General features: G+C 39.4%; 52 protein-coding genes (2 of these 52 only partly in view). 30 read left to right on the forward strand and 22 right to left on the reverse strand.

Annotated elements, in window-relative coordinates; genetic code table 11:
* The 3 genes from EL17_RS13535 to EL17_RS13545 form a co-directional block, all read left to right on the forward strand.
* On the forward strand, nucleotides 1–2,649 hold the 3' portion of the coding sequence (locus EL17_RS13535) for a SusC/RagA family TonB-linked outer membrane protein (protein WP_035075020.1). 516 nt of this gene lie to the left of the window's left edge; 2,649 of the gene's 3,165 nt are visible here — the last part of the coding sequence; its start codon lies beyond the left edge, outside the window; it ends in the stop codon at nucleotides 2,647–2,649.
* A gap of 12 nt (nucleotides 2,650–2,661) precedes the next feature.
* Nucleotides 2,662–4,152 (forward strand): RagB/SusD family nutrient uptake outer membrane protein, encoded by a 1,491-nt coding sequence (locus EL17_RS13540; protein WP_035075021.1) that lies wholly within the window; start codon nucleotides 2,662–2,664, stop codon nucleotides 4,150–4,152.
* 124 nt (nucleotides 4,153–4,276) lie between these two features.
* The gene (locus tag EL17_RS13545) at nucleotides 4,277–5,263 is read left to right on the forward strand and encodes a D-alanine--D-alanine ligase (RefSeq protein ID WP_035075023.1); all 987 of its coding nucleotides are present in this window, start codon (nucleotides 4,277–4,279) and stop codon (nucleotides 5,261–5,263) included.
* A gap of 207 nt (nucleotides 5,264–5,470) precedes the next feature.
* Here the strand turns inward: EL17_RS13545 and metK are convergent, their stop codons facing one another.
* The 5 genes from metK to EL17_RS13570 form a co-directional block, all read right to left on the reverse strand.
* A complete protein-coding gene (gene metK / locus EL17_RS13550) occupies nucleotides 5,471–6,724 on the reverse strand; it encodes a methionine adenosyltransferase (protein WP_035075025.1) in 1,254 nt (417 codons plus the stop codon).
* Between the two features lie 143 nt (nucleotides 6,725–6,867).
* Nucleotides 6,868–7,995, reverse strand: coding sequence for a pseudouridine synthase (locus EL17_RS24255; protein ID WP_051720014.1), 1,128 nt, complete (start codon nucleotides 7,993–7,995; stop codon nucleotides 6,868–6,870).
* A 596-nt stretch (nucleotides 7,996–8,591) separates the two neighbouring features.
* Nucleotides 8,592–9,152 carry an SMC-Scp complex subunit ScpB gene (gene scpB / locus EL17_RS13560; protein ID WP_084166224.1) on the reverse strand — a complete coding sequence of 187 codons (561 nt, stop codon included), beginning with the start codon at nucleotides 9,150–9,152 and terminating at the stop codon, nucleotides 8,592–8,594.
* A 3-nt stretch (nucleotides 9,153–9,155) separates the two neighbouring features.
* Entirely contained in the window at nucleotides 9,156–9,539 is a 384-nt protein-coding gene (locus tag EL17_RS13565) for a TraR/DksA family transcriptional regulator (RefSeq protein ID WP_035075029.1), read from the reverse strand.
* Nucleotides 9,540–10,164: 625 nt separating this feature from the next.
* On the reverse strand, nucleotides 10,165–12,957 hold the full coding sequence (locus EL17_RS13570) for a lamin tail domain-containing protein (protein ID WP_164675085.1): 2,793 nt from the start codon (nucleotides 12,955–12,957) through the stop codon (nucleotides 10,165–10,167).
* A 156-nt stretch (nucleotides 12,958–13,113) separates the two neighbouring features.
* Between EL17_RS13570 and EL17_RS13575 the strand changes: the two genes are divergently transcribed.
* The 8 genes from EL17_RS13575 to EL17_RS13610 all read left to right on the forward strand — a co-directional run bounded on the left by EL17_RS13575 (nucleotide 13,114) and on the right by EL17_RS13610 (nucleotide 21,124).
* Nucleotides 13,114–14,103: an aspartate-semialdehyde dehydrogenase gene (locus EL17_RS13575; RefSeq protein WP_035075031.1), complete on the forward strand. Its 990-nt coding sequence runs from the start codon at nucleotides 13,114–13,116 to the stop codon at nucleotides 14,101–14,103.
* Nucleotides 14,104–14,105: 2 nt separating this feature from the next.
* Nucleotides 14,106–15,296 carry a class I SAM-dependent methyltransferase gene (locus tag EL17_RS13580; RefSeq protein WP_035075033.1) on the forward strand — a complete coding sequence of 397 codons (1,191 nt, stop codon included), beginning with the start codon at nucleotides 14,106–14,108 and terminating at the stop codon, nucleotides 15,294–15,296.
* Nucleotides 15,297–15,484: 188 nt separating this feature from the next.
* Nucleotides 15,485–16,150, forward strand: a complete 666-nt coding sequence (locus tag EL17_RS13585) for a heme exporter protein CcmB (protein ID WP_035075035.1) — start codon at nucleotides 15,485–15,487, stop codon at nucleotides 16,148–16,150.
* A 244-nt stretch (nucleotides 16,151–16,394) separates the two neighbouring features.
* Nucleotides 16,395–17,072, forward strand: a complete 678-nt coding sequence (ccsA, locus tag EL17_RS13590) for a cytochrome c biogenesis protein CcsA (RefSeq protein ID WP_035075036.1) — start codon at nucleotides 16,395–16,397, stop codon at nucleotides 17,070–17,072.
* A 112-nt stretch (nucleotides 17,073–17,184) separates the two neighbouring features.
* Complete coding sequence (locus EL17_RS13595; RefSeq protein ID WP_051720005.1) at nucleotides 17,185–17,427, forward strand: CcmD family protein; 243 nt, start codon at nucleotides 17,185–17,187, stop codon at nucleotides 17,425–17,427.
* A gap of 40 nt (nucleotides 17,428–17,467) precedes the next feature.
* Nucleotides 17,468–17,875: a cytochrome c maturation protein CcmE domain-containing protein gene (locus EL17_RS13600; RefSeq protein ID WP_035075038.1), complete on the forward strand. Its 408-nt coding sequence runs from the start codon at nucleotides 17,468–17,470 to the stop codon at nucleotides 17,873–17,875.
* Between the two features lie 48 nt (nucleotides 17,876–17,923).
* Nucleotides 17,924–20,452 carry a cytochrome c biogenesis protein CcsA gene (ccsA, locus tag EL17_RS13605; RefSeq protein WP_035075040.1) on the forward strand — a complete coding sequence of 843 codons (2,529 nt, stop codon included), beginning with the start codon at nucleotides 17,924–17,926 and terminating at the stop codon, nucleotides 20,450–20,452.
* 189 nt (nucleotides 20,453–20,641) lie between these two features.
* Nucleotides 20,642–21,124, forward strand: a complete 483-nt coding sequence (locus tag EL17_RS13610) for an NUDIX domain-containing protein (protein ID WP_035075042.1) — start codon at nucleotides 20,642–20,644, stop codon at nucleotides 21,122–21,124.
* A gap of 361 nt (nucleotides 21,125–21,485) precedes the next feature.
* Here the strand turns inward: EL17_RS13610 and EL17_RS13615 are convergent, their stop codons facing one another.
* The gene (locus tag EL17_RS13615) at nucleotides 21,486–22,433 is read right to left on the reverse strand and encodes an alpha/beta hydrolase family protein (RefSeq protein ID WP_035075044.1); all 948 of its coding nucleotides are present in this window, start codon (nucleotides 22,431–22,433) and stop codon (nucleotides 21,486–21,488) included.
* Nucleotides 22,434–22,662: 229 nt separating this feature from the next.
* Between EL17_RS13615 and EL17_RS13620 the strand changes: the two genes are divergently transcribed.
* Nucleotides 22,663–23,439, forward strand: coding sequence for a Rossmann-like and DUF2520 domain-containing protein (locus tag EL17_RS13620; RefSeq protein ID WP_035075513.1), 777 nt, complete (start codon nucleotides 22,663–22,665; stop codon nucleotides 23,437–23,439).
* Between the two features lie 161 nt (nucleotides 23,440–23,600).
* On the forward strand, nucleotides 23,601–24,200 hold the full coding sequence (locus EL17_RS13625; RefSeq protein WP_035075046.1) for a Uma2 family endonuclease: 600 nt from the start codon (nucleotides 23,601–23,603) through the stop codon (nucleotides 24,198–24,200).
* A gap of 58 nt (nucleotides 24,201–24,258) precedes the next feature.
* On the opposite strand, the gene EL17_RS13630 is transcribed toward EL17_RS13625, so the two are convergent.
* Nucleotides 24,259–25,086 (reverse strand): serine aminopeptidase domain-containing protein, encoded by an 828-nt coding sequence (locus EL17_RS13630; protein ID WP_035075047.1) that lies wholly within the window; start codon nucleotides 25,084–25,086, stop codon nucleotides 24,259–24,261.
* 487 nt (nucleotides 25,087–25,573) lie between these two features.
* Between EL17_RS13630 and EL17_RS13635 the strand changes: the two genes are divergently transcribed.
* Nucleotides 25,574–26,446, forward strand: a complete 873-nt coding sequence (locus EL17_RS13635; protein ID WP_035075049.1) for a geranylgeranylglycerol-phosphate geranylgeranyltransferase — start codon at nucleotides 25,574–25,576, stop codon at nucleotides 26,444–26,446.
* A 52-nt stretch (nucleotides 26,447–26,498) separates the two neighbouring features.
* Nucleotides 26,499–26,750 (forward strand): type II toxin-antitoxin system Phd/YefM family antitoxin, encoded by a 252-nt coding sequence (locus tag EL17_RS13640; RefSeq protein WP_035075052.1) that lies wholly within the window; start codon nucleotides 26,499–26,501, stop codon nucleotides 26,748–26,750.
* 175 nt (nucleotides 26,751–26,925) lie between these two features.
* On the opposite strand, the gene EL17_RS13645 is transcribed toward EL17_RS13640, so the two are convergent.
* Complete coding sequence (locus EL17_RS13645) at nucleotides 26,926–27,537, reverse strand: Uma2 family endonuclease (protein ID WP_035075053.1); 612 nt, start codon at nucleotides 27,535–27,537, stop codon at nucleotides 26,926–26,928.
* Nucleotides 27,538–27,693: 156 nt separating this feature from the next.
* Here EL17_RS13645 and purN point away from each other — a divergent pair, with 156 nt between their 5' ends.
* A complete protein-coding gene (gene purN, locus EL17_RS13650; RefSeq protein ID WP_035075055.1) occupies nucleotides 27,694–28,251 on the forward strand; it encodes a phosphoribosylglycinamide formyltransferase in 558 nt (185 codons plus the stop codon).
* Nucleotides 28,252–28,465: 214 nt separating this feature from the next.
* Complete coding sequence (gene purH, locus EL17_RS13655; protein WP_035075056.1) at nucleotides 28,466–29,992, forward strand: bifunctional phosphoribosylaminoimidazolecarboxamide formyltransferase/IMP cyclohydrolase; 1,527 nt, start codon at nucleotides 28,466–28,468, stop codon at nucleotides 29,990–29,992.
* A 216-nt stretch (nucleotides 29,993–30,208) separates the two neighbouring features.
* On the opposite strand, the gene EL17_RS13660 is transcribed toward purH, so the two are convergent.
* Both EL17_RS13660 and ileS read right to left on the reverse strand, forming a co-directional pair.
* Nucleotides 30,209–30,844 carry a lipoprotein signal peptidase gene (locus EL17_RS13660; protein WP_035075058.1) on the reverse strand — a complete coding sequence of 212 codons (636 nt, stop codon included), beginning with the start codon at nucleotides 30,842–30,844 and terminating at the stop codon, nucleotides 30,209–30,211.
* A gap of 67 nt (nucleotides 30,845–30,911) precedes the next feature.
* Nucleotides 30,912–34,298, reverse strand: coding sequence for an isoleucine--tRNA ligase (ileS, locus tag EL17_RS13665; RefSeq protein ID WP_035075060.1), 3,387 nt, complete (start codon nucleotides 34,296–34,298; stop codon nucleotides 30,912–30,914).
* Between the two features lie 641 nt (nucleotides 34,299–34,939).
* On the opposite strand from ileS, the gene EL17_RS22700 reads away from it, so the two are divergent.
* Entirely contained in the window at nucleotides 34,940–35,338 is a 399-nt protein-coding gene (locus EL17_RS22700) for an ATP-binding protein (RefSeq protein ID WP_051720006.1), read from the forward strand.
* Between the two features lie 107 nt (nucleotides 35,339–35,445).
* Here the strand turns inward: EL17_RS22700 and EL17_RS13675 are convergent, their stop codons facing one another.
* Entirely contained in the window at nucleotides 35,446–36,786 is a 1,341-nt protein-coding gene (locus EL17_RS13675) for a deoxyguanosinetriphosphate triphosphohydrolase (RefSeq protein ID WP_084166226.1), read from the reverse strand.
* Between the two features lie 184 nt (nucleotides 36,787–36,970).
* Between EL17_RS13675 and EL17_RS13680 the strand changes: the two genes are divergently transcribed.
* From EL17_RS13680 to EL17_RS13710, 8 genes are all read left to right on the forward strand, one after another.
* A complete protein-coding gene (locus tag EL17_RS13680; protein ID WP_035075064.1) occupies nucleotides 36,971–37,705 on the forward strand; it encodes a DUF4382 domain-containing protein in 735 nt (244 codons plus the stop codon).
* Nucleotides 37,702–38,742: a bifunctional diaminohydroxyphosphoribosylaminopyrimidine deaminase/5-amino-6-(5-phosphoribosylamino)uracil reductase RibD gene (ribD, locus tag EL17_RS13685; RefSeq protein WP_035075066.1), complete on the forward strand. Its 1,041-nt coding sequence runs from the start codon at nucleotides 37,702–37,704 to the stop codon at nucleotides 38,740–38,742. The genes EL17_RS13680 and ribD overlap by 4 nt, the downstream gene beginning before the upstream one ends.
* Before the next feature lie 33 nt (nucleotides 38,743–38,775).
* Nucleotides 38,776–39,258, forward strand: coding sequence for a GAF domain-containing protein (locus EL17_RS13690; protein ID WP_035075515.1), 483 nt, complete (start codon nucleotides 38,776–38,778; stop codon nucleotides 39,256–39,258).
* Between the two features lie 29 nt (nucleotides 39,259–39,287).
* Nucleotides 39,288–40,331, forward strand: coding sequence for a Gfo/Idh/MocA family protein (locus EL17_RS13695; protein WP_035075068.1), 1,044 nt, complete (start codon nucleotides 39,288–39,290; stop codon nucleotides 40,329–40,331).
* A gap of 367 nt (nucleotides 40,332–40,698) precedes the next feature.
* Complete coding sequence (locus EL17_RS23560; RefSeq protein WP_164675086.1) at nucleotides 40,699–40,854, forward strand: insulinase family protein; 156 nt, start codon at nucleotides 40,699–40,701, stop codon at nucleotides 40,852–40,854.
* Nucleotides 40,838–43,108 carry a M16 family metallopeptidase gene (locus EL17_RS13700; RefSeq protein ID WP_164675087.1) on the forward strand — a complete coding sequence of 757 codons (2,271 nt, stop codon included), beginning with the start codon at nucleotides 40,838–40,840 and terminating at the stop codon, nucleotides 43,106–43,108. Before EL17_RS23560 ends, EL17_RS13700 begins: the two co-directional genes overlap by 17 nt.
* Nucleotides 43,109–43,216: 108 nt before the next feature.
* Nucleotides 43,217–43,627, forward strand: coding sequence for a hypothetical protein (locus EL17_RS13705; RefSeq protein WP_035075070.1), 411 nt, complete (start codon nucleotides 43,217–43,219; stop codon nucleotides 43,625–43,627).
* 21 nt (nucleotides 43,628–43,648) lie between these two features.
* Nucleotides 43,649–44,086 (forward strand): hypothetical protein, encoded by a 438-nt coding sequence (locus EL17_RS13710; RefSeq protein ID WP_035075073.1) that lies wholly within the window; start codon nucleotides 43,649–43,651, stop codon nucleotides 44,084–44,086.
* A gap of 33 nt (nucleotides 44,087–44,119) precedes the next feature.
* Here EL17_RS13710 and EL17_RS13715 read toward each other — a convergent pair whose 3' ends face one another.
* From EL17_RS13715 to EL17_RS13735, 5 genes are all read right to left on the reverse strand, one after another.
* Nucleotides 44,120–44,782: a phosphatidylserine decarboxylase family protein gene (locus EL17_RS13715; RefSeq protein WP_035075075.1), complete on the reverse strand. Its 663-nt coding sequence runs from the start codon at nucleotides 44,780–44,782 to the stop codon at nucleotides 44,120–44,122.
* A 123-nt stretch (nucleotides 44,783–44,905) separates the two neighbouring features.
* Entirely contained in the window at nucleotides 44,906–46,183 is a 1,278-nt protein-coding gene (locus EL17_RS13720; protein ID WP_035075077.1) for a Glu/Leu/Phe/Val family dehydrogenase, read from the reverse strand.
* Nucleotides 46,184–46,256: 73 nt separating this feature from the next.
* Nucleotides 46,257–47,096, reverse strand: coding sequence for a phosphatidate cytidylyltransferase (locus EL17_RS13725; RefSeq protein WP_035075082.1), 840 nt, complete (start codon nucleotides 47,094–47,096; stop codon nucleotides 46,257–46,259).
* A complete protein-coding gene (locus tag EL17_RS13730) occupies nucleotides 47,080–47,286 on the reverse strand; it encodes a putative signal transducing protein (RefSeq protein ID WP_035075083.1) in 207 nt (68 codons plus the stop codon). The genes EL17_RS13725 and EL17_RS13730 overlap by 17 nt, the downstream gene beginning before the upstream one ends.
* Nucleotides 47,261–48,214: a CPBP family intramembrane glutamic endopeptidase gene (locus tag EL17_RS13735; protein ID WP_035075084.1), complete on the reverse strand. Its 954-nt coding sequence runs from the start codon at nucleotides 48,212–48,214 to the stop codon at nucleotides 47,261–47,263. The genes EL17_RS13730 and EL17_RS13735 overlap by 26 nt, the downstream gene beginning before the upstream one ends.
* Before the next feature lie 39 nt (nucleotides 48,215–48,253).
* Between EL17_RS13735 and dusB the strand changes: the two genes are divergently transcribed.
* Together dusB and EL17_RS13745 are read left to right on the forward strand one after the other, a co-directional pair.
* On the forward strand, nucleotides 48,254–49,243 hold the full coding sequence (dusB, locus tag EL17_RS13740) for a tRNA dihydrouridine synthase DusB (RefSeq protein ID WP_035075085.1): 990 nt from the start codon (nucleotides 48,254–48,256) through the stop codon (nucleotides 49,241–49,243).
* 30 nt (nucleotides 49,244–49,273) lie between these two features.
* On the forward strand, nucleotides 49,274–50,212 hold the full coding sequence (locus EL17_RS13745) for a DMT family transporter (RefSeq protein ID WP_035075096.1): 939 nt from the start codon (nucleotides 49,274–49,276) through the stop codon (nucleotides 50,210–50,212).
* An 80-nt stretch (nucleotides 50,213–50,292) separates the two neighbouring features.
* Here EL17_RS13745 and EL17_RS13750 read toward each other — a convergent pair whose 3' ends face one another.
* Together EL17_RS13750 and EL17_RS13755 are read right to left on the reverse strand one after the other, a co-directional pair.
* Nucleotides 50,293–50,994: a protein kinase domain-containing protein gene (locus EL17_RS13750; protein ID WP_035075098.1), complete on the reverse strand. Its 702-nt coding sequence runs from the start codon at nucleotides 50,992–50,994 to the stop codon at nucleotides 50,293–50,295.
* Nucleotides 50,979–51,269 (reverse strand): hypothetical protein, encoded by a 291-nt coding sequence (locus tag EL17_RS13755; protein WP_035075100.1) that lies wholly within the window; start codon nucleotides 51,267–51,269, stop codon nucleotides 50,979–50,981. Before EL17_RS13755 ends, EL17_RS13750 begins: the two co-directional genes overlap by 16 nt.
* Before the next feature lie 89 nt (nucleotides 51,270–51,358).
* Between EL17_RS13755 and EL17_RS13760 the strand changes: the two genes are divergently transcribed.
* Together EL17_RS13760 and EL17_RS13765 are read left to right on the forward strand one after the other, a co-directional pair.
* Entirely contained in the window at nucleotides 51,359–52,549 is a 1,191-nt protein-coding gene (locus tag EL17_RS13760; RefSeq protein ID WP_035075103.1) for a DUF4221 family protein, read from the forward strand.
* Nucleotides 52,546–52,950 (forward strand): hypothetical protein, encoded by a 405-nt coding sequence (locus tag EL17_RS13765; RefSeq protein WP_035075105.1) that lies wholly within the window; start codon nucleotides 52,546–52,548, stop codon nucleotides 52,948–52,950. Before EL17_RS13760 ends, EL17_RS13765 begins: the two co-directional genes overlap by 4 nt.
* Nucleotides 52,951–53,002: 52 nt before the next feature.
* Here EL17_RS13765 and EL17_RS13770 read toward each other — a convergent pair whose 3' ends face one another.
* From EL17_RS13770 to EL17_RS13785, 4 genes are all read right to left on the reverse strand, one after another.
* Nucleotides 53,003–54,463, reverse strand: a complete 1,461-nt coding sequence (locus tag EL17_RS13770; protein WP_035075108.1) for a potassium/proton antiporter — start codon at nucleotides 54,461–54,463, stop codon at nucleotides 53,003–53,005.
* A gap of 53 nt (nucleotides 54,464–54,516) precedes the next feature.
* Complete coding sequence (locus EL17_RS13775; protein ID WP_035075109.1) at nucleotides 54,517–55,590, reverse strand: DUF3810 domain-containing protein; 1,074 nt, start codon at nucleotides 55,588–55,590, stop codon at nucleotides 54,517–54,519.
* Nucleotides 55,591–55,674: 84 nt separating this feature from the next.
* Nucleotides 55,675–56,256: a NifU family protein gene (locus EL17_RS13780; RefSeq protein WP_035075112.1), complete on the reverse strand. Its 582-nt coding sequence runs from the start codon at nucleotides 56,254–56,256 to the stop codon at nucleotides 55,675–55,677.
* Nucleotides 56,257–56,326: 70 nt separating this feature from the next.
* Nucleotides 56,327–57,671, reverse strand: partial view of a dicarboxylate/amino acid:cation symporter gene (locus tag EL17_RS13785; protein WP_035075114.1) — the 3' portion only. It continues 14 nt past the right edge of the window; only the last 1,345 of its 1,359 coding nucleotides appear in the window; the start codon falls outside the window, past its right edge — the gene reads right to left on this strand; the stop codon is at nucleotides 56,327–56,329.

Consider the following 57,671-nt stretch of genomic DNA (forward strand, 5'->3'; position numbering starts at 1 on the left):
AACGCATCAGCTTCTCCTTTATATGTAGTTGATGGAGTGCCTTTTGATGGGGATCTTTCTAACCTCAACCCTGAGGATATTGAAGACATGACTATACTCAAGGATGCATCTTCATCTGCTTTATATGGATCAAGAGCAGCTAATGGAGTAATAATGATTACTACAAAAAGAGGTAAAAAATCTGCTTCAAACTTTAATTTTAAGGTCCAGCATGGTACAGCTTCACGTGCGCTTCCTGAATATGATAGAACAGGCTCATCTGATTATTACGTATTACAATGGGAGGCTTTAAGAAATGCTCAACTTACAGCAGGAATAGAACCTGGTCCTGCATCAGAATTTGCCACTAATCAGCTAATTCCTACCTTAGGCTATAATATTTATAATGTGCCAAATAATGAATTGGTAGGTATAGATGGAGTATTTAATCCCAATGCCGTGACTAATTTTCAAGGTCTTAATTGGTGGGATGAAATAGAAAGGGTAGGTCAAAGATCTGAGTATAATATGACCTATTCCGGAGCAAATGATCGTTCTGATTTCTATACCTCCATTAATTATTTAAATGAAGATGGCTTTATTCAAAAGTCAGATTTCAGAAGATATACTGGTAGATTGAATGTTAATACTCAGGCAACAGATTGGTTAAAAACAGGGATAAATATATCAGCGACTAAAAGTGAAGGCAATAATGCCAGGACTGGACCAGGAAATTCCAGTTCTTTTGTAAACCCATTCTTTACGGCTAGGGCAATTGGACCTATCTATCCCGTATATGCACAAAATATGCAAACAGGGGGGTACGTTTTAGATGCTGATGAGAATAGAATATTTGACTCAAGAGATTTGCTACAGTTTGGATTACCAACAGGTGGAGCTGGGTCATTCCCAGGTAGACACGTAATTCAGGAGACTTTATTAAACGATGATCTTTTCGAGAGAGCAGCTATTTCTACTAGGGCATATTTGGAAGCTACTTTTCTAAAAGATTTTACATTTAGATTAAATGTAGCAAATGACTTCACATCATTATTGAACATCCAATATGATAACACCATAATTGGAGACGGCGCCCCAGCTGGAAGATCTAGACGAATTAACAATAGAACTGATTCTTTTACTATCAACCAACTCTTGACTTACAGTAAAACGTTTAATGAAAAACATTTTGTGGAAGTACTTGTAGGTCACGAAACATATGATTTTAATTTTCAAACTCAAACTATTTCCAAGCAGGATCAAGTACTCCAAGGAAATACAGAGCCTGATAACTTTGTGACTATCAATGCCGCTAGTGGAAGATTTGACAGAGAGACGATAGAATCCTATCTAAGTAGAGCAAATTATGTTTTTGATGATAAATACTCTATTTCTGCATCTTTAAGAAGGGATGGGTCTTCTAGATTCTCCCCAGAATCCAGATGGGGAACCTTCTACTCTGTAGGTGCAGCCTGGAGTATAGATCAAGAAGAGTTCTTCAATTCTAATTTTGTACAAATGTTAAAATTGAGAGCTGCATATGGGGAAATAGGAAATAACGGAGTGATAGCAAATGCTACAACAGGTAGACACGATTATTATCCATCACAGGCACTATATGATCTTGGTAATAATAATGCTAATGAAGCAGGAATTCTTCAAGCCTCGTTGCCAAACCCAGATCTAAAGTGGGAAACCAATGCTACATGGGATATAGGTATAGATTTCGCTATTTCAAATAGGTTTTCAGGATCAGTAGAATATTTTAATCGACAATCTTCTGATTTGCTATTTAATGTACCCCTTTCTTTAACTACTGGCATAGAGAATATAATTCGAAACACGGGTACTATGCAGAATAAAGGATTAGAATTTCATATAGCAGGTGATGTTTATAGAAGGGGGGATTTTGCTTGGAATATCAATTTTAATATTTCTACCTTCACCAATAAATTTAAAGAACTCCCCTTTGATGAGTTAATTACAGGGACTAAGAAATTGGTAGTAGGGAGAGGTATATATGATTTTTGGCTACGAGATTGGTGGGGAGTGGATCCTGAGACTGGACTAGGGATGTATAGGGTGGACGGATACGATCCTGCTAATGATGCTCATAAAATTATAGGTACTGATTCTGTAACTTCAAATATAAACCAAGCGAGATTCCATTTTAACGGAAATGCTGTCCCCAATTTCTTTGGAGGACTTAATAATAGTTTTAGATATAAAAATTTCAGTTTAGGTGTATTGGTATCTTACTCAGTGGGAGGTCAGTTTTATGATGGTACTTATGCGAGTTTGATGAGTGCTGATCCGAATGGCAGGGCAGCTCATACAGATATGTTAAGAAGGTGGCAGCAGCCTGGCGATGTCACAGATGTGCCTAGGATGGATGTAACTACTGCTGCCCAATCTGATGGGGCATCAGACAGATGGTTAGTCGACGCTTCTTATCTTAACATTAGATCTATTAATTTGTCATACACACTGGATAGACAGCTTTTAGATAGATTAAGAGTTAAAGGGGCTACGATATATTTGGCCGGAGAAAATATGGGATGGTTATCTCAGAGAAGAGGTATGTTTGTTTCTGGGAATTTTCAAGGAACTAGTTCCAATGTTTTTACTCCTGCCAGAACATTTACGCTAGGATTAAATGTCAATCTATAATTTATTAAGGAGATGAAGAAAATATTTAATAATATATTGATTTTAGCGGCATTCCTTTCTATAGGTTGCGCTGAAGATTTCTTAGATCAGATTCCTACAGATGCGGTATCAGAGGAATTGGTTTTTACTACTACAGGGAATGCCTGGGCTGCACTTAATGGTATTCATAGGGCTATGTTTTTACGCTATGATTCTCAAGGTCAGCCAGGAGAAGGTGGTGTAATGATGTATAGAGAAGTGATGGCGGATGATGTTGTATTGACTTCCCAAGGCAATGGTTGGCACGTATCAAACTCTCGGTGGTTGACTCACATTAACGAAAATGCTGGAGATGTTAGATTTGTTTGGAGATTTTATTATAGAATCATTGCCAATGCTAATATGATTATTGCCAACATAGATAATGCTGAAGGTCCTGCCCAGGACAGAAATGAAATCAAGGGTCAAGCTTTAGCTTATAGAGCTTGGGCACATTTCAATCTTGTACAAATATTTGCACAAAGGTATGAACCCGGAGGAACAAATTCTCAACTGGGCGTACCTATCGTAATAGAACCAATAACTGAAGGCGGTCCAAGAAATACGGTAGCAGAAGTATATGCTCAAATAAATTCAGATATAGATGAGGCAATGAATTTATTAACAGAGAGAAGAAATACCAAATCCCATTTTAACAGATCTGTATTACATGGAGTAAAATCAAGGATAGCCCTGACTCAAGGAAACTTTCAAGTGGCAGCACAAGAGGCAAACTTAGCGAGACAAGATTATCCTTTGATGACCACTGCCCAGCTTTATGATGGATTTAACAATTTTGATAATCCGGAATGGATGTGGGGCAGCCACCAGATTGATGATCAGCAGACGTTTTTTGCATCATTCTTCGCCTATATGTCTGTAAATTTTAATTCCACCGTTATAAGGACAAACCCTAAAGCCATCAATAGTTCACTGTATGCCCAGATTTCTAATACAGATGTCAGAAAAGGGTTATGGGATCCTAATGCTTCTAACCCTACTTTAAGAGATCCATTTATAGAGGAAGTGACACTGGCTAACTATTCTAAATTCGATTATATGAATAGAAAATTTTTGGCCCAAGGAAATGCATCTTCTGTTGGTGATGTGCCCTATATGAGAGCTGCAGAAATGTTTCTTGTAGAAGCAGAGGCCTTAGCGAGATCTGGACAAGACGGAGCAGCACAAGCTGTTTTATTCGAATTAGTATCTGCTAGGGATCCTGGGTATACCAAATCAGTAAATGTAGGTCAGTCATTAATAAATGAAATCATGATTCAAAGAAGAATTGAACTTTGGGGTGAAGGCTTTAGATGGTATGATTTGAAGAGATTAAACCTTCCATTAGACAGAACTGGAGCAAATCATGTAGGAAGTGTAATTAATAATAAGTTTGTAGTGCCAGCATCTTCTAATGAATGGGTTTGGAGGATTCCCAGGGATGAATTAAATGCTAATCCAGCTATGGTACAAAATCCTGATTAATTAAAATTTGATTTTATGAAAAAAGCCTGTTCTCTTTATTTGAGAACAGGCTTTTTTATGTTAATTCCAATCCCTTTCTTTATTTTTAAGGCTAATATTGTATTGTTTCTTAAATATATACCCAATGAAGAAAAAAATCGCCCTCGTCACTGGTGGATTTACCGGTGAATCCGTCATTTCATTAAAAAGTGCAGCTGTAGTAATAAGAAATATTGATTTGGATAAATATGATATTTTTAAGGTTTTAATATTTCCAGGGAACTGGTATTATGAAAATGAAAGGGGCGATCAATTTCCTATTGACCTCAATGATTTCTCCGCGACTGCATATGGGAATAAAATTACCTTTGACGGTGTATTCAATATTCTTCACGGTTCACCTGGTGAGGATGGCAAACTTGCTGGCTATTTTGACATGGTAGGTATCCCCTACACTACGTGTGATCCGCTTACTTCTGCCATCACTATGAACAAAGGGTATACTAAAGCGATAGTAAATGATATTCCTGACCTTCACGTTGCAAAATCCCTTCAGCTGTTTAAAAATTCACAAGAAAACTATACAAGGATCCTGGATGAACTGAATTTTCCGTTGTTTATCAAGCCTAATAACGGCGGCAGTAGTATAGGAATGAGCAAGGTGAAAACTGAAGGTGAACTACAGGAAGCACTTGATAAAGCTTTTAAGGAGGATAAGCAGGTGCTGGTAGAGGAGTTTGTTTCCGGAAGGGAATTTTCTATAGGTGTCTATAGTGCGGGGGGCAAAACTACCGTATTGCCTGCCACTGAAATTGTGAGTTCTAAAGAATTTTTTGATTTTGAAGCCAAATATACCTCCGGTATTACTGAGGAAATTACTCCAGGAAGAATGAATGAGGAAGAAATCCGGCGAGTTGGCCAAATAGTAGCCTTAGTCTATAATCAGTTAAACTGTAAGGGTGCCATCCGGATAGATTATTTCCTAGAGCATGATACCGGCAAATTCTTTTTTATAGAAATCAATACCGTGCCAGGGCAGACAGAAACCAGCCTGATATCCCAGCAAGTAAAGGCTATCGGCATGGAGGTGAAAGATTTTTATACTGATCTGATAGAGGAGATGTTTGTGTAGTGTAGATAGGAGGGTATAGGTTTTGTCCAATAAGAAACACCATCTGCCTAATGGTAAAAACGGACAAATTTCTAAAAGAAATTGCTTACCGAACGCATTTCACCATACCCCGAAGCCCCAGCTTATTTTCCTAAACCGATGGATAATAATAAAAAAAATGAGCGGCCAATTATTTTGACCGCTCTTTGATTATATGCTGTTGATGAGTTAAAGACCAAAAGCCTTCTTGATCCTATCCACATAATCCAGCTTTTCCCAAGTGAATAATTCTACTTCTAATGTGATGGCTGAACCGTCAGGAGAAACAAATTTTTTGGTCACAACCTCATTTTCTCTGCCCATATGGCCGTATGCAGCCGTTTCTTCATAGATAGGGTTACGTAGTTTTAGTCTTTGCTCTATGGCATATGGTCTCATGTCAAATATGGATTCTATCTTATCGGCAATTTCTCCATCTTTCATATCTACTTTAGCTGTACCATAGGTGTTGATGTAGATACCCATAGGTTTGGCTACACCGATAGCGTAAGATACTTGTACTAGCACCTCATCTGCTAATCCAGCAGCCACCATATTTTTGGCGATATGTCGTGTAGCATATGCTGCAGATCTATCTACTTTAGAGGGATCTTTACCTGAAAATGCACCCCCACCATGGGCACCTTTACCACCGTAAGTATCTACTATTATTTTTCTACCTGTAAGTCCCGTATCCCCGTGAGGACCGCCGATTACAAATTTACCGGTAGGATTGATATGATAGGTGATGTCTTCTGTGAATAAGCGCTGAAGTTCCTCCGGCAACTGAGCCTTTACCCTTGGTATAAGGATATGTACCATGTCCTCCTTGATTTTATCCAGCATTTCTTGCTCTGGTCCAAAATCATCGTGCTGAGTAGATACTACTATGGCAACTATTTTTTGAGGCACATTATCATCACTGTATTCGATAGTCACCTGAGCCTTTGAATCTGGGCGAAGGTATTCGATTTCACTGCTTTCTCTTCTGAGTGCTGCCAGTTCTTTGAGCAGTCTATGAGAGATATCCAATGCCAAAGGCATGTAATTTTCCGTTTCTTTGGTAGCATAGCCGAACATCATGCCCTGGTCACCTGCACCCTGCTCCTCGGGAGAGGTACGGTCCACACCTTGGTTGATATCAGGAGACTGCTCATGAATCGCAGAAAATACACCGCATGAATTACCGTCAAACATGTATTCACTTTTGGTATAACCAATTCGGTTGATCACATCCCTGGCGATTTTTTGCACATCCAGATAAGTGTCTGATTTTACTTCTCCTGCCAGCACCACCTGTCCTGTGGTTACCAGTGTCTCACAGGCTACTTTGGACCGGGGATCAAAAGCTAAAAAATTATCTATTAATGCATCTGAAATCTGATCTGATATTTTGTCCGGATGTCCTTCTGATACAGACTCCGAAGTGAATAAATAGGGCATATTGGTATGTTTAAAACTTCAGTTTTTTTTGAGTTGGTAAAAATACGTCTTCATAAGGAAATAAAAAATTTTGGTACAAATTACCTTGATGTATATCTCCCATCAAATGATAAGGAAAGGGGAAGACTGGCTTCCCCATTTTTTTATTTAAAATACTTAAGATTAATTACTTCTTTTTCTGTTAAGAACCTATATTTCCCTCTGGTGAGGTCCTTCTTGGTTAGCCCGGCATAGGTTACCCTATCCAAAGCGGTTACCTCATAGCCTAAATGAGCAAAAATCCTTCTTACTATGCGGTTTTTGCCCACGTGGATTTCCAGACCCAATATAGTCCTGTCTTTTGACAGCACCTGGAGATCATCTACATTTACCAAACCATCTTCCAGCGTTAACCCTTCTAAGATAGCATCTGCATGTGCACTGGTAAGTGGTTTGTCCAGAGTCACTTGATATATTTTCTTTATTTTACCTGATGGGTGTGAAAGCTTCGCAGCTAATTCCCCATCATTTGTAAATAAAAGCAAACCAGTGGTATTTCTATCCAGCCTTCCTACCGGGAATATTCGTTCTTCACAGGCATTGTTCACCAGCTGCATTACCGTCCTTCTTTCCATAGGATCATCTGTGGTGGTGATGAAATCTTTAGGTTTATTAAGCAATACATAAACAGGCTTCTCAGGATTGATGGTTTTGCCGTTATAGGTGATCCTATCCTGACGTTGTACTTTATAACCCATTTCGGTAATGACCTCTCCGTTTACTTTGATTGATCCTTTCTGGATCAATTCATCTGCATCTCTTCTAGAGCAGATACCAGAATTGGCTATATATTTATTTAACCTAATCTCATCGGTGTCTTCGTGCTTCCGGTGGTTTTTTTCAAATTTAGAAAGGTCATACTCCGGTTTCTCGACATCATCTATTTCGCCCTTTTTTTTATTGAAGAATCGGTCGCTTTTATAAGTTTTTTTCTTTTGGTTTTCAGAGTCTTCTCTTCTTACAGTTTCGAATAGCGGTTTTTCATCTTTGCCTCTCCCTTTATAGACCGTTTTAAAGTTTGCTTTATCTTCCTTGCCCATGTCCTCTCTCTTGCCACTGGAAGGACGGGGGTTAAGTTCTTTGCCCTTACCTTTAAAATTAGGGTTATGATACTTTGGATTATCTGTATATCTTCTTCCTTCACCTCTTTCCTGGCCGGAATTGTCATTTTTGCGAGTACCTTTGGCATCCTGGCTATAAGGTCGCCTTTCTTCTGTAGTTCTTACTTCCATTTTACCTTCGGAAGAATATCTGTTTGGAGAAAAGGATCTCTTTTTTTCTATATCATTCTCCTTTTTAAAAGGATTGCTTCCCGGACCTTTTCTGCTATCAGGCGCATACCGTTTTCCAAATTTAGGCTCGGGCCTATCTCCAGGTTTGGTAGCATCATATGAAGGCTTTCTTCCTCTTTTTTTATCATCAAATCTAGGTTTCCCGGATTTAGGAGTGCCATAAGATGGATAGGTCTTTTTTGGCTTCCCTTCTCCGCTGAATCTGTCAAAATCAAAACCTGATTTTTTAGAACGGTCACTTCTGCCTCTTCCTTCATTAGATGATCCCTTATTGTCGGACCTTCTGTCATCCTGATTTCCTCTGTTGTTCTTTTTCATTTTCATTAAAATTTGATATCCCCTTCTTAATAGGATACTTGCTGTCGCTCCGAGTATTAGAACATGCTGGTGGGCATAAGAAATATAGGTTGCAACATCACTGCTGTAAATAATTATATTGGTTGTAAATCAAACAGATTTCCCCGCATATGGTTCATCTGATTTGTATCAACTTGCAAAGATAGGGAGTTATAAACTGGTAATTGATATAGGAGGTATTAATCTTTTTGTTCGCCTATCTGGTTTTCTTCGGCAGAAAAATCCTTGGGTTGGGGCAGATCACGAAGATTATTGATGCCAAAGTACTCCATGAATTTTTCGCTTGTTCCATAAAGCAATGGCCTGCCTATGGATTCGGCTTTGCCACGGATGGTGATGAGTTCTTTTTCTAACAGTTTTTGAATCGAATAATCGCAGTTTACTCCTCTTATCTGCTCTACTTCTCCTTTGGTGACAGGCTGCTTATAGGCTATAATAGAAAGGGTTTCCATCTGCGCAGTTGATAGCCGTTTATTGGACTGCTGCTTCAGCAATATAGAAATACTGCTCTGGTAAGCTGGTTTGGTCAAAAATTGGTATCCCCCAGCTAATTGAATTAGCCCAAACGAAAAATCTTCAGAGGTATATTTGTTTTCCAATAAGTGAAGCGCCTCTTCGATATGAGGCTTTGGAATATCTGATTCAAACATTTCCGTCAGGCATTTCTGGATATCATCGATGCCTAACGGATGTGGAGAGCAAAATATAAGTGCTTCTATATGTTTCGGTAAAAACTCCAATGCTTATTTTTTGGCTAATTTGGCTTCTATGGAATGCATGGTATGGGGTACAGCTTTCAGCCTTTCTTTAGCTATTAGTTTTCCCGTATCTATACAGACGCCATACGTACCGTTTTTAATTCTTACAAGAGCATTTTCTAGATTGATGATAAATTTTTGCTGACGGGCAGCCAATTGGCTCAGACTTTCTCTTTCAAGTGTATCTGCTCCATCTTCGAGTAGTTTTGAGGTACTGGCAGTATTATCAGTACCACTGTCATTTCTTTTGCTAAGTGTTTCTTTATATGAGTTTAGTTCTTCCTTAGCAATAGAAAGTTTCTCTCGTATGATGTCCTCAAATTCTAAAAGTTCTTCTCTCGAATATGCTGTTTTCTCTTCCTGGTTCATATTATAATAATTTAGTTGTTAGTTAATCTCCCTTGTCGTCTAAAAAGTCCCCTAAAGTACACCGACTTTTTGAATTCCAAAATTATATACTTCGGTTTATCTGTTTTTTTTCTGTAAGTACATGGTTTACTTTAATGATCAATTGACTTAACGGCGATATCTGTAATTAAGGTTTAAAAATCTCAAAATATATTATAATTAATATAATAGGATGCCAAGGGATAAGAATATTTTAATTTTAACAGTGAATTGTTATTGATTATTTGAACATAGGATTGTATAAAGGTAAATTCAGAATATAGATGGGGGTTTTGGTATATGGTATTCATACGGTGATGTTATATGAAAAAAGCCGCTAAAATCATGTTTTAGCGGCTTTACATTTTAATATCTTTTATCTGCTCATTTAAGCGAGTTCTGTCAACCTTTTCTGAAGGATTTTTTCTTCAATATTTAACCTATATCTAATACTCAGATAGCGTTGTATTACTTTTAGGTTTTTACCCCGGTTGAGGAAATAGGTTTTTAGGGTTTGGGAAATTAGGTCTTGGGCCATTTTTGTTTTGGTTTATATGAATTGATGTGATTTATAAAATTAACATAAATTTTTTAAAATAATTCGATTTTATCTTATTTTAGTGCTTACAACTACTGATTTTTTTAAATTAATGACTTTTCCTTCTAGATTTAATAGTTCAACCCAAATAATATAATATCCTATTTTTACTTTTTTTCCATTCATATCTGTACCATTCCATGTATAAAAACCTGATGTTCCCCATATTTCGTTTTGAATTATCTCTTTAATCAATTTTCCACTTATATCAAAGATTTTAATGCTACCTACAAATCCGGGCCTGTCCATTTGATATTGAATGGTAGTAAAATTTTGGGAGCCGGATGTTTCCGGAGCAAATACTTCTGGTGAGACAGTTATTCCCTGTCCAAGGTTTTCTTCGGTATAAAACTGTGAATTTTTAAAACCAGGGGTAGCATATCCAATAGCGCCGGCTGCAGAAGTCCAATTTTGGGGCTCGTTGGACATTTGAAGGGGATTTATACGTTCCAATGAAACTCCCCTCGGTACGTTTAATAGTGGATGGTGGTGATTTTCATGGTAATCCAGCCTTTCAATGATATCTTCAGTTTCATTTAATAGAAATACAGTACCCTCTCTGATGGGATAGCTGGGCAGTGTGCCTATTTCAAGTAAATTTGTTGCTTTAGGGTACATCTGTGTCAGTATAGCTGCATCTGTGGTGATGGCTAAATATGCGTGAGGGGATATAATTAAATCTTCAGCTGCGAGGACTCTTCTGTTAGATACCATCGATCCAGATTCATTACCCAGCTTCCAATTTTTCAAATTAATGTATTTATCTACATTGTTATAGATTTCCACAAATTTTGGAGTTCCCGTGTGCGGGTTAAACAAAATCTCGTTGATGATGATATCTCCCTTTTCAGCTGCTACTGGAAGGGCAAATGTGGTGGTGGATCCTGCGGCAGAAATCAGATTTCCAGAGCAATCCCTTATGTTTTTTACCTGTAGCGTGTAAAGGGTATTTTCTGTTAATGGTCGATCAAGAGTTAATATAAGCTGGGACTGGTCCCCTAGATAGTACTCTGAGCTAATAATGATAACTTCCGGATATAAATTCCAGCTGACGTTGGAAGGTTCATCCGACACCGGCTTGGAAAAAGAAACAATGATCTGAGTTTCATTTAATACCGATACAGACTGTAATATGGGCGGAATACGGTCCGGTGTGGTATCATAAATGGAATTTACTCCCCCAGGGGTGCCTCTAAAGGGGCTTATCGAAGGCCGTAAGTTATGCGGTAAATTACATTGAGAGTAAGGATTGGCTATTTCCAGGCTGTACCCACCTTGGGCTACCTGAGTAGAGCCGTACGTACCGGGAGTATAGGAAACATTGTCGATGAGATTGCCCTCCCTATCATAGAATAAGACCTGATCAGCTGTGTTTAGCAGCGTAGGCCAGCTGGTCATTCCGATCACCCTGCCATATGGCTCAAATAATGTTCTCCGGGCATTTGGACATAGTATCAAATATTCACCGGGGGCAATGATAGTCCCAGCTGGTATAGCGGTACTTGAACGGGAATTGTGTAATCTGAACCCACTTATATTGATATCTACATTGCTTACGTTCAATAGTTCAACATATTCTGCATTTGGCAATATCAGACCCGCCCTTGGTGCGGCCATTATTTCATTGATCACTATGCTTTTATAGCCAGGTTCGTCATGTATTCTTAAGTTAGTGGATAAACGGAACGGTGAGGATACGGTATTTCCTGATCTGTCTTGAATGTTAATGATGCTGAGCTCGGTATCTACATCTATGTAAAGCTCATCATCCATGACCAGAAGTACCTGCTGAGGATTGGATAATGGGATAGCTTCTATGGGAGTGCGGCCATTCAGCGAATAATGCTGGGGTACTACAGCCATTACAGGGTCGATAGCCTCGTCAAATTCTACCAGAATAGTATGCTTATCCTGAGGCATAAGATATACAGGTTTTGGAGCAGTGACATCCAAAACAAGATCGCGGATCGAACTCGATATTATTTGTCCTTCTGGCCCTTTTCTATTAGGGATTTTCAGTTGATAAAAAATTCCAGCTTCTAATGGTGGGCTTACTTTCAAAGCCAATTTGTGAGACGCTGCACTTACTACTTGGAATGTAAAAAATCCTTCAACTATTTCTAGCAAAGTAGGATCAAATGTTTCTAATGTAAATTCCAGGCTAGGGATAAGTTCAATGGTGTTTTCATCCCTAACATATATTTCAGAAAGTCCGTCTGTATAAATCAAATGAAAAGTTTGACTTAAAATTTTTTTTCCGCTTTCCATCGGGATATTTGTTACCTGTAATATCACGCTATCTCCAAGGGATAGACCACTACAAAGGTAAATATCCACCTGATTTGGGTTATTTAATAAGGATACTTTACAGGTTTTAAATCCTGCCACAGTATATCGGTCTGGTAAGATAACAGTAGCCGGATCAGGAAAATCGGAAAAAGTAACTCTAACTACCTCAGAAGAAATGATTTCCACATTTTCTATTTGAGATTTGTCGATATGCGTTTGAGATGTGTCCATATACGGCTCCCTTTGATTTAATGCTCTCAGCTGAGTCAGAGGAAGATAATTTGAGGAACCATTTTTAAAAATTTGATATTGAAGGTTTAATTGGTTTATTTTATTGCTTTGGATAGAAGTTTCCCGTGAAAATGCGACATTATATGTGGCTATTTGAGATAAACCCAATACCTTTGAGGGGGCTATATACTCTTCTTTTGATGGAAGGATATAGAGGTTTATAGCCCCTGAGTATGTATTGGGACCATTTGGCACTGTTCTCTCAGAATCTGGGGTAATCAAAAAATTGCTTTTAAAATTCTGAGTTAATGCAAAAGTTTCGGTTTTTGTTGAAAAGATCAAACCTAGTATGGAAAAAGCAAACCAAACCCATACGGAAATTAGTGTCCGCATAGTGTAAATATAATAAAAAACTAAAAATTAAAAAGAAATAAATAGATGAAATTAGCAATAGTGGGTGCCACTGGTCTGGTAGGCACCGAGATACTAGAAGTTGTCGATTTGCATAAGTTTAAATTTGATGAGCTGCTTTTAGTGGCCAGCGAAAGGTCAGTAGGGAATAAGCTGTCCTTTCAAGGTAAAGAACATACCATAATAGGTCTAAAGGAAGCTGTAGCAGCTAAACCTGATATAGCCATTTTCTCTGCTGGTGGTAGCACTTCCCTGGAATGGGCGCCTAAATTCGCAGAAGCAGGTACTGTAGTAGTGGACAATAGTTCTGCATGGAGAATGGATCCTACCAAGAAACTAGTGGTACCTGAGATCAATGCTAAAGATTTAAGGATAGATGACAGAATTATAGCCAACCCAAATTGCTCTACTATACAGATGGTATTGGCTCTAGCTCCCTTACATGATAAATATGGTATCAAAAGGATAGTCGTGTCTACCTATCAGTCTGTCACAGGAACAGGTAAGGCGGCTGTAGATCAGATGATGAATGAAAGGTCTGGAAAAGATGGGGATATGGTTTACCCGCACAAGATAGATCTAAATGTTCTTCCTCATATAGACGTTTTTCAGGAGAACGGCTATACTAAGGAAGAAATGAAGATGATCAAAGAGACCAAAAAAATATTTGGAGACGATAGTATCCAAGTGACCGCTACTACTGTCCGCATACCTGTGATGGGAGGTCATTCAGAATCTGTAAATGTAGAATTCTCGGAAGATTTTGATTTGGATGAAGTGAGAACAGTACTTTCTGGTACTCCCGGAGTAGTCGTGCAGGATGACCCAGCCAACAATGTATATCCTATGCCTATCAATGCCCATAAAAGGGATGAAGTATTTGTAGGTAGGCTTAGAAGAGACGAGTCTCAACCTAATACCTTAAATATGTGGATAGTGGCTGATAATCTTAGAAAAGGCGCCGCTACCAATGCCGTACAGATAGCACAGTATTTAGTAGATCATAGCTTGGTATAAATTTGGCATTAGCACAAAAATATACAGCAGAATTAAAAAAATTTGTGCAGGATCATCTAAACGAAGATCCTGCACATTTGCTTTTTAAATACCATGGGTCTGCTCATTTTGATCTTAGATTTGCGGTACAGCAAATCTCAGCCAGACAGAAGGTGAAGACCAAACTACCTTCATGGGTGGCCGATTCATCAATTGTATTTCCGGAAACCCTATCATTAGAACAAAGTTCATCTGAAGCTGCCGCCCGATATAAATCCATGCTGATGAAGGGCCAAAAGATGGTTGATCTCACTGGAGGTTTGGGGATTGATACTTTTTATGGAGGACAGAATTTTGAGCAGGTTATCTATGTGGAAAGAAATGAAGCCCTTTGCGAAATAGCCCGGCATAATTTCAGCCATCTAGCTCATGATAAATTTGTAGTCCACCATCAGGAATCGATGGCATGGCTGATCAATAGCAGAGAAAAATATGATTGGATCTATATCGATCCTGCCAGACGTGGTATCCAGAACCAAAAGCTATATAAGCTGAGCGACTGCGAACCGGATATAGTAAAACATTGGGTTCTTCTTAAACAGAAAGCTGCCAATTTATTAGTGAAAGCCTCTCCCATATTGGATATAAAAGCAGTACTGGAAGAATTGCCTGATATTGATCGGGTTATAGTTCTCTCAGTAAAAAATGAGATTAAAGAAATTTTATTGCTATCGGAAGGCATATCAGATAAGTCTGAAGTGGTCATTGAATGTGTAGAATTATCAAGCCAAGGAGAGACATTTACTTTTACGTATGAACATGAAGGTTTATTAGACCTACAGTTGAGCCAACCTAAGAGGTTTATTATAGAACCCCATGCTTCCATTTTAAAGGCTGGAGGGTTTAAATCGTTCTCTGAAACTTACCACATTCCCAAACTGCATGTAAACAGCCATCTATACACTTCTGATATTCATATAGGGAACCTATTGGGCAGAGTCTATGAAATCCTGTCTGAAGTCAAATCAGATAAGAAAGTGATAAAGAAGTTATTTCCCTCTGGGAAAGCAAATGTAGTGGTGCGCAACTATCCTCTGAAAGCTGAGGACATCAAAAATAAATTTCGTCTTAAAGATGGCGGTGACGATTTTTTGATAGCGAGCACTACTATGGAGGGTAAACACCGGTTGTTCCATTGTAGAAAAGTGATATGACTCATAACTTACACTGAATAGAATGAGGTAAATGCCCCTTTATCCATGTTCTGATTTAATTTTTACCGATTCATCAATAAAAATGGCCTAAATATTTTATTTCCTAAGTTAGTGATCGTGGTTTAAATTATATAAACACCACTTAGGGTAAATCTATACGTTAATGCATTCTTTGTTATCTTTGAAGCATGTGGAAGCAAGTAATGGTTTTGATCAATAAAGAGCTCACCCTGGAATGGAGGCAGAAGTATGCTCTTAATGGTATACTTCTTTATGTGGTGAGTGCAGTATTTATTACCTACCTGAGTGTAGGCGCCCGGCAGGGTACTTTGACAGTACCAACCTGGAATGCGCTATATTGGATCATCATCCTTTTTTCTGCAGTAAATGCTGTCGCAAAGAGTTTTGTGCAGGAGCATCAAGGCAGGCAATTGTATTACTATATGATAGCTTCTCCTGAAGCCATTATCGTATCTAAAATTATATATAATACCCTCTTAACACTGGTATTGGCTTTACTGGGTTATGCTGTATTTAGCCTGATTTTAGGCAATCCTGTTCAAGATCAGGGGATGTTTATGTTGAACCTTATCTTAGGTGCCATAGGTTTTTCTGCCTGCCTGACCATGGTATCCGGTATAGCCTCCAAAGCTGGCAATAATGGTACGCTGATGGCTATATTGAGTTTTCCTGTTATAATCCCTATACTTTTGATGGCTATCAGTATATCTAAAAATGCTATAGACGGATTAGATAGAGGTGTGAGCATAGATAAGCTTTTTACACTTTTGGCCATTAATTCCATAGTGGGAGCAGTATCTTATATTCTTTTCCCCTATCTCTGGAAAAGCTGAGTAAGCCCGGTAATTTTTTTAATGTTTTAACAATTTTTAATAATAGAGCACTCAAAATTATATGAATGGAAGAGAATTATAAACATATATAATGTTTTGAGTCTGTAGTTCTAATAAATTTTTCATAGGATAAGGGTAGGTTTGGATAATCTACTGCAAAAAGATTTGGTAAGAATAACCACGAAAAGGGCTGAAAAGAGGAACTTATGCCTTACTTTTGCGCTTAGTAAGCAAAACTAAGAATATGAAATCATACTGGTGGAAAGTATTGGCGATCTTGCTGTTAGCCTATACAGTATTTGCCGGTCTTCTTTTTGAAGTCCCTCGTCTTCCTATTCTGAATGAATCCATTCGGGCACTTTATTTTCATGTCACCATGTGGTTTGGTATGGTGGTCATGTTAGTAGTGGCAGTAGTTTACAGTGTCAAATATCTCCGATCAGGAGAACTTAAGCATGATGATATGGCCATTGAATTTACCAATGCCGCTATACTTTTTGGGGTTTTAGGTATAGTCACCGGTATGCTATGGGCAAAATTTACCTGGGGCGAATATTGGAGTGGTGATCCAAAGCAAAATGGCTCCGCTATCGCCTTATTAATGTACTTTGCTTACCTGATATTAAGAAATTCTCTGACAGATGTTCACCAAAGAGCGAAAATAGGCGCAGTATATAATATCCTGGCATTCGCAGTATATATTCCTTTGATCTTTGTATTGCCTAGACTGACAGACAGTCTCCACCCTGGCAATGGCGGTAATCCAGGTTTCAATGCCTATGATATGGACAGTACTTTAAGGATGGTTTTTTATCCCGCTATCATAGGATGGACGCTTTTGGGAGTTTGGATAAGTACCATAAGGGTAAGGTTTAGAAGGTTGGAGCGTAAATATGAAGATCAACTTATCAATCAGATATAATGAGATCAACTATGTCACAGGTAATAAACAGCGGAAAAATTATATCTCGTCATAGAATGCCGACTTCAGATACAGGGCAAATTATGGCCTTTGAAAAACTAATTGTATAAAGATGAAAAAGTGGCTTTTAATATTATTTCTGATGGTCAGCTTAAAGGTGGCAGCACAGGAAAAAGTAGAAATAACTGAATCAGATTATCAGAATACCAGCGTTGAAATGGCAGATGTCATGCGATCAGATGGTAAAATCTATGTAGTAGTAGGCATTATCGCTATCATTATGGCAGGGATCATACTTTATGTGATCAATACTGAAAGGAAAATAGCCAAGCTGGAAGAAAATTTTAAAGACTAAGTTCGATTACCATAACCGACAGGTTTAACTATTAAAGATTATGAAAAAGGGACATATTTTAGGTATTGGAGTAATAGCAGTGGCCATCGTGATCATCATCACCATGATGGGCAGTGCCAGTACGTATGAAAGCTTTACTACAGCTAAAACCATGCATAAAAATGGCAATGCCAAAGCTATACATGTAGTAGGTGAACTTAAAAAAGATACTAACGGTAGTGTGGTAGGCCTCGAAGTAGGGGAGGATAAAACATCGTTTATTTTTACCATGGTGGATAATGATGGTATGGAACAGCAAGTATTTTATAACGAGCCTGTGCCTGCTGATTTTACTCGGTCTGAGCAGGTAGTGGTCATCGGTGCCTATAAGGGAGAGAGCAGCAGCATGTTTGTAGCAGAAAAAATACTTATGAAGTGCCCATCCAAATATCAGGAAACGGATGTTTAAACCTTATTGAGCAATAAGGCAAGTTAAAAATTTTGATTCCAAAAAATTATGATTAATACCTTTGTGGGTAATCTTGGCCACTTCATGGTGATATTAGCTTTTGTGAGCTCACTGGTGACGGCCTTTTCGTACTATAAGTATACTTTGTCCAATGAACTTGAAAAAGTCAGCTGGCGAAAATTCAGTAGAATATCTTTTTATGTTCATGCTGTATCAAGTTTGTCTATAGTCTTTATACTTTTTGAAATCATCTATAATTTCAGATTTGAATATTTTTATGCCTATTCTCACGCATCTAAGGCACTGCCGGTCCATTATATGATCTCCTCTTTCTGGGAAGGACAGGAAGGGAGCTTTCTTTTGTGGATCTTCTGGAATGTGGTCCTCGGGCTGGTGCTGGTCCATACCAATAAGACCTGGGAAGGACCGGTGATGGTGGTATTTGCTTTGGTGCAGGCTTTCTTGGTATCTATGATATTAGGAGTGGTGTTTGGTGATCTAAAGATAGGTAGTTCTCCATTTGTATTACTTAGAGATGTATCCAATGCCCCTATTTTCCAGATCAATCCAGATTTTGTGCCTGAAGATGGTACCGGATTAAATCCTTTGCTCCAAAATATATGGATGGTCATCCACCCGCCCACCCTTTTCTTGGGTTATGCTTCTACCTTGGTACCATTTGCCTATTTGATGGCGGGGCTTGCGACCAAAAGGTACCATGAATGGATTCGTCCTGCACTCCCTTGGACGATTTTCTCTGCGCTTGTTTTGGGGATGGGAATTATGATGGGGGCTTACTGGGCTTATGTCACGCTTAACTTTGGGGGATACTGGAACTGGGATCCTGTAGAGAACGCCTCCTATGTGCCCTGGCTGATCCTGATCGCCGCTATCCATACGATGATCACCTATAAGAAAAGCAGCACGGCGCTGAAGACTTCGATAGTTTTGGTGATCACCTCATTCATATTAGTCCTTTATGCTACCTTTTTGGTAAGGAGCGGCGTGTTGGGTGATACCTCGGTGCATTCATTCACTGATCTGGGTCTATCCGGGCAGTTGTTGATCTATCTTTTGTTCTTTTTATTTGTGGCTATATTCCTTTCAGCGAAAGAATGGAAAAATATCCCTACCTCAGACAAAGAAGCATCCGTCTATTCACGGGAATTCTGGATTTTGATCGGTGCCACTACATTGGCACTGATGGCATTTCAGGTCATTTTGCCCACCTCTATACCTGTATTCAATGCTGTAATAGAAAGCTTTGGTGGTATTTCCAATATGGCACCACCCGCTGATCAGGAAGAATTTTATTCTAAATTCCAGCTATGGTTTGCAGTGGCCCTGGCACTACTTACCGCTGTAGGTCAATACTTCTGGTGGAAGAAAATGGACAAGGAAACACTTAAGGATGTTTTGACAGTACCGTATATCATATCGCTGATAGTGGCTGCTATCATTATCACCGTAGGTAAAGTCTATACGATTTCCTATATAGTAGTGGTGATGGCAGGGGCTTTTACCATTATCGCCAATGGGGGGATCTTTTTCCAACTTATGAGAACATCCAGTTTTAAGCTTGCCGGAGGCTCCTTAGCCCATATAGGTCTCGGTATGATATTAATAGGCGTGATGTTCTCTTCTGGGTATTCTGAAGTAATATCTACGAATATGTCAGGACTGACCTATAAAAAAGACTGGGAAGATGACCTGAATAAGGAAAACATCCTACTATGGATCAATAAGCCCCTTCAGATGAAAGAGTACAGCGTAATCTATCGAGGGCGCAATAAAAAAGTAGCCGGTGTACCGGGTTATGTCAATGTGAACAAATTAAAAGCCACGGAGCGGGTAAATGAAGCTGTGGCATTACAGGATATAGAAGCTAAAGGCAAAGTATATCATAAAAAAGGAGAATTGGTAAATATCGTATTGGAAGAAAACAGTTATTTTGAGATCGAATACTATAAAGGCGATGACCATAAATTTACGCTTTTTCCAATGTCACAGCCAAATCCGACCATGGGGCTGATATCTTCTCCCGATTCCAAAAGATTTATCACTCAAGATTTATATACCCATATATCTGCCATCAATGATTATGGAGATCCGGAGTGGAAGGATGATGAGATCTACGACGTATCGCCAGGAGAGCAGTTCCACATCAGTGACTTTGTGACCACCTTTGAAGGTGGTGAAGTGCTGACAGAAGTGGATGGAGTAGAGCTTCAGGAAGGAGACGTAGCCGTAAAAGCTACTTTGGTAATCTATGACAATGATATAGAAAAGAGGATCACACCGCTGTTCTTGATCAGAGGAAATCAGGTAGGAAGAATACCCGTGGTAGATTCTGATCTCGGAATTAAGGTAGAGCTTACTAATATTCTGCCTGAGGATAATAAATTCAGTTTTACGGTAAACCGCTTTCAAAAAGACTATGTAGTAATGAAAGCCATGGTCAAGCCTCATATCAACGTATTGTGGGCAGGGACCTTCCTGGTACTTATCGGGTTTGGGGTGGCTTGTTACCGAAGGTATGATGAGTTTATAAAAATGCGGGATAAGGGATTAGAATAAGATTAAAGATATTGGGTGCCGAGATTATGCTGACATAGCCTTGGCTTTTTTTATAGTGGTCGAAATCTAATTATTAGATTGTGGTTAGTTTACCCTTTATTTACCTGATATGGATAGATTGTTCAAACGAAACCGGTATGGACATTTGAAGCTCATAAAATAATTATTGCTGAAGTATTTTACATTATTATGGTAGAAACTCTCCAAAAAAAGTTGGTAGAAAAGCCAAACAGAAATGAACGTGAGGTGGTGATTGTATATCCATTTAATACTGAAACCAATGAGATGTATGTTATTCAGGAATACATTCATAGCTATGATAGGAAATTTTGGAAATTTGTGAGTGGGGGTGTGGATAAAGTAGATAAAAATATACTGACTCATGCGATAGAGGAACTGGCCGAAGAAGTAGCAATGGAGTCAGACGTCTTTTTCCACCTGTATTCATCAGAAAAGGTTTTTGGTAATAGGCCTATGCATTACTTTATAGCAGAAGATCCTGTGGTAATGGAGAATCCACCGGTGAATCCTGATGATGATTACATTACCGATGCCAAATGGGTAGACGAGGAAGCGTTTCAAAAAATGCTTGATAATAAGGAATTGTTATGGGACCAGGGGACCATGTGTGCCTTACAGGCGTTCAGGAAATATCGCAAGTGTAATGCTTAATCTAAATACTGCCACTATTTCCGAAGTTAATTTTTTTTGGCTAGTTCCAAGGATAGCTACAGCCTACCCATGGGCCTCGAAATGTAATTCTTCAAAAATTTTGTTTAATGAAACGCCATTTTCTATAACAGGAAATTAGCTGGTACCCTGATCCCTTTAAATACCGGCTGTCATCTACGGGTCTCTGCATCACTGGTATTGATATTATCTATTGTTTCCATACTTGTAATATGCGAAACACTCATTATAGCATTGAGTATTTTTATAGATCTAAAGGTAATTGTAAAATCAAGTAAAAGCCTTAAGGTAGTATACTACTTCTTAAAAATAAAGACTTTGAACCAGATAGACTAGTTGTTATTTAAAGAGAGAGTTGACCAATTTTTATTAATTCCATTGCGAATTTTTTAGGTTCTTGGCTCGGTATTTCATGGGTAGATTGATCAAACCATACTATATGCTTATGACTGGCTTTTAGTTTATTATAATAATTTTGAGTCACTTTATAATTGGCCACTAAATCCTTGTCACTGAGGAAAAAATAAATAGGACAGCGTATTTCCGGTACTGATTCAGCTATATTCATATTAGATGCCTCTAAAAAAAGAGGCATCCATTTTTGAGACCATGTCCTGAACAATGATGGTGGAAACTGTTTATTGGTAACTTTTTTCTCGGAAAATGAAGCTGTCCATTTTCTAAGCTTATATAACTCTTCCCAAGAATTATATGGAATACTTATTTGGGAAAGGTCCTTTATAGCGTGAAAATTATTGGCATTTTGTGCTTTTTCTATAAGTATTCTCTTAGTCAATCTATCTGAACCACTGCCATGGATCATCGGGCTTACTGAGATATAAGCATAAAGGAGTTCTGGATATTCATGAGCAAATTGATGCCCAAGGAACCCACCCCAGGAAAAGCCTACCAGGTAAAGTTTATCCTTTCCGAATTTTTTCAATAGATAGTCCACCACATCTTTGGTATCGTTATACATAAGTTCCAGCGATATAGGATCAGAATCATTTCCCCAGGCAGCAGTTATCCCAGTACCTCGCTGATCCCATTGGGCTATTATAAAATCATTTTTGAGATGCTTGATGAATTTTTTAGAATATGGTCTGGATGAAAAACCAGGTCCACCGTGTAAGAATAGTAGCAGCGGTTTAGTATCGTCATTTGATTGGGTACCAATCCATTGACCTATCCCTCCTATGTTTACTCCTTCGTGGGTTTTAATAGAATGCTGGGCATTAAGGCTAATATTTATAAAGAGTAGCAAAAAAATTAAATAGCTTAATCTTATCATGACTTACAGGTAATATCTATTGTTTCCTCATAAATTTAGATGTACCATCGATTATATCTATACTTCAGAGAATCATTTTTTTAATTTGTGTAATTTAATAAATATAGTATTTATTTTGTTTTATTGTACACACACACACATACAATATGATACATAGTTATCTATGTATTCATTATTAAGATTTAAGCCGTCACTGAGGAAACTAAAAGGAAAATCCATAAATTCACCCATGAATTTTAGCATAGCGATCATCGGTACAGGCAATGTGGCCTGGCACCTGATACCGGCGCTGGAGGATGCCGGACATACGATTACAGAAATTTATGGACGGGATATAGAGAAGGCAGAACAGCTTACAGGCCGGGTATATGAAGCCGAGGCTACAGATGACTTGGATTTTTCGGAAAGTAAGGCAGAGATATTTATATTGGCTGTAAGTGATACGGCTATCGTAGAATTGGCGGATGAGCTTATTTTGCCTGAAGACAGTATTCTCGTACATACTTCCGGGTCTGTATCACTGGAGATGTTGGGTTATAGTTCAGCCACCTATACAGGCATCTTCTATCCGCTGCAGACATTCAGTAAAGGAAGGGAAATTGATTTTTCTGAAGTGCCCTTTTTATTGGAGTCCGATGATCAAACCACCCTGCAAAAACTCCAGAAGCTGGCCAAAAGCCTTTCTCCAATCCAGTATGTGGTAAAGTCAAAGGACAGGAAAGCCCTACATGTGGCAGCGGTCTTTGCGGGTAATTTTACCAATCACATGATCCGTATAGCAGAAGAGATCATGAACAGGCAGGGACTTGATTTTGAAATGCTGAAGCCGCTGGTAATAGAAGCTGTCAGCAAAAGCCTGCAGCTTGGTGCAAAGAAAGCTCAGACGGGTCCTGCCATCCGGGAAGACTTTACTACCTTGGAAAATCACTACCAGTTTCTTAACTATAATGAATCTGTCGCTGAAATCTACAAATTGATCAGTCAGGATATAATTGATTCGCAGTAATGATTTTATAAATGTCTGACATGGTCACAGACCTTTTCTTTAGTAATTTTATCTTTCAGATATCGGGAATTCCTGTTCGATAATATTTCTTTGGATTTAAAGGATGCTTTTCTGTTCTTATCAGTTATAATTTTGTATAGCTGAATGATTATCTTTATAGTATGGAAGAGGTGAATAATAATATGGAAGAGCCTTTATCAGAATATGGTCGCTATACTTATGCAGACTACCTAAGCTGGCAGATGGAGGAAATGGTAGAACTGATCAAAGGTAAAATTTTTAGACAGGCAGCAGCTCCGAGGGTAAACCATCAAAGGGTATCCGGGATAGTTTTTACTTCACTATTTAATTTTTTAAATGGCAAAAAATGTGAAGTTTTTGCAGCTCCATTTGACGTAAGGCTACCGGTCAAATCCAAAAAACATGATGATATTGATACAGTAGTCCAGCCGGATATCTGCGTGATATGTGATCCTGGAAAGCTGGACGAACTAGGCTGTGTGGGGGCACCAGATTTGGTGGTAGAGATTCTTTCTCCCGGAAATAACAGTAAGGAGCTGTTAAACAAGTATGAAGTTTACGAGGAGGCCGGTGTAAGGGAATATTGGGTTATCCAACCAAGTGAGCATACACTTTTGGTTTATACTTTGGTAAACGGTAAATTTTCACCCTCAAGGCTTTTTACACATGGTGATATTGTAAGATCAGATGTGATCAAGGGTTTTTCTATGGATTTGGAAGAAGTTTTTAAGGATGTATAAGTTTTAGATTTCTAAAAATTATGAGATTGAAGACAACATAACCTTACTAAGCAGTCTTCTAGATATTTAGGACCCATTCTAATATTTTGCTCAAAGCATTATCATCTATATTGTAAATATCAGGCTTGTGTTCACTGAATTTTTTAGGAGTAAGCATATGGTATAATCCATCAACTACCTGCACGTCAATTTTTTTATTGCCCATTTTGGAGAGCAATTCCGTATTACTTATAGGATCTACAAGTTCATCTAGGGCTCCGATGATGTATAACACCGGTATATTGATATTCTTGTACGTGGCCTCATAATCTTTTTTTAGTAAAGAGATGAACAGAGTATATGATATATAGGACTTATAATCTTTCCTTTTTATATTCAATAGTTTGGCTTGCTGATCAATTATTTTTTTTATTTCCTGATTTTTAAGATTTTTATTGGATTGGACTACTTCATTAACTAGATCAATGAATTCGCCCTTTTTCTTGTGCTCCATTTTTAATGTTTCAAAAAATGGAAGATTTGGATCACTCACATATTGGTATTTAACCATTTCAAAGGGTTTAACAGGCTTTGCCCATTGAATCATAAAATCTAACTCTGCCCCCTGAATAAAGGCTTCAATAGAAGCAAGCCCTCCTTCACTATGACCTATTACCCCAATTTGTTTTCCTATCAATACGTCATTTCTTCGTAGGTTAGATATACAGAAATATAGATCATTATATTTTCTAATCTCTGAAAAAATGTAAAGATTGATATAATTACCACCGGACTTTCCCACACCTCTCTCATCGTATCTGTATACGGCTATATTATTTTGTAATAAGCTATCGACAAGTTTATAATGGGTATTTCTTCCATCCTTTCCTGTCTCTGGAATAACCACTACAACTTTTTTAAAATCAGATTTTGGTGTAATTAGGTTTCCTGATAAGGTAAATTTTCTTCTTCGTTATCAAATTCAATATCAATCAAATTGTACTTTTCTGGATTAGCCACCTCCCTTTCATGGCTAGGAATGTTTTAGGAAAAGCATGTTACTGAAAGAAATAGTAAGCATATACCAAAAGCCCTATGAAAAATTTTATGCATATTTTGCGATAATTTATTAACAGGTAAGAAAAGTAATTATAGTTAAAATTTTATTCTTTTAGGCGACTTTTAACAATAATTAGGATTTTACAAAATTTTACTTTGAAATAGAGCAGGAATAGTTTTAATGAAAATAAATCTTTAAACAAACCTTAAAAAAATCACAATTTTATAATAAATGAAGGGTCTTATTATATGAGAAACAATAAGATGGAAACTTACTTATATTTCTTTTTTGTCTAAAATCGAATTTCATACCCACTTCTTTGTATTTTCACCGGATGATAGCTCAGCGCAAAACCAAACGAATCTCTTTAGAAGCTTTCCTGAAAATAATCAGGCCTGCCAATCTATTGATCGTGGCTTTGGCTCAGTTGATGACATCCCATTTTTTGATCGAAACCACTCCCCAGGGTGTGCCTGTGCTGCAGGATTATAACCTCTATCTGATCATTTTATCTACAGTAATTTTGACTGCATCGGGGTATATGATCAATGACTACTATGATGTCAAGATCGACTATGTCAACCGTCCCCATGAAGTGGTGGTGGGCAAAGGCCTTAGGCGCCGTATGGTGATGATCCTTCATACATCCTTTAATTTTATCGGAATAGTCCTCGGTTTGGCAGTAAGTCCGAGGATAGCAGTCATTAATTTTATCGCTGCATTTGTTCTTTGGCTTTATAGCAATACCCTGAAGCGGCAACCCTTTATCGGTAATCTTACCGTAGCTTTATTGGGTGGCCTCGCCATCTGGATTATCGGCTATTACTATCAGACCACCCAGCTGTATGTGGTGACCTATGCTATATTTGCATTCTTCATCAACCTGATCCGTGAGATCATCAAGGATATAGAGGATAGGCAGGGAGACAGGAAGCATGGCTGCAGGACGCTTCCAATAGTGATTGGGTTTAGGTCTACCAAAAAGGTGATTTTTGCCATAGCGGGATTATTTGTCCTATCCATCATGGTCGTGACGGTAAGGGTGGGCAGCGAACTCCTGTTTATATATTTTGGCGGGCTGAGCATCCTGTTCTTTTATTTTATGTACCGCATCTATCAGGCAGACAGAAAAAACCACTTTACCCAGCTAAGTAGGTTGGCTAAGATCCTTATGCTGACTGGGATTTTGAGTATGGCTTTTTTGTAGGAGTAAACTTTTTTATAAAGTTCTTGTAATTATAATAGAATCTTAATCACTTATGAAAAAGGTAAATTATATTGACTTTAAATCTAACATGAATGTTTATCTGGATAAGATCACAGAGGAAAAGGAAACAATTATATTGGATAGGGGTGATGGGAAAAGGGCAGTGATACTTTCCGAAAAAGAATATAATTCAATCATGGAAACACTTCACCTTTTGGGATCTAAGGCAAATGCTAAAAGGTTGTTTGAATCTATTGATCAAATAAATAAAGGTAAATTTAAACAAGGAGATTTATTAGTCTAATACCGTCAAGCCTTTTCCGGTTGGTAATAGAATGATAGTTATTTAAGGGTGAAAGCAAAAATATTACCCTTCTGGGGTTTCATAACTATATATTTAAATTATCTATAAATATGACATCCCTCTGGGATTTTGATAATGGTATATCTGGCTGATAAAAATAACAACAATGGAAAATTCACCCCTCCAAATTCCCAAAAATATCACCCAGATCTATTTCTAACCCCTCAATTGTGGTAGAAGAGAATTTCATCCCCGTAGTGAATAATCTGGAGGGAATATATTTACCATCAGCAAGGGTGTAAACAAGCAATGTCTGTTCTGAAGGATGGATGATCCAATACTCTTTCACTCCGCTTTCTTGATATACCTCATATTTGTAGATAAGCTCTTTTTGGTTGTTTCCTGGGGAGAGGATTTCAATGATCAGGTCTGGAGCCCCTTTGCAACCCATTTCGTCTAACTTATGTGAATCGCATACCACACAGATATCGGGCTGAACTACGGTAAAGATGTCTTCATTTTTAGAGGATACAGAGGGCAGCCTGACATCAAATGGAGCGATATATACCTTACATGGTTTGTCATCTAAAAAATCCGCGATTTTTCTGGCCAGCTTGAGCGCTACTTCCTGATGAATCCGTCTAGGCGCAGCGGCAGCTTGGCGAAAGATTTTCCCCTTGATCAGTTCCACCATTTCATCCAGATCCCAAGTTAGATAATCTGCATAGGAAAAGGTGCCATAGGATGCCTGAGGGTCATTAAGAATATTCTTCTCCTCGCTTTTCATATACCCAATTTACCAAATATTACTAGCAATTTAAATTACACTGAACAATATAATTGTCATGAAGTTAATAATGAAAACTTGTATGACTAGGATTTAAATTATTAACCTCCCTACTTTTTCATTAAATTTGCCTTCCATCTAAACCGATCACCAGACTTGAAAAATATAGCCATACTTGCCTCCGGCAGCGGGACCAATGCCGAAAACATCATCCAATACTTTGAAAATTCAACCAAGGCCAAAGTGGCATTGGTAGCCTCAAATAGGCAAGATGCCTACGTTCTCGAGAGGGCAAAAAACCATAATGTTCCCAATTTCTCCTTTTCGAAATCGGACCTGGAAGAAGGTAAACTGGCCCATCAGCTGGAGGATATGCAGATAGACCTCATCGTATTGGCTGGGTTTCTCCTCAAAATACCTGATGCTCTGATCAAAGCATTTCCTGACCGGATCATCAACATTCATCCCGCCTTACTGCCAAAGCATGGAGGCAAAGGTATGTACGGAAGCAGGGTACATGAAGCTGTCAAATCAAAAGGTGATGTTCTAACTGGGATTACCATTCATTATGTGAATGAAGTATATGATGAGGGCAGGATCATCTTTCAGGAAAGCGTGGAGATAGACCAGCGGGATACCGCTGAAACCATAGCGGGCAAGGTACAGGTCCTCGAACACAAATATTTCCCAAAAGTGATCGAAAGCCTGCTTTAATAAGCTGTTTTTCTTACCTTTGCACCTTAGAAAAAATAACCACATAGTACACAGTGGTCAACGAATTAAAATATCTGATCGCATGATTTTAGAAGGGTTATTTTATAAAATTTTATTTAATCAATTGACATTAATAACACCGCTAAAAAGACAGCATACAACTTAGAATAGCAAATTGCTCTGTGTTCTCTGCGGTTAAAAAAAAACCATCCCCATGGCTATCAAAAAAATTCAATCTGCTTTAATCTCTGTTTATTATAAAGACAACCTCGAACCCATCATTGCTTTGCTTAAGCAGCATGGTGTAAAGATTTATTCCACGGGTGGAACGCAGGATTTTATAGAAAAGCAAGGTGCGGAAGTGACCGCTGTAGAAGACCTCACCGGCTACCCATCTATTTTTGGAGGTAGGGTAAAAACCTTACACCCTACAGTTTTTGGTGGGATACTCCATAGAAGGGATCATACCGGTGACCAGGATCAGGCTATAGAGTTTAAGATCCCACCTATAGATCTTGTAATTGTAGATCTTTACCCTTTTGAAGAGACAGTGGCTCTTGGCGCTTCGGAAGAAGATATCATTGAAAAAATCGATATAGGGGGGATTTCCCTGATCAGGGCAGCTGCCAAAAATTTTAAAGATGTTACCATCATCGCTTCCAAAAACCAGTACAGCGACCTGGAAGAGAAGCTGAAAGCTAATGATGGGGGTACGTCCATCGAAGATAGAAAATATTTTGCTGCCCAGGCTTTTCAGGTATCCTCAAATTATGATACACATATCTTCAACTATTTCAATCAGACGCAGGAACTTCCTGCTCTCAAGATCAGCGAAACTTCTGCCAAAGCCCTTCGCTATGGCGAAAACCCTCATCAGAATGCCTATTTTTACGGTAAACTTGAAGATCTGTTTGAACAGCTGAATGGGAAAGAGCTATCTTATAACAATCTGGTAGATGTAGATGCCGCGGTTGCATTGATCGCGGAGTTTGAAGGAGAGACCGCTTTTGCTATCCTGAAGCATACCAATGCATGTGGGGTGGCAACGGGCTCTACTGTAAAGGAAGCTTATCAGAAATCTTTTGAAGCTGATACCCTATCTGCTTTTGGTGGGGTTTTGATTACCAATAAAACAGTGGATGTAGAAGCTGCGCAGGAGATGAACAGTCTCTTCTTTGAAGTTTTGATCGCTCCAAGTTTTGATGATGCTGCACTTGATCTGTTGAAAGGCAAGAAAAACCGGATCTTGCTCCAGCAGAAAATCCAGATAGAAGGCACCAAGCAAGTAAAAACCTTACTGAATGGCTATATCGAGCAGGACAAAGATCTTAAAACAGAGACCAAGGATGACTTTAAAGTAGTCACTAAAATAGCCCCTACTGAAGCTGAAAAGGATGCTTTGGTTTTTGCTGCCAAAATCTGTAAGCATACCAAATCCAACACAATTATCCTGAGCAACAGTAACCAATTGTTTGCAAGTGGCGTTGGCCAGACTTCCAGAGTTGATGCATTGAAGCAGGCCATTGCTAAAGCCAAAGAATTTAATTTTGACTTAAATGGAGCGGTTATGGCATCAGATGCCTTCTTCCCCTTCCCTGACTGTGTAGAGATTGCCTCTAAGGAAGGGATATCAGCTGTGGTGCAACCAGGAGGCTCCATCAAAGACCAAGACAGCATCGATTTCTGCGACCAGGCAGGTATGAGTATGGTGCTGACAGGAGTGAGGCATTTTAAGCATTAGGAAAAGATTGGACGGAAACTTAAGACCGAATTATAAACTTTAACATGAATATTGAAGCACCTGGGATACTGGGTGCTTTTTTTTAGTGTCAAGATACTAGCGAGCACCAAATGCGAAGAAAATAGCGCCTCTTAAGATTCAAACCTCTTCGCTATAAAAATTAATAAAAAAAGCCAAAGCTTCCGCTAAGGCCTTTTTTATATCTTAAATCCTATATCACTTCTGTTCAATAAACTGCTTCTGAATTTCGTCTTCCTCTTCTTCCTTCTGTGTTTTTTCGTGTTCGAAGAATTTGGTCTGGTAGAATAAGATGATGGCAACTCCAATAAAAATAGCAGCATCGGCTATATTGAAAATAGGCCAGAGGGCCGTATAACTTCCCCCCCATATTGGTACCCATTCGGGGATAAATCCTTCCCAGATGTCGAAATAAAACATATCGATCACCTGTCCATGAAACCATGGGGTGGGTGCGTTGTATGGTGCATTGTTCAACAATACGCCATAAAAGATACTATCGATCAAATTTCCGATAGCTCCTCCTAAAATCATCGCTATACAGACAATGTATCCGGGATGGGCTTTCTTATTGATCAAATAATAGAGATAATAACCTATACCAAACATGGCCACCAGTCTGAATGAGGTAAGGATAAATTTACCATATTCTGACCCCAGCTGCATGCCAAAAGCCATGCCCGGATTGGTGGTATAGTGCAGTTTAAACCAGTCTCCTATCACTTTTATCTGACCGGGAGTCCCAAAGTCCATGTTATAGTGGACCAGCATCTTGACTGCCTGATCTATAAGGATTACTAAAATAGCTATCCCAAAATATTTTGGATATTTCATATGTTATCTTCTTGCACCGATAGATGCCGGACAATATAATTCATTATTTCAATAAGTAAATCCGGAATTATACCTTTTCTACTTTTACGGTCAATTCAAAGTCATCCATATCGAGTATAGTTCCTCCTTCGATATTGCCGTTTACACTTAATGATAAAGCCTGTGTCTCTTCCCTAATATAAGAAGAGAAATTTTCCAAAGCCTGATTGATCAATTCATCATGCTTAGCTATTTTTATATTGATCTTGTCCTGAACCTCTAGGCCCATATCCTTTCTAAGGTTTTGAATCCTGTTGACCAGATCACGGGCTATTCCTTCTTGTTTTAGTTCTTGTGTCAAGGTTACATCCAATGCCACCGTCACGCCTCCTTCTGAAGCCACGGACCAGCCTGGTATATCTTCAGATGAGATTAACACATCTTCGAGCGTTAAAGTTATTTTTTCGCCTTCAAGGTCGATAAAGATAGCTCCGTTTTTCTCTATCTCGGCGATCTCATCTTTGCCCCATTTCTGGATGTTAGCAGCCACTAGCTTCATTTTTGGACCGAATTGCTTGCCTAATTTAGAGAAATTAGGTTTAACATTTTTTACCAAAATACCGGAGGTGTCATCAATGTATTCGATGTGCTTGATATTGACTTCCGCCTTGATCAGTTCTTCTACATGCTGGATCTGTTGTTTGGTCTTTTCAGACAGGATAGGAACCAGGATCTTCTGAAGGGGCTGTCTTACTTTTAACCTTTCCTTCTTTCTTAGGCTATGCACAAGTGAACTGATGTTCTGTGCCAGCTCCATGCTCGCCAGGAGATCTTCATTGATCAAGCTGTGGTCAGCATTGATCCACTCTGTAAGGTGAACGGACTCAGGAACCTGATGACCTGCCTCTCTTCTGCCCTCAGTCAAGTTTCTGAACATCCAGTCCGAATAGAATGGTGCAAAAGAAGACATCAACTGAGAAATGGTGATCAGGCACTCATAAAGCGTCTCATAGGCAGCCAGCTTGTCAGCGTTCAATTCACCTCTCCAGAACCGTTTTCTGGCCAATCTCACATACCAGTTGGATAATTGGTCTACTGTGAAGCTCATGATAGCTCTGGTGGCCTTGGTAGCATCATAGCTGTCCATGGCATTTTCTACCTCTATGATCAGCGACTGCAGCTTTGAGATGATCCATCTGTCCAGCTCAGGTCTTTGATCTGCCTGGATGGCCTTGTCACCATCATAGGTAAAGTGATCCAGGTTGGCATATAGCGCAAAGAAATTGTAGGTATTCTGTAGGGTGCCGAAGAAGCGTCTCTGCACTTCAGTTACCCCTTCTTCGTTAAATTTAAGGTTGTCCCATGGATTGGCATTGGACAGCATATACCATCTCAGCGCATCAGGGCCGAATTCCTTCAGTGTCTTGAATGGATCCACTGCATTGCCCAGTCGCTTGGACATTTTATTGCCGTTTTTGTCCAGCACCAAGCCATTTGCGATGACATTTTTAAATGCCACATCATCAAACAGCATGACGGAGATAGCGTGCAAGGTAAAAAACCAGCCTCTGGTCTGGTCCACACCTTCTGCTATATAGTCGGCCGGGTAATTGGCTTTGAATATTTCTTCGTTTTCAAATGGATAGTGCCACTGTGCATATGGCATAGCTCCCGAATCAAACCATACATCAATCAGATCAGTCTCACGGAACATCTTTTCACCCTTAGAAGACACCATGATTACATCATCCACATATGGACGGTGAAGATCCGGCACCTCTTCTTTGAAGGGAGAGGCAGTCATAAAGCCTTTTTCTATGGATTTCTTGATTTCTGCATTTAATTCATCGATAGAGCCGATACATTTTTCCTCAGATCCATCTTCAGTTCTCCAGATAGGCAGCGGCGTACCCCAAAACCTTGATCGGCTTAGGTTCCAGTCCACCAAATTCTCCAGCCAGTTGCCAAATCGGCCTATACCGGTAGATTCGGGCTTCCAGTTGATGGTCTTGTTCAGCTCCACCAGTTTATCTTTATAGGCTGTGGTCTTGATAAACCAGCTTTCCATAGGGTAATAAAGTATAGGCATATCCGTTCTCCAGCAGTGTGGATAGCTGTGCTCGTATTTCTCTACCTTGAAAGCTTTGTTTTCATTCTTGAGGATGATGGTAATAAAGATATCAGTGGTCTTATAATCAGCACCTGACTCATCTTCTTTCAAATAGTTCTTCACATAAAAATCATCCGCCCCAAATTCCTTATGGGCTGCGATGCCGTGTTCTTTGATCTTATCAGCTAGGTATTTTCCTACTATAGGTAAAAACTTACCCTGCTTATCTATTACCGGAACATCTGTCCCATTCTCATCTTTGACAAAAACGCCAGGCACTCCATTCTGCTCCAATGTCCTAAAGTCATCCGCCCCAAATGCTTTGGCAAGGTGGACAATACCGGTGCCGTCTTCGGTAGTGACATAATCTCCCGCTATCACAGTAAAAGCGGGATGCGGCAGTGATAGGCCTTCTATCGGGAATAATTGTTCATATTCCAATCCCAATAAATCCCTGCCCTTCATTTCTCCCAATACCTGATACGGGATCAGCTTATCTCCAGGTTTATAGTCCTCTATGGCCACATCACTGGCCTTGGGGTTAAAGGAAGCGCTCAGCCTTGCTTTGGCCAGGATAACGGTCTGTGGCTGGAATGTATATGGGTTAAAGGTTTTCACCTTTACATAATCCAGGTTTTCTCCTACGGCAAGGGCAGAATTGGAGGGAAGTGTCCACGGCGTGGTGGTCCAGGCCAGGATATAGGTATCTTCTTCTCCTTTAAGCTTAAACATAGCAGTGATAGAGGTATCTTTTACATCTCTGTAGCAGCCGGGCTGATTAAGCTCGTGGGAACTAAGCCCAGTACCTGCTGCTGGTGAATAAGGCTGTATAGTATACCCCTTATAAAGCAGTCCTTTATCATAAAACCTCTTGAGGAGATTCCAAAGTGTTTCTATGTATTTGGCGTCAAAGGTAATATAAGGATCATCCAAGTCCACCCAGTAACCGATCTGCTCGGTGAGCTGGTCCCACTCATCTTTAAAACGCATGACCGTCTCGCGGCATTTTTTGTTATATTCCTCTACAGATATCTTCTTGCCTATATCCTCCTTGGTGATGCCAAGTTCTTTTTCTACCTGAAGTTCCACGGGAAGGCCATGGGTATCCCAGCCTCCTTTACGCTTTACCTGAAAGCCTTTTAGTGTCTTATACCGACAAAAAATATCCTTAAGGGTCCGTGCCATCACGTGGTGGATACCCGGGGTTCCGTTGGCTGAAGGCGGGCCTTCGAAGAAGGTGAAGGTTTCGGCTCCTTCTCTGTTTTCCACGGATTTCTGAAAGATTTTGTTCTCTTTCCAAAAAGCCAGAATACTTTCCCCTATGCCGGGATAATCAACTTGTTTATATTCCTGATATTTTTTCACGATCGGATTTTCTTTTGTCTATGTAATAGGTTTGGAAGCTAAACTGCCCCGTTTCAACACCTTAAGGATAGGATCAATTCCCTAATCCTTTCAAAAGCAGGCACAAAGATAATAGATTTTGAGGGTTAAAGTGAATATTGGTTAGGAAAAATGGTTTGGTAAGGATGCGGAAGGTTTAATGGGGATAAAATGAGGTCCACAGTCGGCGATCGATAGTCCAAGGAAATGGTATCAACCTTGTCTCCCGCTTGAGATGGTATCAAGATGAAGATTTTCATTTCGCTGGATTCATAATTTATCGGACATATAGCATACAATAGTCAGCAAATGAATGTTTGTGGGGACATTGAAATTTTGAAAATAAATAGATTTTATACCTAATGGTAAAATACCATTAGGTATCATTAAGTATGGAATTAAGTCAAAATGAGATCATTTTGGCAGCGTCAAAGGACGGTCACATATTGTCTCTATGGCTGCAATAGACATATGATGACCTATATTTTCAATAATTCTACAGGTTTGGCGATATCATGTTATTACAGAAAATTGGTTCTTAGCATTGGGGAAAATTTTTTTGTGATATGCTTTAAACGGATAGGGAAAACCGGAAAAAGACAGCTGCTTTAATCCCAGGTTTGATGAGGTATCATTATTGGTATGTGCAACAGTTGGTCCATTATACTTGTCAAAATACTGAAAAGATAGCTGGGGAGGCAGATGCATATATGGCGTTGGAGAAATTGATATGTGCCAATACACCCTTATACCAAAAGGAAGTAGAATCCATTAGCCCAACCCAGTTATGTTTCCAGAAAGCTGTTGCACAGGGGGAAACCCAGCTGACATCCACAGCAGTGATGGATAAATACAAAGTGGGAACACCCAGGGATATTTCAAAAAACAAAGCCATATTGGTCCCAAATGATATCCTTACTGAGGATAATGGAAAATATGAATTTCTTGATCCGGCTTTTGAACTTTGGTTTCTTAAGCTATATTTTAGGAGAGTTTATCTTCTAAAAACTAATTTGCATTAGATGAGGATCCACAATAGCACTAAGTCACTAAAGTCTAAACAGTAAAGTGTGGTTAAAGATTATCATTAATTGACAATCCGAATCCATCAATCAAAAATTACAAATCCTTACGCACCCGGCAGTGCAATGCCCTTCACCTTCCTATATAGAGACAGTGCATACTTATCCGTGATACCAGATATAAAATCAATCAAAGCCCGAAGAAGTGCATAAGCATTTTCTCCATCGTACTCTTCCAGATCAAAATCTTCCGGCAGCAATCTCAATATGCTTTTGTCCTGACCTGAATAGAGCTCAGGCTGATAATATTTATGATAAAGTGCTTTGGAAAATACTTCCAGCAATCCTTCCAACACCTGGAAGCCCGCTGCCTCTTTTTCCAGTACTGGCTTGCTTCTGTAGATTTTTTCTACGGATAATTTTTGAATTACTGCCAATGCTCCGGAGGAAGGAATGCAATCAGTTAGGGCTTTGTCGAAATCACCTGTTAGGATTTCATGTTCCCTTTCTATAAATACTTCAGCTGCTTCTTCTATCAGCTTACCTATAGTCAACGCCCTTAAGATGGCCAGTTTTTGGGAAGGGTATTTATAATTCTGGAGTTTTTCAGCGCTGAATTTATCCTTCAGGATATTAGCCATCAGCTGAATGCTTTCTTCGAGGTTCACAAGTCCCAGTGTGCAGCCATCCTCCAGATCAATGATATTATAGCAGATATCATCCGCCGCTTCTACCAAGAAAGCCAATGGATGTCTCAAATATGCATTTTTATCGGATGGAATCCCTAATTGATCGGCGAGTAATGTATAATGCTCGGATTGGTCGGAGAAAAAACCGAATTTCTTTTGGCTCCTTCTTGATTTGTCTTTATCTACAAAAAGGGAGGGTCTAGGATATTTGGTAAATGCGGCCAAGGTTGCAAAATTGATTTTAAGGCCATGATTTTTGGCCGTCAGCATTCTAAATCCCTGTGCATTCCCTTCAAAATTTACCATGTCTTCCCAGGCATCCACCGAGAGGTGATTTTTCCATACCCTGCCATAAGCATGAAACTTAAAAAAATCAGAAATAGCCTCCTCACCCGCATGGCCAAAGGGTGGGTTGCCGATATCATGAGCAAGGGCTGCTGCGGCAACTATGGCCCCGATCTCTGTGGAGGATAAGTCACTTAACTCTTCATATTTATGGATGAGATGTTCACCGACTATTTTTCCCAGCGACCTGCCTACACTGGACACTTCGAGACTGTGGGTAAGCCGGGTGTGGACAAAATCATGTTCGGGAAGAGGAAATACCTGCGTTTTGTCCTGTAGGTTACGGAATGGTGCAGAGAATATTATCCGGTCATAATCCCTATCAAATTCACTTCTGGATTTGTCTGTCGGGGATGATTGGCTCTCTTTAAGCTCAAACCTTCCCGGACGTAATAGCTGTTCCCACTTCATCATGTCCAAAATTAATCAAACCCCAAATAAAAACTGCTCTAATGGCAACTTTCTGAATAATTTTTCATTGTCTTTAAAACATTCCTTACTAAGTTTGATAATTCCATATTATAAAGACACATTTTAGTTGAATCCGATGTTTGTCAAATCAAAATATTTAATTTTTGCTGTTCTATTTTTTCTTTCGATGGTCTTGCTGGCTTCCTGCTCCGGAGACGACGAAAGGGAGAATGGGCTTGTCAATATTTTTTTAATAGATGCTCCAGGGGATTTTGACGAAGTTTTTGTAGAAGTCCTAGGGGTAGAAGTAGTTCCAGATAATGGCGAACCTATCTTTTATGATTTTATTCCTGCCAATAAAATGGTAAATGTGGCCAACTTGGTAGGGGAAGCCTCACTGCTGGTTGGTAGAGGAAGAATACCTATAGGGATGATGACACAGATGACTCTGGTCCTGGGAGAAGAACTTTACCTGCAAAGAGCCGGGCAAAGGATAAATATGGAATATGCTTCTCCTGAGAACCGTCGGATTGTTTTTGAAACAAATTACAATATACTGGGAGGCGTATCCTATGATCTTTATATAGATATAGACCTGGCCAGATCTGTCAGAGGTATTGCGGGAGTATTTGTATTTGATCCGGTAGCCCGGAATTTTTCCAATATGGGCAAGGGAATACTTACCGGTACAGTAAATCCCCCGGCTGCACGTCCATATATTTATGCCTTTTCAGATACAGACACCCTTACCACACTCACTAATGCAGAAGGGAGATATTTTTTCCGTGGACTGAACAGTGGAAATTATCAAATCAGTATACAGCCAAGACCGCCCTATACTGACACTACATTCATAAGTCCCATCAGAACAGATACACTAAATAGGATTCCGACCATAGTACTTAGAAGACCTGCTGCATGACAAAAGAAGAGCTGTATATGCTTCGGGCCATCGAACTGGCAGAATTGGGCAGAGGGAATGTCCGGCCAAATCCTTTGGTGGGATGTGTGATAGTTTATGAAGATCATATTATAGGGGAAGGTTACCATCAGCTATATGGCGGGCCACATGCCGAAGTGAACGCCATCAATGCAGTAGTTGACAAAAGCCTGCTGCCATTCGCTACTGTTTATGTAACTCTCGAACCCTGTGCTCATTTTGGAAAAACACCACCCTGTGCAGACCTTTTAGTGAAACACAGGGTTGGGAAAGTTATCATAGGTGCGTTGGATTCAAATCCGTTGGTAGGGGGTAAGGGTGTAGCAATATTAAAAAATGCAGGCATACCTGTGGAAGCCGGTTTATTAGTAGATAAAATAAGAATTCAAAATAGCCGATTCTTTACCGTCATGGAAAAACAAAGGCCCTATGTCTTATTGAAATGGGCACAGACCCAGGACGCATATGTAGCTAGGGCCAATTATGACAGCAAATGGATCAGCAATGCATATAGCCGCCAGCTGGTGCATAAGTGGAGAGCAGAAGAGCATGCGATCATGGTAGGTACCCAAACTGCCCATTATGATAATCCCAAGTTAAATGTAAGGTCCTTTACCGGCAAAGATCCTGTCCGTATAATGATTGATAAAAAACTGACGCTGGATCCTAATTCCCATTTGTTTGATCAAAGTCAGCCTACTATCTGTTATAATACCGAAAAAGATGAAGAAAAAGAAAATCTTCTGTATGTTAAGCTAAAGGACCACTTCTTCCTCAAAGATATATTAAAAGATCTTCAGGAAAAGAAGATTCAAAGTGTGTTGGTTGAAGGAGGGAGTTTTTTGCTTCAAAAATTCATTTCCGAGAACTTATGGGACGAGGCTAGGGTTTTTACTGGAAACATCCTATTTGGCGAAGGAATTAAAGCACCTGAACTAAATGCCATTAGGTTGGAGACCCAATATATATTGGGAGACAGGCTGGATCTTTATGTTAATCCATCACCTGACTCCATTTGATCATTGTTTTTTACTAAAAATGAATACCATAGCATGGCTGAATCCTTATTAATCCCAGAGGGGGTGTCAAAAATTGAAAAATATACTGCTATGCTGCCGCAGATAGAGGCGCTGATAGCAGGTGAGGATGATATAGTAGCTAATCTGGCCAATATGGCCGCCGTTTTAAAAGAAAGCTTTGGCTTTTTTTGGGTTGGGTTTTATATTGTAAAAGGTGACCAGTTAGTCCTCGGTCCTTTTCAAGGGCCTATAGCCTGTACCAGGATTAACTATGGAAAAGGGGTATGTGGTACTGCTTGGAAAGAGGCCAAAACTCAGTTAGTGCCTGACGTAGATGCCTTTCCTGGGCATATAGCCTGTAGCTCAGCTTCTAAATCAGAGATAGTGTTGCCCGCATTTAAAGATGGACAGGTAGCATTAGTGCTGGATGTAGACAGTGATGTCCTTGAAGATTTTGATCAAGAGGATGCTGATCAGCTGGAAAAGCTGATGCGTATGATCGAAAAGTTTTTATAACTAATTTTTCCTCTTCCCTACATTTCAATATGAATAAACTGAAAACTGGACTGGTCGGATATGGATCGGTAGCTGAAAAAATGCATGCTCCGCTCATCCATACTTCGCCGTATATGGATCTATATGGGGTAGTAGAAAGAAATCACCGGCGGTCTAAAGATAAATATGCGGAAGTGAAGATTTTTAGATCCATAGAAGAACTTCTTTTGGTAGAGGAGCTAGATTTAGTGGTTATCGCCACACCTAATGAAAACCACTATGGACAAGCCAAACTAGCTTTGGAAGCCGGCAAGCATGTGGTAGTGGATAAACCTATTACCGTAAGTGCTGCTGATGCCATATCCCTGGATAGATTGGCTAAGGATAAGGGTTTGGTGTTATCTGTTTTCCAAAACCGCAGGTGGGACGGAGATTTTCTAACCGTTCAAAAGTTGATGCATGAAGGGATTCTGGGAAGGATCGTGCATTTTGAATCCCATTTTGATAGATTCAGACCTGAACCGAAGGAAAACTGGAGAGAAAAGGATGTGCCGGGTAGCGGAATTTTATATGATTTGGGTTCGCATCTGATTGATCAGGCACTTATGCTTTTTGGAAAGCCGGATTGGGTATATGCTGAAATTTTGAAGCAAAGGCCTCACGTGGAGGCTGATGATTTTTTCGATATTTCAATGCAATTCGACGGTGTCAAGGTAAGGTTGACCGCCAGTATTTATGTAAATGCGGTGCTGCCAAAATTTATGCTGCTTGGAGAAAAAGGCACATATATAAAACATGGACTGGACGTACAGGAACAGGCATTTAAGGAACAAAGATTACCTGTCGGTGAAACCTGGGGGATAGAGCCGGAGATAAATTGGGGTAAGATTTATTTTGAAGATAAACAGGTAGCATTCCCGACACTGAACGGCGATTATCGGCAGTTATACGAAAATATAGCAAGGGCCATTCTTGCAAATGATCCTTTAGCGGTTACCGCCCAGCAAGCTATAGATTGTCTGAAGGTCATAGAGGCTTGTAAGGTAAGTCACGAGGAAGGTAGAAGAGTGGCTGGGGATGAGATATTCAGATAAATAAAAGGTAGATAATTACTTTAGTTCGTGTAAATGATCTGTTTTAATACCCTGTGCGCTTGAGATTACTGATTGTCAATTATTTTTATGCGGGTCTATTCGAAGGTCCTGAAGCCTATTATTTTACAAATCCATAATTTTAAAATCCGGTATGAAAAAATCATTTCATTATATGTATTAATGGTAAAGGTTTAAGTCACATATGCCCAGCAATGGATAGCTGCCAAGGGAAAAACCAATGTCCACACATAAATAGGGTCTGGATTGCCAGCGCCTAATAAAATAAACAGCATAGAGTGGATTACGTAATACCAGTTGGATGATGGGCTAAAAGTCCTTTTTTCCAGATCAGTATAAGGAGATCATCATGTGGAATATTGCCTATCTGGTAGGATCTAATAGTTATGGGGTACCGAGTAGGGCCCACCTCTTACAGCATTTGGCCTTTAAAGGCACACTTAGGCATCCCAATATTCCCTCCTGGCTCACTGAAACGGGACAGCAAAATGACCGATATCCATAATGAATTTGAATCAGGAGAGAACAGTCCATTCACGGTATTGGTGCAAAGGATTATGTCAGCCGCATATGATTGGCATAATTACGGGAAGACTACAATCGGTGCCCGCTCTGATATTGAAAATGTAGATATTAGTCGTCTTCAGGATTTTTATAAAAAGTATTATCAGCCTGATAATGCGGTATTAGTAGTAGCTGGAAAATTTGATGAGGAAAAAACACTGAGTTTAGTGAATGATTATTTTGGATCTATACCTCGTCCAGAAAGAAATCTTCCTATAATGTATACGGTAGACCCTATCAAGGATGGTGAAAGATCAGTCACAGTAAGGAGAGTGGGCGATATCCAGATGTTAATGTCAGCCTATCACATACCTCCAGGGTCTCATGAGGATTATGCCCCCGTTTCTGTCATGGCAAGGATATTGGGATCCAATCCTTCAGGTCGTCTTTACAAAGCTTTAGTAGATAGTAAAAAAGCTTCCTCTACAGGCGCGTTTGAATTTGAATGGAAGGATCCAGGACTTATGTTCGCTTATGCTGAAGTTTTGAAAGAAAAAGATCTTGAAGAGGCCAAGCATGCTATGATATCTACTTTTGAAGACATGACCACCAATCCCCCTACAAAAGACGAAGTAGAAAGAGCCAAAACAGAAATTTTGAAACAAATTGATCTGATGTTCAATTCTTCCGAAAGAGTAGGATTATCATTAAGTGAAGCTATAGGTACCGGAGATTGGAGATTGTTATTTTTAAATAGAGACAGGGTCGAAGAGGTGACTGTAGAAGATGTTCAAAGAGTGGCCAAACATTATTTAAAGTCAGATAATCGTACTATAGGTATGTTTATTCCTACTCAAAATCCTTTGAGGGCAGAAATTCCTTCCGCTCCAGATTTGGCTGCACTACTTACAGATTATAAAGGAAGGGAACTGGTAGCAGCAGGAGAAGATTTTGACCCGTCTCCGAAGAACATAGAAGAAAGAACTACTCGTGTTACCTTGACCAATGGCATGGAGCTAGCACTTTTGCCTAAGAAAACCAGAGGCGAATCAGTGGAGGCTAGAATGACTTTAAGATTTGGAGACCTTGAATCGCTTCAAGGTAAAGGAACTGCTGCACAAATGGCTAGTAGCCTGCTTGATAAAGGAACATCGAATATGTCTAGGGAGCAGATTAAAGATAAATTTGATCAATTAAAAGCTAATGTATATATAGGAGGTGGGGCCAGTACTGTGATAGCAAACATTTCTACCACCAAACCAAATTTACCTGCAGTGATTGAATTGGTATCAGCAATATTAAAAGAAGCTTCCTTTCCAGAAGATGAATTTGAAAAATTAAAGTCAGAAAGAGTAGCAGATATTGAGTCGCAAAGGAGTGAGCCGCAGTCAATAGCATTTAATAAAATGCAAAGACATACTACTCCGTACGATAAAAATGATCCTAGATATACGGACACTTTTGATGAATCTATTGAAAAGATCAATAATATTTCTTTGGAGGAGGTAAAGCAGTTTTACAAAGATTTTTATGGAGCTTCCTACGGTACTTTTGCAATAGTAGGCGATTTTGACAAAGATCAGATTCAGAATCTTACTGAAGAATTATTTGGGGATTGGAAAAATTCAAAACCCTTTACAAGAATGGAGACCAAAATGGCCATTGTGCAGTCGATCAACGAATCTATTGAAACTCCTGATAAGGCAAATGCATTTTTCATTTCTTCTTATAACATGGAATTGGATGATAGTCATGAAGATTATGCTGCATTGGTACTTGGGAATTATATGTTAGGGGGAGGATTCCTAAATTCCTGCTTGGCCACTAGGATCCGTCAAAAAGAAGGCTTAAGCTATGGGGTTGGATCTTATTTCAATGCGGGCACACTTGATCCTGTATCCTCCTATACGGCTTATGCCATTTACGCACCTGAAAATGTAGAGAAGCTTGAGAAAGCTTATTTTGAAGAAATAGATAAAGCAATTACGGAGGGTTTTAGTGAAGAGGAAGTTAAAGCAGCCAAATCCGGATGGTTACAAGGTAAAACGGTGACCCGGGCCCAAGATGCTTCTTTGGCTTCAGCACTTAATAATTATCTTTATTATAAAAGAAAATTAGATTGGGATGAAATTTTAGAAAGGAAAATTGAGTCCTTAAGTGCTGCTGAAGTAAATGCTGCTATGAAGCGAAACATAGACCCAAAGCGGATGAATGTAATAAAGGCCGGCGATTTTGCAAAAAGTAAAAGTGAATAATAAATTTTAGTTATATTATTAAAAAAATAGGGACAGTATTTGTGCGGTCTCTTTTTTTTTACTTATTTGTATGATTAACTATTTCTTCAACATAAATAAATTTTAAGTATGAAAGTAATTTTATTATCTACCTTTTTGTTTTTAGTTCTATTAAGTGAAACCAATGCGCAAGTTAGTGCTGCGATCTACCGTTTTGGCAGCCAAACTTTTGCAGCCATAGGCAGTAATCCGGATAATATGGTTTTTGGGGAAGCTAGATTTAGTGGTAATTTAGAAGCCACTCTTGGAGTAAATTTAATTCGCAGAGAAGAAGTTAATTTTTACAGTGGCTTTCATTTAGGTGTGGAAAGCAACAGGCATAATGACTTTTATCTAGGGGTGCCATTTGGCTTATTGGTAAAGCCTTTTACAGCAACCAGAAACTTTGGCTTTGTTCTGGAATTTAGCCCTATCCTTATTGCTGATAATGGTTATGGAGATTTTAGGGCAGGTTTAGGATTAAAATATACTTTCCGTTAATAGATTATAACTTTATTGGTTATGCGTCTTAAATTTGTATTATGTGCATTTACCACACTGCTAAGCATTCAAATGTCAAATGCCCAAGTGACGGTAGGGGTTTACCATGGTTCATTTTATTCCCAGCTAGGCATCGGATCGAATCCGGAAAATAAATTTTTTGCCGAAGGCAGGTTATTTGCCGGAGATATTTTGAATTCTTTTTTTGGAATAGAGGGTATCGGGCAATATAATTTCATCTCTTCGGATTGGTATAACCTTTCAGCAGGAATAATGCTTGGGTATAATGAATATGATGAAGGGCAATACGGACTACATGGTATGGTATCGGTCAAGCCAATAGAAAACCATCGGAACCTGGCCATAATTATGGAAGCTACTCCTTTTCGTTCTTTTGAAACCTTTAATTTGCGGGCCAATCTAGGCGTCCGGTATACTTTTGGAAGAAACAGAGAATAAAAAAAGCTCCTTAACTGGAGCTTTTTCTATTCTTTAGCTTTTTAATTTTGCTATTGCGGTTCTGCCTCCCTTGGTGACATCATTTATATTCACTAAAATCTCGGCATCTAGCGGAAGGAATACATCTACTCTAGAACCAAATTTAATAAATCCGAATTCACCACCTTGCTCCAGTGAATCACCTTCTTTTACGTACCATTTTATCCTTCTGGCTACAGCTCCTGCGATTTGTCGAACCAATAATTTCACCCCATTTTTTTGGCTTACTACCATAGTAGTCCTTTCGTTTTCATAGCTAGATTTCGGGTGCCATGCTACTAGGTATTTGCCAGGGTGATATTTAAAATATTCAACAGTCCCGGATATAGGAGACCTATTTACATGAACATTTATAGGAGACATGAATATAGAAATCTGCTTCCTTTTTTCATGAAGGTATTCTTCTTCCATGGCTTCTTCTATCACTACCACTTTACCATCAGCAGGGGCATATACCATTTGGGTATCCGCACCGGATTTGAATACAGGATTTCTGAAGAACTGCAGTACCAGTAGGAATATTATCACACTGGCTATGAGGATCACATTTAAAAGTGTCTCCTGATCTGGGATAATCTGATGTAAGGCTATGTTCATACCGGCCAAAATCATCAGCATCCAAAATAGTAATTTCTTTCCTTCCTTATGTATAGTCATATTGCAAAAATATAGGGATGTAAATCATAAAAAATAAAATTGATTAATTTTTATTTTTTTTTACCCTAAGATTACTAATCAAAGAGTTGATTTACATCCCTTTATAAGAATAGTTAAATTCCGTTAATATCCCCCACGATAGGTGTAAGTCTTAGCTACTTTATCTATCGCTACGATATAAGCAGCTATTCTCATAGGTACATCATATTTTATAGAAGCTTTATAAACGGTATTGAAAGCTTCTTTCATAATCCTATCAGACCTTCTGTTTACCCTTTCAGCAGTCCATTTATAACCAAGTCTGTTCTGGACCCATTCAAAATAAGAAACGGTTACACCACCCGCATTGGCCAAGATATCCGGTACTGCCATTATACCTTTTTCGTTGATGATGTTATCGGCTTTAAATGAAGTAGGTCCATTGGCACCTTCCACTATGAGCTTAGCTTTGATTTTATCTACATTTTTGATGGTGATTACATCTTCTACTGCTGCGGGTACCAGTACGTCTACATCCAGTTCCAGAAGTTCCATTGCATCATCTAGCTTATCAGCACCCTTGAATCCTTCCAAAGTGCCTTTATTACTGTCACGGTATGCTATGGCTTCTTGTATATTGATGCCATTTATATTATGATATGCTCCTGAGATATCAGACACTGCTACCACCTTAAGACCTCTTTCTTCCAAAAGGATAGATGCCCAAGATCCTACGTTTCCGAAACCTTGGACAGCACAAGTTGCCTGGAATGGGTTTATTTTTAGTTTTTCCATGGCTGCAAGGGCAGAAACCATCACACCACGACCCGTAGCTTCTGTTCTTCCTAGGGATCCACCGAGAACCAATGGTTTACCAGTCACCACCGCATTTACTGTCGTGCCATGTGCTTTGGAGTATTCATCCATCAGCCAGGCCATTTCCCTTGGGCCAGTACCCATATCAGGTGCCGGTATATCCTTATCGGGACCGAATACATCGATCATCGATAGTGTATATGCCCTCATTAGTCTTTCGATTTCCCCGGCAGACATTTCTCTAGGGTTACAGCGAACGCCACCTTTGGCACCACCATAAGGTATATCCACTACGGCACATTTCCAGGTCATCCAAGCAGCCAGTGCCCTCACTTCATCCAGATGTACATCTGGTGCAAAACGGATACCGCCTTTAGCCGGTCCAAGGATATTTGAATGTATCACTCGGATACCTTCGAATACCTGAATTTTTCCGTTGTCCATGGTGATGGGCAGAGAGACGATTACTTGTTTGGCGGGATTTTTCAGCACATTATAGACCTCGTCAGATAGTCCTAATTTTTCTGCTGCAATGTTAAACCTTTCCATCATTGACTCCAGAGGATTTTCTCTATCCTTGATCGGAGCGGGTTCAATGTAAGCCATATTGGGTTCTGGTTTCGTGAATTATAAAATACTGTACAATATTAAGCACTTTTTCGATATCATTAGGCGAATACTAAAAGATTTTTAGAAAGGCAGTTATAAAGGGGGCAGAAAGCAATAATCCGTCAAACCGGTCCATGAAACCACCATGGCCAGGCAGTCTGTTACCTGAATCTTTAATGGCAATACTCCTCTTGAAAAGCGACTCGATCAAGTCACCGTAGGTGCCTGCTATAATGATAATACCTGTGATGCAAAACCATTGCCATTGTTGTAAAACCATAAAAAAATTTGAGAGAATAACTGCCATTACAAAGGCAGCCAGTGCACCGCCCAAGCTGCCTTCCCAGGATTTTTTAGGAGATATTCTCTCAAACAGCTTCGTCTTGCCAAACTTGGTGCCTGCAAAATATGCCCCCGAATCACTGGCCCATAGTATAAGCAGAGAACCTATAATTATTTCATAATGGAAAGTATCATCTACGGCAAATGCTGCTACATTTAGTAGGCAAAAAGGGACAGCTACATAAAAAATTCCCAAAAAGGTGTAGGCTATACCCGTAAATGGCTTTTTATCTGATTTCCTGTATAATTTGATGAAAAATATCATTGATACAAGCGGGAAGATGAGAAAGTAATACTTGTCCGGTAGATTCTGCTTCTCTACCATAAAGGACATGCAGAAGATCGTAAGGCCAATAAAAGTACCAAAACTTTTCAGGGGAAGCATTCCATCCAAACCTGAAAGCTTGTAAAATTCCATTTGAGAAAATGCCAGTATAATACCGAATATGAGGAAATATATCCATTCACTGTAAATAGATCCCGCTATAATGGCGGTGGCGCCAATAAAGGCTGTGATCACTCGCTGTGCTAAATTACTGTAGTTACTTATATTAAAACGTGATCTCATTCTTTATGATATTTACCGCACGCAAAACAAGGTCTTCAGGTACCAGCACCTCATAGTAGCCATGTATCTGATATACAGACTCTTTTTTATCGATGACAAGTGCCAAAATCCCGTTTTGCTCCAAGACTCCTTTAACTATCTCCGCCCTTACCGGTGAACCTACTTCAAAAACTTTTTTCCATTTGGCCATCAGAGGGTAGCTTGCGGCTATTATTTATGAATAATTTAAAACTAACAAGAAATACTATGAAGCCGATGAGCATAATATACCAGTCTGCATATGTCGCTTCCTCAATATTAAATTCCATTATCCCCAATTTGTTCAAATACACCAAAGTAACTGTTAGTGAGTTATTCAGCATATGGGCCAGCATAGGGTAAAACAAACTGCCCGAATAAAGATATAAGTATCCGAATAAAGCTCCTAATAACAAACGGGGAAAAAAACCATAAAACTGTACGTGAATGGCCGAAAATATAAAAGCCGCTATCCAGATGCCCAAATGGGCATTTCCTGTATATTGATGAAGCTTAGGCTGTAAGATGCCTCTGAAGAGATATTCCTCACCTATACCGGCAAATATTCCTATGACCAATATGCTGGCCAGATATTCATAAAAATTTTCAAAATCAGTGAGATAGGTGGTCAACCTCATGGCCTCGGCCTCTGTTCTTTTAGCATACTCTTCAAAAGCGCTCATGAATTCCGGAAACTGTATTTGGGCATTCCAATAGATAATTATTGAATTCATTACAATAAAGCTGACTAGAAGAGGTATGACTAAAAGCGCAAGATTGAACTTAGTGTTGACCACTTGTTGTTTGATCCGGAGTGTAGCTTTGTCTATAAAACGTAAGAATAGGTATCCGCCCAACCAAAAAGAAAGTCCACTCACCTGGATAAATAGCAGTGCCATACGTGCATTGGGGTGATCATAATTTCCCCCAATGATATAAACTACATCTCCCAAAGGGATATTAAACAAAATCGGAACAAGGAAAAAGAACAAACTCTGAAGGATGGCAAGTGTACCAAATACGGTAAGAACCAATAATACCAGTGACAATAGCCAATATTGTTTTTTACCAAATTCACTTTGGGTTTCGTATATCTCCATAATTAGCGGTAAATTTACATCAAAAATATATAATCAGTAGTGGTAAAAATAGGAAACTTGGAATTAGGGGACTTCCCGCTCTTGCTGGCACCCATGGAGGACGTGAGTGATCCACCGTTCAGAGCTGTATGTAAGGCCAACGGTGCTGACCTCATGTATACAGAGTTCATCAGTTCGGAAGGACTTATCAGGGATGCTGCCAAAAGTGTACAAAAGTTGGATATATTCGATTATGAAAGGCCTGTAGGCATTCAGATATTTGGTAATGAGATTGAATCTATGCGGGAGGCAGCTGCCATAGTGGAGGCTGCCCGGCCAGACATATTAGATATAAACTACGGTTGCCCTGTCAATAAGGTTGCCTGTAAAGGTGCTGGAGCTGGGATTCTTCTGGATATAGATAAAATGGTCTCGATGACTGCTGAAATAGTAAAAGCAGTCAATATACCTGTGACAGTAAAGACCAGGCTTGGCTGGGATGAGAATACGATAAGGATCAATGAAGTGGTAGAAAGGCTCCAGGATATTGGTATACAGGCCATCAGTATCCATGCCCGTACCCGTAAGCAAATGTATAAAGGCACGGCAGACTGGAGCTACTTAGCTAAAATCAAAGAAAATCCGAGAATCAATATTCCTGTTTTTGGTAACGGAGATATAGATTCTGCCGAGAAAGCTTTGGAATATCGTAATAAATACGGTATAGATGGCATTATGATCGGGAGGGCTACCATAGGCTATCCCTGGATTTTTAATGAAATCAAGCATTATTTTGCCACCGGAGAACTATTACCTCCGCCGGACCTCGAAGAGAGAATCAAGGTAACTAAAAAGCACCTTGATTTCTCTGTAGAATGGAAAGGAGAAAAACTAGGTATCTTGGAGATGAGGAGGCATTATACAAATTATTTCCGCGGTATGCCTAATTTTAAGGCTTATCGGACACAAATGGTCACCACTGAATCCTATGCTGAAGTATGTACTATATTGGATCAGGTAGGTGAGGTATATGCTGATTTCCAGTTTTAATGATTCAGATAAAATATAATCTTACACTAGTTGAACCAGGATATACGGAAAGAAGGAGCCCTTAAGAGTTGGCTCTTTCTTGTTTTATTGGCCTTGATTTGGGGTAGTTCATTTATTTTGATCAAGAGGGGATTACTTGTTTTTTCCCCCGGGGAAGTCGGTGCATACCGGATTGTTTCGGCTGGGTTAGTACTGGTGCCATTATCTGTCTCCAAATTGAAAAATCTTAACCGGCGCCAGGTAGGAAATTTAATTATTGTTGGATTCGTAGGTAGTTTTATTCCAGCATTTCTTTTTGCAAAGGCACAGACGCAGCTTAGCAGTTCCCTTACAGGCGTGCTCAATGCATTGACACCACTCTGTGTGGTGATGGTAGGAGCTGTTTTTTTTAAATCCAGGATTACCCGCAGAAATGCCTTTGGTTTATTGATCGCCTTTATAGGGGTGGGAATCCTGATCACGGTGAGAGAAGGTGGTGGGCTGGGGACATTTGCCCAGATAAATGCCTATGCATTTTTGGTATTGTTAGCTACACTTTGTTATGGTATTAATTTAAATATCATCAAATATTGGTTTGTGGCCTTAAAGCCTGTGGAAATTACGGCCATATCCTTATTGATGGTTCTTCCGCTAGCATCTCTTTACCTTTTCCTATTTACAGACTTTTCATTTAAGCTTGTGCATGTGGAGGGGGGCTATTTGGCAGCTGGGTATATTACCATCTTGGGTGTAGTGGGCACAGCCATAGCACTTATTTTATTTAATATTTTGGTAAAAATCGCTACACCAGTCTTTGCCAGTTCGGTAACCTATCTGATACCCATAGTAGCGGTTCTGTGGGGGGTATGGGATGGAGAAGTCTTACTAATGGGACATTATATTGGGATTTCAGTAGTCATTTTTGGGGTTTGGATAGGGAACAGGAATGCTAGGGCAAGAATCACTAATTCTAATATAGAGAATAAATAAAAATTTGTGAGGAGATTTTTTTAAAATATGGCAGCAGACCAATTCGATAAGGAACCACTTATATGGCGTGGTCTGCGTATTCATTCTGTTATCATTTCCAATAAATCGGTGGCATTTGGCCTTTTCTCTTGGTCTGATGTAAGGCATAAACTGATAAAATTATCATATGGAGATAATATATGGTTTAGAGATGGCCCGATAATCTTATGATTTTTGATATTGTCTTGGATGTCCTTTATTGCGATTTTTCTTCTTTCTCCAAATGGATACTGGCCTGTGAAAAGGATGTATAACATAACCCCCAAAGACCATATATCGGCTTTGGAGGATATAGAGTGGAATAGGTATACTTCAGGCGATGTAATTTCAGGTGTATAGTATCCTCCATTGGTTTTAAATGGAGAAGGATCATTTTTAACAGTAAAAAGATCTCCTATTTTGAAAATCAGTTTTTGGTCTACATTATGTACAAGTATATTGGATAATTTGAGGTCTGAATGTACAAGACCTTGCTTATGAAGGTAATCCAAGCCATGAAGCACCTCTGGGATAATTGAATTTACAATCGGAAGAGATATTTTGCTTTCTGATATGAGTTCATTAAGGGAAAAGAGATTACAGCATTCAGATTCTGAAAAGAATTGTTGGTCAGCATCATCCCAGTATAAATGATGTATTTTTAGGACGTTTGGATGGTTTAAATTAAGAATTTTTTTGATGATCTTTGGAGAGATGCTCTGGATTTCATTTGAGCTAATAGGTTTTTTTACTGTTTCTTCCATTTTATTTCATAGTTATCTTGTTTTTTAAAGTTATTTTTTTTTTTTTTTTGAATAACAACTAACAAACAAATTATGAAAAACACAAAATTCAAATTTCCAAAATCGGTAATGGCTGTTGCGGGAGCTTCTGCCATGTTAATGTCAAGCGGTTTTGTCACTGTAGAGCAAAGTAACCCGAAAAATCCTGAATCTGATAATTTGACTACAATGTCTTGGAGAAGTTTTAGTGCTTGTGAGGGTAATTCTGGAACCTGTTTGCCTACTGTGATCGTCACTGACTGATCGCTTTTGATAATGTTATTTTCCTGGTGGGCCTGAATTTTTTGGCAGACCAGGAAAATTTAACTTTAGTAAGTTTGAAATTATGAGAAATATTTTGACTTTCCCATCCGCCGCTATGGTGTGTTTTTTAATCTTAGGTGCCTGTAGTGGACAAGAGCAAGAGGAAAAAGCAGGAACCCTCAAGGAAGTAACGGGATACGAAATCAGCATCGACCGCTATACCTCTCCGGCGGAAGACTATATCCAATATGTTCCGGACTGGAAGGGTAAGGAGGCAATGGCCATGCATGTACGGGGCAAGGATCAGATCAAGCTCTACGGGCTAGAGGATGGCCTGCTGATGGATTCCATCGTATATGTCACAGAAGGACCAAAAGCCGTCAAAAGGGTCTACGATTTCCACATTCTAAACGAGGATTCCATCTTTCTCAACCACCGGTACCAGTATAGCCTGTCTCTGGTAAACAGACAGATGGATGTGCTGTGGGAATTCAGCTTTTTGCCGGAGGATATCCAGCTTGACCCAAAAACACAGATGCCCCTATCCGGGAAAGGGGAAACCTATCTGGCTGTTTTTAATCATAAAAGATTATTCCATAAGTCAGGAAAAAAATTGATTATCACCGGCTCTCCGGATAGGAATCATTATGATCCCGATTACTACGATGCTGATTGTCTGCTGGTATCGGTGGATATGGAGACAGGGGAGGTCCGTCGGCTATTGTCCTTTCCGGATAAGATGAGGGGTAAAACCTGGGGCAGTGCACATGCTGAACATTACGCCACTTATATAGCCGATGAAGACCGGTATCTGGTAAGTTTTGCCGCGGACGAAAAGCTGCACCTGCTGGATCAGGATTTTGGGAACCTGGGCAGTTTTGAGGCAAAAGCATCCAGCTTCAAAGAAATAAGACCATTTGGGGTGAAGAAATCATATCCTGAAAACAGTAAAGCATTGGAGTACATGATCAATATGCCAATGTATGGTTCTGTACTTTATGATAGATTCAGAAATCTATACTACCGTATAGGTCTGGCAGAAATTCCCGAGTATGGTACCGAGTTTATTCGTGACCCCCTGCACAATGCCAGGGAAATGACAGTGATCGTTCTAGATAGTAAACTGAATAAAATTGCAGAAAATAAGCTATCCAGTGGCGAAAACGGCACATTTCTAGACCGCTGTTTTGTCAATGAAAATGGTCTGAATGTGGCTTATGTGGATTTTAGCGCTGAAGACAGATTATACTTCAAAACATTTTTGCCGAAATGAATCATCTCTACTTCTGTTTGGTGCTCTTACTTATGTCAGGCTGCCATAGAGAAGAGGAATCTTCAGACAGGGCAGTGGCTTATTTTGAAGAACTTACTCATAAAACCATAAGGAAAGATGTCATATATTTCATTGTCTCCGACTATGGGTGTTCATCCTGTAAGGAAGATGTATATGCGAAAGCTGAAACGGGGAATCCCGTTTTTTCTTTCATTATTACAGACCCCAGAAATGTTAATATTTTAAAAGATAGGTTTGCCACGGGTTTGGAACTGGAGAATATTTTCATTGATTCCAGGGGGCTTAACAAAAAGAAGAGGCTGATATTTTCCACCCCTATGGTGCTTTGGTATTCTGACCATAAATGGGCTTTAGAACCTTACGATATGGTTAATATTTAAACCATAAAAAAATGGTGTCTAAACATATTGAAAGTTTGAGAGTAAAAAAGTATTATATCTTTAAAGCTTCTTTGATATGCTTCTCTTCTGATTCCATATTCATCATAACCAGTAGCTTATCACCTGAATGCACTTCTGTTAGCCCATTGGGGGTGATGAACTTTTCATTCCTGTTGATCAATACAATCAGGGAAGTTTTAGGGAAATCCAGTTCCCATATTTTCAATCCATCTACCAGAGAATTTTCTGGAAGTTCCACCTCTACCAGTGCATTTTTAAAATCTTCTGATAATTCTAAGTCCAGAAGTGATCTTCGCTTGAGCCCATCTGGTACCGCTAGATGAAGCCATCTGGCTACTATGGGCAGTGTAGTGGCCTGCAGTGCTACTGAAGTGAGGACAATAAAAAATACCACATTGAAAATTAAAGAAGATTTTTCTACGCCTGCTATCAGCGGAAAGGTAGCAAATACTATAGGAACTGCTCCCCTTAGCCCTACCCAACTGACAAACAGTTTATCCCTATTTTTGTATTTGAATAAAGCAAGAGAAACAAATACCCCTATAGGACGGGCTACAAAAATTAAAAAAGCTGAAACAAGTGCTCCCAATCCTACTACAGGCAATATCGCGGTAGGGTAGACCAATAACCCCAAGGTGATAAACATCACGATCTGCATCAGCCAGGCCACCCCGTCAAAAAATTTAATCATACTTTTTTTATGGACCATCTTACCGTTGCCTATAGTGAGGGCAGCGATATAGACACCCAGAAACCCATTTCCTCCCAGTAAATCAATAAGGGCATATACCAGTACGACCATGCCCAGCATAAGCACTGGGTATAAACCTTCGTACTCCAGGTTGATTTTATTGATTACCCAAACGATAAGCTTGCCAAGAAGAAACCCTCCCGCTCCACCTACTATCATCTGAATGAAAAATACCGGTATCAGTTCGCTGAGTGTAAAATCTGGTAAGGCCAAAAGCGAGGTGAGCCCTATGGTAAGAAAATAGGCCATAGGATCATTACTCCCTGATTCTAATTCTAAGAGCGGACGTAAGTTGCCCTTAAGTCCTATACTTTTAGCCCGTAGGATAGAAAATACAGCGGCAGCATCAGTAGAAGAAATGATGGCTCCCAGAAGTAATCCCTCTAAAAGGGAAAACGTACTGATCATATGCACAAACACACCTACAGAAACAGCAGTCAATAACACACCTACAGTAGATAGGGTGAGCCCGGCTCCGAGGACAGGTTTTATGCTCTGCCATTTAGTATCCAATCCGCCGGAAAACAGTATATAGGTAAGGGCAGTAATGCCAAAGAACTGGGCTATGTTGGGATCATCAAAATATATTTTACCTATACCATCAGAGCCTGAAAGCATACCTATGCCCAGAAATAATAAAAGAATAGGAATTCCGGCCTTTCCGGCTGTTTTGCTTGCTATAATACTTCCTATCAAAAGTATAGAACTAATAAAAAGTATGTTTTCAGCATTAATTGTCATAAAAGAGAATTTCAGAAATTAGAATGTGTATAAAAATACCAAAATTGTATTACTTATTCCCCTTTTAATCTGTTTCTCCAAGCATTGGCTAGCATGGGCAGCTGCTGGTAACTTTGTACACCGGCTTTTACCCCCTGGGTTTTCAGGAATAAATCATTGGACCGTTTGCTCAGTTCAGAGGAAATAGGTTTAATCTCTTCTTTATTTTTTAAGATAGCAGATAGATCATTTTTTATCCCTTTGTTTAGACGGGAAAAAGTCTGGCGGTAAAGATTGGGGTTGATCCTGTATAGATCACTCAGTTGATACCTGAGCAGCCTCAGCTGTCCGCTGTACTGTAGCAGGGGGTCGTCACTGTTGGAGCAGATTACCCAGCCTATAAAATTGGCCTCTCCTTCGTCTGTGACCCCATAGCTATGGGCCATTTCATGAGCCACTGTAAAGGGGCGCTCTAGGGGGTGCAGTGCCGCATCAATATAACTTTCACCTGTGAATGGAAAATAGATGCCCAATATGCCCATCCTGGTCATAAAACCTTCAGGATAAAACAGTTTGGTTCGGGGATGACCTGTGAAATTCAGACCTAACAGATAGAGATTGGCTGTCATATTTGATCTTACTATATTTTCAAGTTCGTGATAAGCTATGGTTTCCTGAATGGCCGTGGAATCCTGGGTGAGGTTAAGCCTTAATTGGACGAGTATATTGGATGTTAATTCAATTTCCCGCATGATCTCGTCCTGGCCCAATGGCCTGGGCGATAATATTAACTGTTCAAAAATAGGAACCCGCTGATAGTTATATCCCCATAGAAATAAAAAAAAGAAAATGAGTCCCCCTAGAAAATTGAACAGGGAGCGAAAACTAAATAGTATTTTATTGATCCATCCTTTCTTGTGTATAAGGTTATAGAAAAAATATCCAAAAACTGATAAGATGACGACAACAAATATATATACAGTAGGGAATGGCAATCTGGAAATAGTGATGTCGATAACATTTCTTATGACAGGGAAAAAAGTCCTGGAATAAAGCTCCTCTGTTTTTTCAGGGTTTTGATCGGCAAAATACCTGATGATAATCGCTATTAATCCAAGTAAGGCCCAGGCCCAGTTTTTTTTAAACATAGGTGAATGGTGAAATATCCAAAGGCAATCAAAAACACATAGGTTTAATGGCTATGCCATTAAACCTAAAATTATTTTATTTTTCTATACCCCTTCGGCTTCTACTTCCTTTACTTCCGGCAGCATACGTGTCAAAAGATTCTGAATGCCCGCCTTAAGGGTGATTGTACTGGAAGGACAGCCCGAGCATGATCCCTGAAGGAGTACTTTAACAATTCCATCGTGGAAACTGTGAAAAACTATCGCCCCTCCATCTTGCTCCACAGCCGGTCTAATGTATTCATCCAGAATGCCTTTTATTTTTTTTACGATTTCACTGTCATTTTCATCAAACAAAGGATCTTGTTCAAAGGCTACATTTATGGGAGATTTTCCCGTTTCCAGATAGCTTTTGATATGTTCTCGTATTACATCCCGGACTTCTTCCCATTCCACATCCTCCTTTTTAGTAACCGTGACAAAATTGGCCGCTATGAAAACCCTGTCCACCGACGTAAAGTTAAATAACTCATGGGCCAATGGGGAATTGCCTGTACTTTCCTGGTCTGGATAGTCAAAACTTATGCCATCATCGGTCAACATGAAATTCACCACAAACTTAAGCGAGTTTGGGTTAGGGTTGGCCTCCATATATATATGAACCGGTCTTTTCTGAGCTTGAAGCATGTTTGAGATATTTATTGTGTTATGATATTCTAAGCGTTTGGAAGATTTAATAGTTCCTTATTCATGTTGATTAGCGGATTTCATTTTCTACTTCATTATCACTGATATTAGGTGTCAAAGGATTGGACCTTCTGATAAGGCCATCTGGAAGTTCATTTTCTGTACTGGCCACCACTGTACATACTGTGGCGTCTCCGGTTACATTCACTATGGTCCTAAACATATCCAATATACGGTCTGGAGCTATGATCAGCGCGATGCCTGCAGCTGGGACATTGATGGATTCTAATACGATGATCAGCATAATGATACCCGCTCCCGGTACACCTGCAGACCCTATGGAAGCTAGGGTAGCTGTAAGGACAATCATCAATTGCTGTGTGATGGTAAGGTCCATTCCCAATGCCTGGGCTATAAATACAGCTGCTACCCCCTGATAAAGGCTAGTGCCATCCATGTTTATGGTAGCGCCCAGAGGCAGTACAAAACTGCTGACTTCTTCTGATACACCTATTTCTTCCTCTACCTGCTTCATAGTCACGGGCAGAGTGGCAGAGCTCGAACTGGTAGTAAATGCCAATAACTGAGCCGGACGTATAGCCTTAAAAAAATCCACATAACTTACCTTAGTAAACATTTTAAGAATAGCTGGATATACCGCCAAAATTAAAAAAAACAGGCCACCGAGTACTACCAAACTGTATTTCAATAAAGCCATCAACAATGCTACTGCAGAATCCGGATTATCTCCGGCTATTTCTACGATAAGGGAAGCCATTAGTGCAAATACACCATAGGGTGCCAGCATCATGATATATCCCACTATTTGAATGATGATATCATTCAGCCCATCAAAAAATGCTATGACAGGTGCACCTTTTGCTTTTGGGATCTGCAGTAAGGCAATTCCCACTATTATTGCAAAAAATACCACCTGGAGCATGCTGGCATTATCTGTAGTGGCAAAGAAGATATTTTCAGGAACGATGTCTACCAGAGGCTGAAGAGGGCTCTGCTGTTGCAGTCTTTCCGCTTCACTCGCTTTGGAGCCTGCGGTATCGTCATAAAGCGCCATAAGGCTTTCTCTTGTTTCTACAGGTAGGGCCCTACCGGGTTTGAATATATTTACCAATACCAAGCCTATCGTTACAGCCAATACCGTTGTACACATATAGGTTAGAATAGTTTTACCTCCTATACGGCTGAGTTTTGATATGTCACCCAGATTAGATACACCTACGATCAATGAAGCCAATACCAGAGGTACAGCTATCATTTTCAGAGCATTTATGAAAATGGTTCCGATGGGTTTGATATAATCTATTGTAAAACTGACCGGTATGGCCGTCTTGATGACTACTAATCCGAAGATCAAGCCTAAAACCAGCCCAATGATAATCTGAGTATGTAAGGGT

The organism is Anditalea andensis (genome assembly GCF_000714815.1).
Classification (GTDB): domain Bacteria; phylum Bacteroidota; class Bacteroidia; order Cytophagales; family Cyclobacteriaceae; genus Anditalea; species Anditalea andensis.

What these genes read in the sequence shown, in the direction of transcription:
- EL17_RS13540 (WP_035075021.1), top strand. Translation starts at nt 2,662, where the DNA reads ATGAAGAAAATATTTAATAATATATTGATTTTAGCGGCATTCCTTTCT.
- EL17_RS13545 (WP_035075023.1), top strand. Translation starts at nt 4,277, where the DNA reads ATGAAGAAAAAAATCGCCCTCGTCACTGGTGGATTTACCGGTGAATCC.
- metK (WP_035075025.1), bottom strand. Translation starts at nt 6,724, where the DNA reads ATGCCCTATTTATTCACTTCGGAGTCTGTATCAGAAGGACATCCGGAC.
- EL17_RS24255 (WP_051720014.1), bottom strand. Translation starts at nt 7,995, where the DNA reads ATGGAAGTAAGAACTACAGAAGAAAGGCGACCTTATAGCCAGGATGCC.
- EL17_RS13565 (WP_035075029.1), bottom strand. Translation starts at nt 9,539, where the DNA reads ATGAACCAGGAAGAGAAAACAGCATATTCGAGAGAAGAACTTTTAGAA.
- EL17_RS13575 (WP_035075031.1), top strand. Translation starts at nt 13,114, where the DNA reads ATGAAATTAGCAATAGTGGGTGCCACTGGTCTGGTAGGCACCGAGATA.
- EL17_RS13585 (WP_035075035.1), top strand. Translation starts at nt 15,485, where the DNA reads ATGTGGAAGCAAGTAATGGTTTTGATCAATAAAGAGCTCACCCTGGAA.
- ccsA (WP_035075036.1), top strand. Translation starts at nt 16,395, where the DNA reads ATGAAATCATACTGGTGGAAAGTATTGGCGATCTTGCTGTTAGCCTAT.
- EL17_RS13595 (WP_051720005.1), top strand. Translation starts at nt 17,185, where the DNA reads ATGAAAAAGTGGCTTTTAATATTATTTCTGATGGTCAGCTTAAAGGTG.
- EL17_RS13600 (WP_035075038.1), top strand. Translation starts at nt 17,468, where the DNA reads ATGAAAAAGGGACATATTTTAGGTATTGGAGTAATAGCAGTGGCCATC.
- ccsA (WP_035075040.1), top strand. Translation starts at nt 17,924, where the DNA reads ATGATTAATACCTTTGTGGGTAATCTTGGCCACTTCATGGTGATATTA.
- EL17_RS13610 (WP_035075042.1), top strand. Translation starts at nt 20,642, where the DNA reads ATGGTAGAAACTCTCCAAAAAAAGTTGGTAGAAAAGCCAAACAGAAAT.
- EL17_RS13615 (WP_035075044.1), bottom strand. Translation starts at nt 22,433, where the DNA reads ATGATAAGATTAAGCTATTTAATTTTTTTGCTACTCTTTATAAATATT.
- EL17_RS13620 (WP_035075513.1), top strand. Translation starts at nt 22,663, where the DNA reads ATGAATTTTAGCATAGCGATCATCGGTACAGGCAATGTGGCCTGGCAC.
- EL17_RS13625 (WP_035075046.1), top strand. Translation starts at nt 23,601, where the DNA reads ATGGAAGAGGTGAATAATAATATGGAAGAGCCTTTATCAGAATATGGT.
- EL17_RS13635 (WP_035075049.1), top strand. Translation starts at nt 25,574, where the DNA reads ATGATAGCTCAGCGCAAAACCAAACGAATCTCTTTAGAAGCTTTCCTG.
- EL17_RS13640 (WP_035075052.1), top strand. Translation starts at nt 26,499, where the DNA reads ATGAAAAAGGTAAATTATATTGACTTTAAATCTAACATGAATGTTTAT.
- EL17_RS13645 (WP_035075053.1), bottom strand. Translation starts at nt 27,537, where the DNA reads ATGAAAAGCGAGGAGAAGAATATTCTTAATGACCCTCAGGCATCCTAT.
- purH (WP_035075056.1), top strand. Translation starts at nt 28,466, where the DNA reads ATGGCTATCAAAAAAATTCAATCTGCTTTAATCTCTGTTTATTATAAA.
- EL17_RS13660 (WP_035075058.1), bottom strand. Translation starts at nt 30,844, where the DNA reads ATGAAATATCCAAAATATTTTGGGATAGCTATTTTAGTAATCCTTATA.
- EL17_RS22700 (WP_051720006.1), top strand. Translation starts at nt 34,940, where the DNA reads ATGAGGTATCATTATTGGTATGTGCAACAGTTGGTCCATTATACTTGT.
- EL17_RS13675 (WP_084166226.1), bottom strand. Translation starts at nt 36,786, where the DNA reads ATGATGAAGTGGGAACAGCTATTACGTCCGGGAAGGTTTGAGCTTAAA.
- EL17_RS13680 (WP_035075064.1), top strand. Translation starts at nt 36,971, where the DNA reads ATGGTCTTGCTGGCTTCCTGCTCCGGAGACGACGAAAGGGAGAATGGG.
- ribD (WP_035075066.1), top strand. Translation starts at nt 37,702, where the DNA reads ATGACAAAAGAAGAGCTGTATATGCTTCGGGCCATCGAACTGGCAGAA.
- EL17_RS13690 (WP_035075515.1), top strand. Translation starts at nt 38,776, where the DNA reads ATGGCTGAATCCTTATTAATCCCAGAGGGGGTGTCAAAAATTGAAAAA.
- EL17_RS13695 (WP_035075068.1), top strand. Translation starts at nt 39,288, where the DNA reads ATGAATAAACTGAAAACTGGACTGGTCGGATATGGATCGGTAGCTGAA.
- EL17_RS23560 (WP_164675086.1), top strand. Translation starts at nt 40,699, where the DNA reads ATGTGGAATATTGCCTATCTGGTAGGATCTAATAGTTATGGGGTACCG.
- EL17_RS13700 (WP_164675087.1), top strand. Translation starts at nt 40,838, where the DNA reads ATGACCGATATCCATAATGAATTTGAATCAGGAGAGAACAGTCCATTC.
- EL17_RS13705 (WP_035075070.1), top strand. Translation starts at nt 43,217, where the DNA reads ATGAAAGTAATTTTATTATCTACCTTTTTGTTTTTAGTTCTATTAAGT.
- EL17_RS13710 (WP_035075073.1), top strand. Translation starts at nt 43,649, where the DNA reads ATGCGTCTTAAATTTGTATTATGTGCATTTACCACACTGCTAAGCATT.
- EL17_RS13715 (WP_035075075.1), bottom strand. Translation starts at nt 44,782, where the DNA reads ATGACTATACATAAGGAAGGAAAGAAATTACTATTTTGGATGCTGATG.
- EL17_RS13720 (WP_035075077.1), bottom strand. Translation starts at nt 46,183, where the DNA reads ATGGCTTACATTGAACCCGCTCCGATCAAGGATAGAGAAAATCCTCTG.
- EL17_RS13725 (WP_035075082.1), bottom strand. Translation starts at nt 47,096, where the DNA reads ATGAGATCACGTTTTAATATAAGTAACTACAGTAATTTAGCACAGCGA.
- EL17_RS13730 (WP_035075083.1), bottom strand. Translation starts at nt 47,286, where the DNA reads ATGGCCAAATGGAAAAAAGTTTTTGAAGTAGGTTCACCGGTAAGGGCG.
- EL17_RS13735 (WP_035075084.1), bottom strand. Translation starts at nt 48,214, where the DNA reads ATGGAGATATACGAAACCCAAAGTGAATTTGGTAAAAAACAATATTGG.
- EL17_RS13750 (WP_035075098.1), bottom strand. Translation starts at nt 50,994, where the DNA reads ATGGAAGAAACAGTAAAAAAACCTATTAGCTCAAATGAAATCCAGAGC.
- EL17_RS13760 (WP_035075103.1), top strand. Translation starts at nt 51,359, where the DNA reads ATGAGAAATATTTTGACTTTCCCATCCGCCGCTATGGTGTGTTTTTTA.
- EL17_RS13765 (WP_035075105.1), top strand. Translation starts at nt 52,546, where the DNA reads ATGAATCATCTCTACTTCTGTTTGGTGCTCTTACTTATGTCAGGCTGC.
- EL17_RS13770 (WP_035075108.1), bottom strand. Translation starts at nt 54,463, where the DNA reads ATGACAATTAATGCTGAAAACATACTTTTTATTAGTTCTATACTTTTG.
- EL17_RS13775 (WP_035075109.1), bottom strand. Translation starts at nt 55,590, where the DNA reads ATGTTTAAAAAAAACTGGGCCTGGGCCTTACTTGGATTAATAGCGATT.
- EL17_RS13780 (WP_035075112.1), bottom strand. Translation starts at nt 56,256, where the DNA reads ATGCTTCAAGCTCAGAAAAGACCGGTTCATATATATATGGAGGCCAAC.